General features: G+C 36.5%; 56 protein-coding genes and 1 other annotated feature (1 of these 57 running past the window's edge). Of the genes, 42 read left to right on the forward strand and 14 right to left on the reverse strand.

The window, feature by feature from the left end; all coding sequences use genetic code 11:
- The first annotated feature begins 276 nt into the window (after positions 1-276).
- Positions 277-885: a protein kinase family protein gene (locus ACIP9W_RS05485; protein ID WP_400786898.1), complete on the forward strand. Its 609-nt coding sequence runs from the start codon at positions 277-279 to the stop codon at positions 883-885.
- Between the two features lie 46 nt (positions 886-931).
- On the opposite strand, the gene ACIP9W_RS05490 is transcribed toward ACIP9W_RS05485, so the two are convergent.
- From ACIP9W_RS05490 to ACIP9W_RS05500, 3 genes are all read right to left on the reverse strand, one after another.
- On the reverse strand, positions 932-1150 hold the full coding sequence (locus ACIP9W_RS05490; RefSeq protein WP_400786901.1) for a YfhD family protein: 219 nt from the start codon (positions 1148-1150) through the stop codon (positions 932-934).
- Between the two features lie 33 nt (positions 1151-1183).
- Positions 1184-1618, reverse strand: a complete 435-nt coding sequence (locus ACIP9W_RS05495) for a hypothetical protein (protein WP_400786904.1) — start codon at positions 1616-1618, stop codon at positions 1184-1186.
- A gap of 130 nt (positions 1619-1748) precedes the next feature.
- Entirely contained in the window at positions 1749-2570 is an 822-nt protein-coding gene (locus ACIP9W_RS05500) for an EcsC family protein (protein ID WP_400786907.1), read from the reverse strand.
- A 185-nt stretch (positions 2571-2755) separates the two neighbouring features.
- Here ACIP9W_RS05500 and ACIP9W_RS05505 point away from each other — a divergent pair, with 185 nt between their 5' ends.
- Positions 2756-3583 (forward strand): DegV family protein, encoded by an 828-nt coding sequence (locus ACIP9W_RS05505; RefSeq protein WP_400786909.1) that lies wholly within the window; start codon positions 2756-2758, stop codon positions 3581-3583.
- A gap of 49 nt (positions 3584-3632) precedes the next feature.
- On the opposite strand, the gene ACIP9W_RS05510 is transcribed toward ACIP9W_RS05505, so the two are convergent.
- Positions 3633-4802 (reverse strand): hypothetical protein, encoded by a 1170-nt coding sequence (locus ACIP9W_RS05510; RefSeq protein ID WP_400786912.1) that lies wholly within the window; start codon positions 4800-4802, stop codon positions 3633-3635.
- A gap of 218 nt (positions 4803-5020) precedes the next feature.
- Between ACIP9W_RS05510 and ACIP9W_RS05515 the strand changes: the two genes are divergently transcribed.
- From ACIP9W_RS05515 to ACIP9W_RS05535, 5 genes are all read left to right on the forward strand, one after another.
- The gene (locus ACIP9W_RS05515) at positions 5021-6490 is read left to right on the forward strand and encodes a spore germination protein (RefSeq protein ID WP_400786915.1); all 1470 of its coding nucleotides are present in this window, start codon (positions 5021-5023) and stop codon (positions 6488-6490) included.
- 16 nt (positions 6491-6506) lie between these two features.
- The gene (locus ACIP9W_RS05520; RefSeq protein ID WP_400786918.1) at positions 6507-7601 is read left to right on the forward strand and encodes a GerAB/ArcD/ProY family transporter; all 1095 of its coding nucleotides are present in this window, start codon (positions 6507-6509) and stop codon (positions 7599-7601) included.
- Complete coding sequence (locus ACIP9W_RS05525; protein ID WP_400786920.1) at positions 7598-8704, forward strand: Ger(x)C family spore germination protein; 1107 nt, start codon at positions 7598-7600, stop codon at positions 8702-8704. The genes ACIP9W_RS05520 and ACIP9W_RS05525 overlap by 4 nt, the downstream gene beginning before the upstream one ends.
- Before the next feature lie 204 nt (positions 8705-8908).
- Positions 8909-11653, forward strand: coding sequence for a response regulator (locus ACIP9W_RS05530; protein WP_400786922.1), 2745 nt, complete (start codon positions 8909-8911; stop codon positions 11651-11653).
- A gap of 14 nt (positions 11654-11667) precedes the next feature.
- Positions 11668-12498 carry a CheR family methyltransferase gene (locus ACIP9W_RS05535; protein ID WP_400786925.1) on the forward strand — a complete coding sequence of 277 codons (831 nt, stop codon included), beginning with the start codon at positions 11668-11670 and terminating at the stop codon, positions 12496-12498.
- Positions 12499-13504: 1006 nt separating this feature from the next.
- Here ACIP9W_RS05535 and ACIP9W_RS05540 read toward each other — a convergent pair.
- Together ACIP9W_RS05540 and ACIP9W_RS05545 are read right to left on the reverse strand one after the other, a co-directional pair.
- Positions 13505-14635, reverse strand: a complete 1131-nt coding sequence (locus ACIP9W_RS05540) for a SpoIIE family protein phosphatase (RefSeq protein ID WP_400786926.1) — start codon at positions 14633-14635, stop codon at positions 13505-13507.
- 126 nt (positions 14636-14761) lie between these two features.
- A complete protein-coding gene (locus ACIP9W_RS05545) occupies positions 14762-15070 on the reverse strand; it encodes a nucleotide pyrophosphohydrolase (protein ID WP_400786927.1) in 309 nt (102 codons plus the stop codon).
- 273 nt (positions 15071-15343) lie between these two features.
- Here ACIP9W_RS05545 and hxlB point away from each other — a divergent pair, with 273 nt between their 5' ends.
- From hxlB to ACIP9W_RS05570, 5 genes are all read left to right on the forward strand, one after another.
- Positions 15344-15880 (forward strand): 6-phospho-3-hexuloisomerase, encoded by a 537-nt coding sequence (gene hxlB / locus ACIP9W_RS05550; RefSeq protein ID WP_400786929.1) that lies wholly within the window; start codon positions 15344-15346, stop codon positions 15878-15880.
- A 10-nt stretch (positions 15881-15890) separates the two neighbouring features.
- Positions 15891-16901 (forward strand): ureidoglycolate dehydrogenase, encoded by a 1011-nt coding sequence (allD, locus tag ACIP9W_RS05555; RefSeq protein ID WP_400786930.1) that lies wholly within the window; start codon positions 15891-15893, stop codon positions 16899-16901.
- A gap of 53 nt (positions 16902-16954) precedes the next feature.
- On the forward strand, positions 16955-17602 hold the full coding sequence (hxlA, locus tag ACIP9W_RS05560; protein WP_400786931.1) for a 3-hexulose-6-phosphate synthase: 648 nt from the start codon (positions 16955-16957) through the stop codon (positions 17600-17602).
- A 138-nt stretch (positions 17603-17740) separates the two neighbouring features.
- Positions 17741-18868, forward strand: coding sequence for an MFS transporter (locus ACIP9W_RS05565; RefSeq protein WP_400786933.1), 1128 nt, complete (start codon positions 17741-17743; stop codon positions 18866-18868).
- Between the two features lie 6 nt (positions 18869-18874).
- Positions 18875-19708 carry an SMI1/KNR4 family protein gene (locus tag ACIP9W_RS05570; RefSeq protein ID WP_400786934.1) on the forward strand — a complete coding sequence of 278 codons (834 nt, stop codon included), beginning with the start codon at positions 18875-18877 and terminating at the stop codon, positions 19706-19708.
- Between the two features lie 105 nt (positions 19709-19813).
- Here ACIP9W_RS05570 and ACIP9W_RS05575 read toward each other — a convergent pair whose 3' ends face one another.
- Positions 19814-21952, reverse strand: a complete 2139-nt coding sequence (locus tag ACIP9W_RS05575; protein WP_400786935.1) for a sensor domain-containing protein — start codon at positions 21950-21952, stop codon at positions 19814-19816.
- Positions 21953-22251: 299 nt separating this feature from the next.
- On the opposite strand from ACIP9W_RS05575, the gene ACIP9W_RS05580 reads away from it, so the two are divergent.
- The 24 genes from ACIP9W_RS05580 to ACIP9W_RS05695 all read left to right on the forward strand — a co-directional run bounded on the left by ACIP9W_RS05580 (position 22252) and on the right by ACIP9W_RS05695 (position 43318).
- A complete protein-coding gene (locus ACIP9W_RS05580; protein WP_400786937.1) occupies positions 22252-23238 on the forward strand; it encodes a LacI family DNA-binding transcriptional regulator in 987 nt (328 codons plus the stop codon).
- A 107-nt stretch (positions 23239-23345) separates the two neighbouring features.
- Positions 23346-24623, forward strand: a complete 1278-nt coding sequence (hisD, locus tag ACIP9W_RS05585) for a histidinol dehydrogenase (protein ID WP_400786939.1) — start codon at positions 23346-23348, stop codon at positions 24621-24623.
- A 28-nt stretch (positions 24624-24651) separates the two neighbouring features.
- Entirely contained in the window at positions 24652-25974 is a 1323-nt protein-coding gene (locus tag ACIP9W_RS05590) for a GntP family permease (protein ID WP_400786940.1), read from the forward strand.
- Between the two features lie 90 nt (positions 25975-26064).
- On the forward strand, positions 26065-27009 hold the full coding sequence (locus ACIP9W_RS05595; protein ID WP_400786941.1) for a 3-hydroxyacyl-CoA dehydrogenase family protein: 945 nt from the start codon (positions 26065-26067) through the stop codon (positions 27007-27009).
- Positions 27009-27773 (forward strand): SDR family NAD(P)-dependent oxidoreductase, encoded by a 765-nt coding sequence (locus ACIP9W_RS05600; RefSeq protein ID WP_400786942.1) that lies wholly within the window; start codon positions 27009-27011, stop codon positions 27771-27773. The genes ACIP9W_RS05595 and ACIP9W_RS05600 overlap by 1 nt, the downstream gene beginning before the upstream one ends.
- Before the next feature lie 287 nt (positions 27774-28060).
- Positions 28061-29059, forward strand: coding sequence for a YecA family protein (locus ACIP9W_RS05605; RefSeq protein ID WP_400786944.1), 999 nt, complete (start codon positions 28061-28063; stop codon positions 29057-29059).
- Positions 29060-29178: 119 nt separating this feature from the next.
- Complete coding sequence (locus tag ACIP9W_RS05610; protein WP_400786947.1) at positions 29179-29406, forward strand: hypothetical protein; 228 nt, start codon at positions 29179-29181, stop codon at positions 29404-29406.
- Between the two features lie 86 nt (positions 29407-29492).
- Complete coding sequence (locus ACIP9W_RS05615; RefSeq protein ID WP_400786949.1) at positions 29493-29930, forward strand: YusW family protein; 438 nt, start codon at positions 29493-29495, stop codon at positions 29928-29930.
- A gap of 856 nt (positions 29931-30786) precedes the next feature.
- Positions 30787-31134, forward strand: coding sequence for a PadR family transcriptional regulator (locus ACIP9W_RS05620; protein WP_400786951.1), 348 nt, complete (start codon positions 30787-30789; stop codon positions 31132-31134).
- On the forward strand, positions 31121-32119 hold the full coding sequence (locus tag ACIP9W_RS05625; RefSeq protein ID WP_400786953.1) for a hypothetical protein: 999 nt from the start codon (positions 31121-31123) through the stop codon (positions 32117-32119). Before ACIP9W_RS05620 ends, ACIP9W_RS05625 begins: the two co-directional genes overlap by 14 nt.
- 131 nt (positions 32120-32250) lie before the next feature.
- Positions 32251-32766, forward strand: coding sequence for a general stress protein (locus ACIP9W_RS05630; protein WP_400786956.1), 516 nt, complete (start codon positions 32251-32253; stop codon positions 32764-32766).
- 101 nt (positions 32767-32867) lie between these two features.
- On the forward strand, positions 32868-33779 hold the full coding sequence (locus ACIP9W_RS05635; RefSeq protein ID WP_400786958.1) for an exonuclease domain-containing protein: 912 nt from the start codon (positions 32868-32870) through the stop codon (positions 33777-33779).
- Between the two features lie 153 nt (positions 33780-33932).
- Positions 33933-34820 (forward strand): LysR family transcriptional regulator, encoded by an 888-nt coding sequence (locus tag ACIP9W_RS05640; protein WP_400786960.1) that lies wholly within the window; start codon positions 33933-33935, stop codon positions 34818-34820.
- Positions 34821-35136: 316 nt separating this feature from the next.
- On the forward strand, positions 35137-36465 hold the full coding sequence (locus ACIP9W_RS05645; RefSeq protein ID WP_400786963.1) for an LLM class flavin-dependent oxidoreductase: 1329 nt from the start codon (positions 35137-35139) through the stop codon (positions 36463-36465).
- A gap of 22 nt (positions 36466-36487) precedes the next feature.
- Entirely contained in the window at positions 36488-37240 is a 753-nt protein-coding gene (locus ACIP9W_RS05650) for an amino acid ABC transporter ATP-binding protein (protein ID WP_400786966.1), read from the forward strand.
- A 32-nt stretch (positions 37241-37272) separates the two neighbouring features.
- Positions 37273-38280, forward strand: coding sequence for an LLM class flavin-dependent oxidoreductase (locus ACIP9W_RS05655; RefSeq protein ID WP_400786968.1), 1008 nt, complete (start codon positions 37273-37275; stop codon positions 38278-38280).
- Between the two features lie 17 nt (positions 38281-38297).
- Entirely contained in the window at positions 38298-38561 is a 264-nt protein-coding gene (locus ACIP9W_RS05660) for a glutaredoxin family protein (protein ID WP_400786970.1), read from the forward strand.
- Positions 38562-38607: 46 nt separating this feature from the next.
- Positions 38608-39414: a transporter substrate-binding domain-containing protein gene (locus ACIP9W_RS05665; protein WP_400786972.1), complete on the forward strand. Its 807-nt coding sequence runs from the start codon at positions 38608-38610 to the stop codon at positions 39412-39414.
- Positions 39415-39448: 34 nt separating this feature from the next.
- Positions 39449-40153 carry an amino acid ABC transporter permease gene (locus tag ACIP9W_RS05670; RefSeq protein ID WP_400786974.1) on the forward strand — a complete coding sequence of 235 codons (705 nt, stop codon included), beginning with the start codon at positions 39449-39451 and terminating at the stop codon, positions 40151-40153.
- A 212-nt stretch (positions 40154-40365) separates the two neighbouring features.
- A complete protein-coding gene (locus ACIP9W_RS05675; RefSeq protein WP_400786977.1) occupies positions 40366-41076 on the forward strand; it encodes an amino acid ABC transporter permease in 711 nt (236 codons plus the stop codon).
- 35 nt (positions 41077-41111) lie between these two features.
- Complete coding sequence (locus tag ACIP9W_RS05680; RefSeq protein WP_400786979.1) at positions 41112-41621, forward strand: GNAT family N-acetyltransferase; 510 nt, start codon at positions 41112-41114, stop codon at positions 41619-41621.
- A 30-nt stretch (positions 41622-41651) separates the two neighbouring features.
- Entirely contained in the window at positions 41652-42158 is a 507-nt protein-coding gene (locus ACIP9W_RS05685) for a GNAT family N-acetyltransferase (protein WP_400786982.1), read from the forward strand.
- A 23-nt stretch (positions 42159-42181) separates the two neighbouring features.
- On the forward strand, positions 42182-42781 hold the full coding sequence (locus ACIP9W_RS05690) for a nitroreductase family protein (RefSeq protein ID WP_400786984.1): 600 nt from the start codon (positions 42182-42184) through the stop codon (positions 42779-42781).
- A gap of 21 nt (positions 42782-42802) precedes the next feature.
- Positions 42803-43318, forward strand: coding sequence for a flavin reductase family protein (locus tag ACIP9W_RS05695; protein WP_400786987.1), 516 nt, complete (start codon positions 42803-42805; stop codon positions 43316-43318).
- 76 nt (positions 43319-43394) lie between these two features.
- Here ACIP9W_RS05695 and ACIP9W_RS05700 read toward each other — a convergent pair whose 3' ends face one another.
- Positions 43395-44003, reverse strand: coding sequence for a collagen-like triple helix repeat-containing protein (locus ACIP9W_RS05700; RefSeq protein ID WP_400786990.1), 609 nt, complete (start codon positions 44001-44003; stop codon positions 43395-43397).
- Positions 44004-44083: 80 nt separating this feature from the next.
- Positions 44084-45781 carry an arginine--tRNA ligase gene (gene argS / locus ACIP9W_RS05705; RefSeq protein WP_400787625.1) on the reverse strand — a complete coding sequence of 566 codons (1698 nt, stop codon included), beginning with the start codon at positions 45779-45781 and terminating at the stop codon, positions 44084-44086.
- Positions 45782-45791: 10 nt separating this feature from the next.
- Positions 45792-45986 (reverse strand) — a binding site (T-box leader).
- Between the two features lie 116 nt (positions 45987-46102).
- Here argS and ACIP9W_RS05710 point away from each other — a divergent pair.
- From ACIP9W_RS05710 to ACIP9W_RS05735, 6 genes are all read left to right on the forward strand, one after another.
- Complete coding sequence (locus tag ACIP9W_RS05710) at positions 46103-46960, forward strand: MBL fold metallo-hydrolase (protein WP_400786993.1); 858 nt, start codon at positions 46103-46105, stop codon at positions 46958-46960.
- A gap of 243 nt (positions 46961-47203) precedes the next feature.
- A complete protein-coding gene (locus ACIP9W_RS05715; RefSeq protein ID WP_400786995.1) occupies positions 47204-48817 on the forward strand; it encodes an ABC transporter substrate-binding protein in 1614 nt (537 codons plus the stop codon).
- A 92-nt stretch (positions 48818-48909) separates the two neighbouring features.
- On the forward strand, positions 48910-49854 hold the full coding sequence (locus tag ACIP9W_RS05720; protein WP_400786997.1) for an ABC transporter permease: 945 nt from the start codon (positions 48910-48912) through the stop codon (positions 49852-49854).
- Positions 49855-49885: 31 nt separating this feature from the next.
- Positions 49886-50734 carry an ABC transporter permease gene (locus tag ACIP9W_RS05725; protein WP_400787000.1) on the forward strand — a complete coding sequence of 283 codons (849 nt, stop codon included), beginning with the start codon at positions 49886-49888 and terminating at the stop codon, positions 50732-50734.
- 33 nt (positions 50735-50767) lie between these two features.
- Positions 50768-51787 (forward strand): ABC transporter ATP-binding protein, encoded by a 1020-nt coding sequence (locus ACIP9W_RS05730; RefSeq protein WP_400787003.1) that lies wholly within the window; start codon positions 50768-50770, stop codon positions 51785-51787.
- The gene (locus ACIP9W_RS05735) at positions 51787-52794 is read left to right on the forward strand and encodes an ABC transporter ATP-binding protein (protein ID WP_400787005.1); all 1008 of its coding nucleotides are present in this window, start codon (positions 51787-51789) and stop codon (positions 52792-52794) included. Before ACIP9W_RS05730 ends, ACIP9W_RS05735 begins: the two co-directional genes overlap by 1 nt.
- A gap of 643 nt (positions 52795-53437) precedes the next feature.
- Here ACIP9W_RS05735 and ACIP9W_RS05740 read toward each other — a convergent pair.
- The 5 genes from ACIP9W_RS05740 to ACIP9W_RS05760 form a co-directional block, all read right to left on the reverse strand.
- Entirely contained in the window at positions 53438-53878 is a 441-nt protein-coding gene (locus tag ACIP9W_RS05740) for a hypothetical protein (RefSeq protein WP_400787007.1), read from the reverse strand.
- A gap of 282 nt (positions 53879-54160) precedes the next feature.
- The gene (locus tag ACIP9W_RS05745; protein WP_282245706.1) at positions 54161-55069 is read right to left on the reverse strand and encodes a hydroxymethylglutaryl-CoA lyase; all 909 of its coding nucleotides are present in this window, start codon (positions 55067-55069) and stop codon (positions 54161-54163) included.
- A 19-nt stretch (positions 55070-55088) separates the two neighbouring features.
- Entirely contained in the window at positions 55089-56444 is a 1356-nt protein-coding gene (locus tag ACIP9W_RS05750; protein ID WP_400787010.1) for a tripartite tricarboxylate transporter permease, read from the reverse strand.
- Positions 56441-56896 (reverse strand): hypothetical protein, encoded by a 456-nt coding sequence (locus ACIP9W_RS05755; protein WP_282245702.1) that lies wholly within the window; start codon positions 56894-56896, stop codon positions 56441-56443. Before ACIP9W_RS05755 ends, ACIP9W_RS05750 begins: the two co-directional genes overlap by 4 nt.
- A 1-nt stretch (position 56897) precedes the next feature.
- A protein-coding gene (locus ACIP9W_RS05760) for a hydroxymethylglutaryl-CoA reductase, degradative (RefSeq protein WP_400787013.1) crosses the window boundary here: on the reverse strand, positions 56898-57671 show its 3' portion. 495 nt of this gene lie beyond the right edge of the window; the window shows 774 of its 1269 coding nt (coding positions 496-1269); its start codon lies beyond the right edge, outside the window — the gene reads right to left on this strand; it ends in the stop codon at positions 56898-56900.

The raw sequence follows: 57671 nt of genomic DNA on the forward strand, positions 1-57671 counted from the left end.
CAAAGGGGATAAGCATGGAGGAGCCGTATGCGATGACCCGCACGTACGGATCTGCGAGAGGCGCATGAATTAATTTTCATGCGCCTACTCTATTTATTGGTTAGGAAACTATTGATGATTTTGAGATGTGGATAACTTATATGACATAGGAATAGTATGCGACATTTCTTACTGTATTCACTACAAGCATTCGCACTAGGGCAAAAAGCATCCGTTTGATTGGTTTTTTGGTGATTGGAAAGGTTTGTACTTTTCTATTATATTGGAGGTCAAATTGTGAATACTTATGAAGCACTTGCAAGTACAGTTATTATTAGCAAGGAGAATCGTCTGCTTAGTTATGATGATTCTTTACAACTAATTGGTACAGGAAGAAGTGCATTTGTTTTTAAAATAAAATCAACAGATAAAGCAATGAAAATATTTTTTCCTAGATTTACACATCTTGCAAAAGAAGAGGGGGAGATTTATAAAATACTTCAAGGAGTCTCTTATTATCCATCCATTTATTTTGCTGGAGCAAATCATATAGTTATGGACTTCATAGATGGGCACACTCTTTTTGAATGTATAACCTATGGAGAGGAAATAACGGTGGGGCATATAAAGGAAATCGATTATGCATTATCATTAGCCTCAGCCCGAGGACTAAACCCTTCTGATATTCACTTGCGAAATATTTTTATCACCTCCAATGGAGAGATAAAAATAATAGATGTTGCACGTTTTAGACAAACAAAGGACTGTGTTCAGTGGTATTTTTTAAAAAAAGCGTATCAGAGACATTATGTTAAAGCTTATTTTCCAAAGAAAATTTCAGCTATTATCCTAAATACCGTAGCATATCTGTATAAAAAAGGATTTATACCATTTTATGGTGAATGAAAATGTATGTAAGTAGAAAAGTAAAAAAGCCTTCGAAAAGGCTTTTCTACTTTCTTTTTTTCTTCGAATTGTTTTCTCGAAGCTCTGCAAACTCCGCTGCAAATTCTTCTTGCACATTATTTGGGTTTATTTTTTGATTTTTAGGTGTTTGAGGAAGCGTGTCTTTGTTCTTACTTTTACCTTGCTTATTGTCTCTACCGATGTTAATTCTCCTTTCTATGTTTTGTTCTATCTTAATATGGCGCAAAACAGTTATTTTAGTCATAAAAAAGCACTGAGAATAATTTCTCAGTGCAATTTATTTCATCTTGTTAAAAAAAGAAACTAATTGTTTTGAAGTTGGAGCTTGAATTTTGTATGTTAGCTCACGATCTCCATTATTTTCGATGCGAGGAATAATGGATTCAATAACATTGAATTTCCAAAAAGAAGGTTTACTTTTTGTACTCTTTTCTGTTTCGGCAGTCATCATTTTTCTTTGAAAAGGATGAAGCTTTGCCATTAAGAACTTGTCTTTTATACGAATGAGTAAATATCCTTCATCCGTCTCGGGATCATATTTTTTCATAAGTGATTCACCAAGTTCAAATGTGTTTGATTTGTTTTGAACGGATGGCGAAATAACTAATATATTTCCCTTTCGAAACAGGGCGGTATTTGATACTTGTCGAAGGCCCAAATCATTTATTAAAAAATCCAGGTTTACTTGAGATGCTTCACTAGCAACTGACATATTCATACCTCCTCTTCTTTTATTTACGGTCTATAGTAATAGTATATCCTATTTGACACATAATAAATTCACTTTTGGGAATATCTTCTTAAGTAAATTGAAGAAATGAATGAAAAGTAGGAGAGAATATTTAGTTTTCGGGAAAAATGTCGTCGCTTGTATGATTCCCAAGTCTCTCAATAATTCTTCTTTTTCGGAATAGCATTTGACCAGCCTCTCCAATATCGTTGATAGCCGACCGGTTAATGAACGCACCAAATACAAGTCCAGCTATTGGAATCATTTGAAATAGTTTTTTCCACCCAAATTGATCACGGTAAGAAAATATAACTTCTCGCCATCCTTGTAGTTCGGATAAGATTTCTCGTTTTGCATGTTCATCTTGTTGGTCAAACATAGACAGTTGTGCGAGAATGGATTGTTTTCCTACAATGTCAGCAGAGACAAATTGAAGACATTTTATGATAAATAATCGTTCTTTTTTGTCATTTGGATCGTAGCCATAGCAAATTGCAATATCTTGTAAGGTTTTTAACTGCAAACTTAAAAGTAGCGGAATATCAATAGATAATGTGAAGACCCCGCCGATACCTGTACTAGCACCTTGGATGGTTGCTAAATTCTTTCTGTTGCCAGTGAGCTTTTCTGCAGCCTCATCCATTTGGGCAACAGGTAAGTTTTTTACTTCTTCTAGTGTTTGTACTTCCGTTTCGGGAAAATAGGAAGGGATTTTAGATGTAGAGCTTAAATAGCTGCCACCTGTTTGAACATATTGACCGAGTTCATCTACTATGATTCCTATTTTATTTTGAATGAAGGATGGAGTCCACTTATCAATAATTTTAAAAGGAAGGCGACCAAGCTTTTCCCAAAACCACAAATCATTTTGATCTTTCTCCCATTTTTCCACTTGTTTTAGTTCGTCTAGTAACCACTCTTTAGAATCATGCATTGTTAATTTCGCCTCTTTCTTTGTATACTCATCTTACGAATTCGTGTGAAAAAAGTTTCGGATGGTAATTTAGTAATGGGAAAAATCATAAAAAATTTCTAAGCGTCTAAACGATGAAAAAAATATCCATTTGCTATAATTATAATCAAACAGCTGTATATCTTTAACATAAAGGCGGTAACAAAATGATAAAAATTTTAACGGATAGTTCTTCCGATTTATCGAATGAAATAATAGAGAAATATGATATTACGGTCGTGCCATTGAAAGTTAATATAGATGGAAAGGACTATTTAGAAGGTATTGATCTAACTCCTCAAGATTTCTTTTCGAAGTTATTTTCTTCAGAAAACCTCCCAAAAACCTCCCAACCCTCACCCGCAGCATTTGCCGAAGCTTTCTCTAAATTTGGGGAGAACGATGAACTGTTATGTCTTACAATTTCTTCCGGTTTAAGCGGAACTTATCAATCGGCATGTATGGGGAAAGAGCTTTCAGGGGCTAATGTTACTGTGTTTGATACTTTGGCGGGTTCCCTTGCTCATGGCTTCCAAATTATCCATGCAGCCGAACTTGCTCAAAAGGGATATTCGGTAGAAGAAATTATTGCAGAACTTGAGCGGGATAGAGAAAAAATGAATATTCTTATCCTATTAGATACTTTAGAAAACATTGTAAAAGGTGGACGGCTAAGCAAATTTCAAGGATCCCTAGCCAAAATCCTTAATATAAAGGTGATTTTAGAAGGGGTTAATGGCAAAGTAGAAATTCTAGAAAAAGTGCAAGGGAAGAAGAGATTTCAAAAAAAGACACTTGAAGTTATTCGTCATAAAAAAGAAGATTTTTCTAATACCATTTTTGGAATTACTCATACTGGAAACGTAGAAGAAGCGGAAGTGCTCAAAGCAGAACTTATTCAACAATTTCATCCAAAGGATGTCGTTGTGCGTTACATGGGTGCAACAATGGGAACTTATGCAGGCAGAGGCGGAATGATTATTTCTTTTAAATAAAAAACTGCAGCTATTTGTATTTCTACTAATAGCTACAGTTATTAATCTATTATTCTACAGTTTGCACGTCAGAATTCTCTTGTGAATCAGACTCAACTGGTGATTCAGTAGTGTCTTCATCAGTAGAATCACTAGGTTCAACCATAATATCTGATGAATCTAGGAATTTCCAGTTACCATCTTTATCTTTTTCTAAAAGGTAAATAGTAGCATGTTCAAGTGAATCTGTAGTATTGAAGATTGTTTTTTGATCATGCACAATTGCTGCAGTATTGTCAATAATGTATTGTACTTCAAGACCTAAAGTTTGGTATCTTACATTATAATCTTTGAAAGTTTCTTCTAAATTCTCTTTAAGTGACGCATAGCCAGGGAAGTCTTTGCTGTATAGGCTAAGTGTTTCCTCAGGTTTTTCCTCATTTGCATACTCAGTAGCTTTCTTAAAGAATTCAGTGATTTCTTTTTCTTGTGCTACAAAGTTCTCATCTTCTCTAATGCTGTCATAATAAGCACTATAAAGGTCACTAATGATTGCATCGTCCTCAATTGCATCTAACGAATCTAGGAAGGTAGAAGCTTGTGCTTCTACTGTTTTTTGATCTGCTTTTTTAGAGATCAAATTGTCTAATTTATCTAGCTCCATTTTTGAAGTAATTACATATTTAGAAGATTCAAGTGCTTTTTCTCCAGGAGTTTTATATTTCGTTAAAATTGCATCACGTGTTGATTTTCCATATACACGGTAAAGCAAGATTGCTTGTTTACGAATTTCACTAGATAATTCATGGTAACTTTTTTCTGTTACATCGGATGTTGGATTAGCTGCGTACAATTTATTTAATTGATTTGCTTTATCTACAATCTTTTTCCCAGATGTAATGGCGTCAATGTATCCCATTGCACGAGTATAGTGAATACCAGCATTATCTTCTAGGCGTTTTTCTAATTTTGCTTTATCTTTCGCACTTACATTAGCAATCTCTTTTTTCGCATTTAAGTAAGCGTCTTTTGTTAAATTGAAAATTTTCATATCTGGATACTTAATTTCTTTCGTAAGTTCAACAGATATTTGCCATTTTAGAGCACCAGCATGTTGTTCTGCTGCTTTTACTAAAGCTTCTGCTTTAGAAATGGATGCCGCCTCCGCGTTTGTGTAAGGTGTGAATACACTAGCTCCTGCTATTCCAGTCGCTAATACAATAGATAATAATTTCTTCATTTCTATTCTCCTGCAAAATAAAATAGTCTTATATAAAAATTTCAAATATAAGCCTTAATAAATATATGTTATAGAGGAAGATATTCCTAGTATTATATTCTGGGCAAAAGACCATTAAATGGAATACTGCATCGGAAATATTCAAGAGAATACAATTTCTCAATAGTGGACATGCTGATTATACAAATTTTTGTCTTGATGAAAGGCATGGGGTATAGGTGAAATTTAAAAAGTTTATAAGAGCCATCAAAAGTGGTGATACCGATAAAGCATCGTCAAATACAAAGCAGGTTACCGACGCTGAAATTGAAGAAACCATTGAATCTATAAAGAAAAACACAACTCAAATAAACGATATCATATTTAAGAAAATACCTACAAATGAAGGTATAGTTACTATAGTTTATAGCAATTCACTTGTAGAGAAAATGACTATGCAAGTAATGGTCCTCATCCCCTTGGCTAATCATTTGAATCAAATCCACCAAGTATCGGAGAAAGTTGATCCAGCAGATAAAACTGAAGTTATCTCGAAGTTAATGGGTGGACAAACGCTATTATATTTTCATAATGCCAATTTGCTGTTAAGCATGGATACATATAGTGCATCTACTCGTGCTATTACAAATACTGAAACAGAGTCCACTGTTATCGGCCCGCAAGATGCATTTACGGAATCGTTACAAGTAAATATTTCCTTAGTTAAAAGGCGTATCAAAAACCCAATGCTAAAAAATGAAAATCGTATTATAGGAACAGAATCCAATACGGAAATTTCTCTTTTATACGTAGAAGATATTGTGAATAAGGAAAATCTAGAGATGTTAAAAAGTCGATTAGATAAAGTTAATTATCCATCATTTCCGGATGTTTCTATTTTAAAACAATTGATTGAAGATAACCCTTTATCTCCATTTCCACAATATTATATGAGCGTTAGACCTGATAGTATCGTCCATCATATATTAGATGGAAGAATTGCAATACTTATGGATAATAGTCAAGCAGCAATAGTATGTCCGACATCCTTTATGGACATGTTTATTTCCGTAGAAGATTATTATAATCGATGGACTACCGCAACCTTGCTAAGGATGCTTCGTTTTTTTGGATTTTTCTTAACTATAATGATCACGCCAATGTATGTATCTGCTTTAACATTTCATCCAGAAATTTTACCTTATGAACTCTTATTAAATTTACAGGAATCAAGAAGTAAAGTACCTTTTCCCCCACTAATAGAAGTATTGTTTATAGAACTAATCATAGAAGTCTTAAGGGAGGCTGGTTCCCGAATGCCAGCAAAAGTAGGGCAGACAATTGGTATCGTAGGCGGTATTGTAATTGGAACCGCAGCAGTTGAAGCAGGACTAATTAGTAACATATTAATTGTCTTAGTTGCAACTTCCGCATTACTTTCATTTCTACCTCCGATTTTTCTAATGAGTAATACAAGTAGATTCGTTCGATATATTTTTATTTTATCAGCAGGTTTATTTGGATTGTTCGGACAAATGCTAGCACTTGCATGGCTATTGGCTCATTTATTGAATTTAAGTTCTTTAGGGACTCCTTTTATGACACCTGTAATTCCTCGGAAAGCCGGAGATTTGCTAGATGGAATTATAAGATTTCCAACGGCTTTCCTGAAAGGGAGATCAGGAATTTCGAGATCAAAGAAAAAGTAGAATTTTTTCTATAGAGGTGAGGTTGGCGAGGTTGAATGTAGACAAGCGGAAACAGTTGAATGGATATCATGTAGTTTTTCTAGTACAAAATGTAATGATTGGTACTGGTATGCTCTCACTCCCTCAAGACCTCAGTTCGATGGGATATAGTCTGGCCCTTTATCCTCTTCTATTTGGAGTAGTTGCAAGTCTTAATTTATGGCCGATGATTTGGATAAACTCACAGTATAAAAATGAAGATTTGTTTGGTATTAATGAAAAACTACTAGGCAAATGGATTGGGAAGAGCTTCAATTTGTTTATAGTTTTACACTTAACCTTTTTTATAGCAGGTCTTATCGATGATTACATGAATCTTATACAAACTACCGCACTCCCTGAACAAAGTATTACTATTCCAATACTTTTTTTCTTACTGGTTGCTATTTATATTGTGAGTGGTGGAATTAAATCCATCGCAAGGTTTTGCATGATGGCGTTTTTTCTAACGATGCCGTTGCTTTATTTTTTGCGTTGGGCAATTGAGAAGGGGGATATAAGTCACCTTTTCCCTATATTTAATTTCAATGGAAGTCAGGCTTTGGAAGCTTTCAGAAAAGGATATTTGTCTATACTGGGGTATGAACTAATCATGGTGTATTTTCCCTATATCGCAAACCAGAAGAAAGCATATAAACATGCTTTAATAGGAGTTTGGATAAGTATTATTCTTTGTTTTATTGTAACTGCAGTAAGTGTTATGTACTATTCAGAATGGCAATTGGAACATGTTACGTATTCGGTTTTGCATCTGTTTAAAGCGGGTGAATTAACTTATATAGAAAGAATCGACATAATTGGAATTACAATCTGGGTGTTTCTAGTTTTAACTACGATAACTGGTTACTTATGGTGTGCTAAAAAGGGAATAGATTCATTTCGATCTAAAAATAAGGCTTCACATGTTTATGTAATCACCATAGCTATTTATTTAATCGTATTGATGCCATTATCAAAAGAAGTTAAGGAAAAATTATTTGAGGTCGCCTTTCATACTTCTTACTTCATGCTATGTTGGCCAATATTATTGATTGTTATCCATTTACTGAGGAAAAAGCAGGTGCAAACATGAACGGAAAGCTAATACTACTTATTATGGCTATGATATGCTTGACGGGTTGTGCGGATAAGGAATTAAAAGTACCTTTGGAGGATGTTGGTTTGCTTGGCATCTTGGCATTTGACTATATAGATGAAGATTCATACAAGTTATCGGCGGCAATGCCTCAATTTTTACCCGAAGCCAAAGAAAATACACAGATTTTCTCCGTGACTACCGATTTTGTTTCGAAAGGAATTGTTGAAATTGAAACAGTTTCAGATAAAAAGGTAGTATTAAATCAATTAAGAGTTGTTGTTTTTAATGAGGAATTTGCTCGTAATGGAAATGTTCAAAAAGTAATAAGGCATCTATATAGAAATGCAGAGGTAGGGAATAAAGTACTTGTGGCTATTGTGAAAGAGAACGGAGAAGAGATACTAAAGGAAAATTATCCGGATAAACCAAGTATCAACCTATACTTAAATGATTTATTGCAACCAAGCATCAACACGGCCTTCATGCCAAATACGAATATTCATGATTTTGTATATACACAAACAAATCCAGTTTTCGATACAATAGTACCTCTACTTGAAAAACAAGAAGGGAAAATTGAGATTGACGGAGTTGCTCTATTTAAAGGTGATAATATGATCGAAGAATTATTACCACGAGAAGGTCTTATCATACAAGCTTTATTAGGAGAAAAAAACCTTGCACCGCTGAATCTTACATTAGATAAAAGAGAAGAAAAAGAAGAGTTGATGATAGATCTTATCAAAAACAAAGTAAAGATGAAAAGTAATAAAAGTATAGAATCCCCTAAATTATTTATTAACCTGAAAATGGAAGGCACGCTAATTGAATATAAAGGATATCGAGAAGATGAGTTGACTACTTTAGCTAGTATAACAAAGTTAGAGAAGGATATTAATGAGCAAATTGAAAAGGATATTAAGGAACTTTTAGAGGATTTAAAAGAACTTAAGGTGGACCCAGTAGGTTTAACTGAAAACTTTCGCATGCACTATAGGGGAAATTGGGACAGAGAAATGACGGAAGAAATAATTAGCAAGCTAGAAGTTGATATTCAGGTTACAACAAGGATTAATAGTACTGGTACATTAGATTAATAATAGAAAGTGAGAGGGAGTACCGCTTGGATCTATGGCGGTACTCCTCATTTTTTTCTTGTTGCATAGCGACTATATACTTTCATACGTTTTTCTCCAGTCGGAATAAATCGAATAACTACGAATTATAGATAAAACATCCTGAAATTATAGTATAATATTCTTAACATAGGATATCTATATAGAAAGTAGGCTCATAATTCCATGGGGAAAAATAGGAAAATCGGTATTCGGACAAAAATCATGTCTGGCTATTTATTGGTTATCATAATGGTCATATTTGCATTCTTTCTTGTAAATAAACAATTTTCTGTTGTACAAGCAGATAAAGATTATATAATGGGGCATGATTTTGAAGTAACGACATTATCTCACCAAATCGAAAAATACGTACTTGATATGGTAAGGGGACAAAGAGGCTATATAATTACGGGAGAAGCAAGTTATTTAGAGCCGTATTATACAGGGCAGAGGGAATGGCAACATAATTTTGATGAGTTGTATCGGTTGGTAGATGACCCTGGACAACAAGCGAAATTAATGACTATTAAGGACAATATCATCAAATGGGATGACACGGTTGGAGCCCCAATGATAAATCAAAAGAAACAAGAAAGTAATGGGGTCACTTTGAGTTATTTGGAAAATGATCAAGGTGGAGCAACAATAGATTTAATACGTAGTCAGTTTGAAAATTTTAGAGAAGTGGAACATGACTTTAGACAAAATAGAGCGGATGCATTAAACCAAAATATTGATTCGTTAATCCAAGGATTAGTCACTTTAGGGTTACTTGTATTTATCGTAGCTATTGTTATGTCTACATTGGTATCACGTTCGATTGTCAGAACGATGAATGAAGTAATAGCGACGATAAAAGATATTGCTACATTTACCAATACAAATGCACTAGACTTATCGCGAAGAATTACTTTGAGATCACGAGATGAAATTAGAGAGTTAGGGAATGCAACCAATGAGTTGCTGACAAATCTTGAGTTAAGAGAAATGCATCAACAACGTATTAACAATACATTTAATTCCTACCAAGGTATTACTTCAATCGCTGAATTATGTAAAGCATTTATCTCCGCTATTTCGGAAGAAGCAAATTCATCATATGGTGCTATTTATGTAAGAGATTTTCGAAGTGATAGGCATCTTTTTGTGAAAAGCGCTACATTTGCAGATGGATTTGATACAGTAGGTAGAAATCATTTCGAATTAGGTCAAGGCTTGATCGGAGAGTATGCACTTAAAAAAAGTATGCATGTTTTAAGTGATTTAGACGAATTCCAACTTATTCCTTCTGCATTAGGGAGTATTCCTCCGAAAGGAATGATTATTGCACCCATTCTTTATGAAGGTGAAGTCATCGCAGTAATAGAAATATTGAGCTTGAGTAATTATTCTAAGTCCGATCAACAATTTATAGGAGATGTTATAGAAAACTTTGGTATTACGTTAAACAGCGCGAAGGACCGAGAAGAGATAGAGCGTTTACTAACGGAATCCCAAACGATGACAGAAGAACTACGTGTTCAGTCGGATGATTTACAAACACAATCAGAAGAATTACAAATGCAATCAGAGGAATTGCAAACAATTAATGAAAAGCTAGAAGAGCGTTCAAAAGAGGCAGAACTGAAATCAGTAGCTTTAAACCAAGCAAAAATAGAATTGGAAAAACAAGCAGAACAGCTCGTTTTAAGCTCTAAATACAAATCTGAATTCCTTGCAAATATGTCACATGAGCTTCGTACTCCTTTGAATAGTATTTTAATCCTTTCTGAATTGATTGCTGAAAATGCTGGGGAGCAATCAAGAGGGGAAGAGGAGAAGTTCGCCAAAGTCATCCATACATCAGGAAAAGATCTCTTAGCTTTAATCGATGATATTCTTGATTTATCTAAAGTAGAGGCAGGGAAAATGGAGATTATATATGGCGAAATGAATATCAATGATCTGCCGAATTATTTGGAAATGAACTTTAATCATGTTGCAGAGAAAAAAGGACTTTTGTTTAGGATTCTAAAGGGAGCAAATATCCCAAATATTTTCTGTACAGATGAAAAGATGATGCTTCAAATTTTAAAGAATCTCCTTTCCAATGCTTTTAAATATACGGAAAATGGTAGTATTTCGATAGAGATTAAAAACGTTCCGAACAAAGAATTACAACCAGCTTTTGCAGGCAAAGAGGCTGATTATTGGATTGCGTTTTCGATAAAAGATACTGGAATAGGTATTCCAAAAGAAAAGCACCAATTAATATTTGAAGCATTCCAACAAGCCGATGGTGCTACTATGAGGAAATATGGTGGAACCGGGCTTGGGTTATCGATTTGCCAGGAATACGCAAGGCACTTAGGTGGGTATGTAACTTTAGAGAGCGAAGAGGGAGTAGGAAGTACTTTTACACTGTATCTTCCAAGCCTGTCTAATAAATTGGGGAAAGAGGACGTTCTGTTAACTTCACTTGAGGAAGTTGCCGCATCCTCATTAGATGAAGAAGTTCTTTCTTTAGACACAGAGCATGTGAATTTGTTGGAAGAGAAGCAAAATGTCTTACAAGGGAAAAATGTATTGATCGTAGACGATGATTTACGCAATATTTTTGCATTAGAAGCTGCTTTAAAACAAGAAGGTATGATTGTCTGTTCCGTAAATAATGGATTAGAGTGTCTGGAGATATTGGAAGAGCAACCCTCTCTATTTGATATTATTCTAATGGATATTATGATGCCGAATATGGATGGGTATGAAACGATGCAGAGAATACGTGCAAATGACGAGCTGACGGATATACCTATCATTGCTCTTACAGCTAAAGCGATGGAACGAGATCGTAAGAAATGTCTAGAGACTGGGGCTTCTGATTATGTAAGTAAACCTTTAGATTTAGAGCAACTACTATCTGTTCTAAGTGTCTGGGTTTCTAATGAATAGAAATGGATGATTAAATGTACAGTCAAGATGAAAACTTTAAAAAAGAACTAGAAGTGGACTTGCTATTGGAAACAATCTACCGTTTAACTGGCTATGATTTTAAACAGTATGTACGGGCTTCCATCATACGGAGAATTGAAAACAGAAGAAATATAGAGAACGCTCCAAATATTACAACGCTCATAGAAAGGGCGTTTCATGAACCGGGTTTTTTAGAGAAAATCATTGAAGGCTTTTCTGTTCCTGTAACGGAAATGTTCCGAGATCCTTCCTTTTTTAAAGAATTTAGAACGAATATTGTTCCTATTCTTCGTAATTATCAAGAAATCCGGATTTGGCATGCTGGCTGTGCAACGGGAGAAGAAGTGTTTTCTATGGCAATTCTACTGGAAGAAGAAGGACTATTAGACAAAGCAAGAATTTACGCGACAGATATGAGTAAAGTAGCCATAGAACAGGCAAGGCAAGGAATTGTCCCGTTGAATAAAATGCAAAACTATACTAAGAATTATCTTAAAGCCGGTGGGACTAAAGAATTTTCTATGTATTATAAAACAAATTCGCAAAATGTGTTTTTTGCGGAAAGACTTTTGAAGAATGTTATTTTTGCGCAGCATAACTTAGTGACGGATCAATCGTTTAACGAGTTTCATGTAATTTTCTGCAGAAATGTATTGATCTATTTCAATCCTACTCTTCAAAACAAAGTGCATGAATTATTTATCCAAAGTCTGTCCCCAAATGGATTTCTAGGTTTAGGGAATAAGGAATCCTTAAGAATTAGCAAATACGCGGATTCTTATGAAGAATTTTCAACAGACGAACCGTTATACCGAAAAAAATAAAAGCAGAGGCTATCTCTCAAGTCTAATTGACTGGAAGGGTAGCCCTGCTTTTTTTGTTTGTTAGGAAACTATAGAAGGTAGAGACAGATGGATAACTTTCTGCAAGTAGCATAAGGGATGGCATGTTTTTAATTGAGTTGGGGTATAGGGAAACTGCGAAGTAGTTAGTTGATGAAGTTGTCCGCTAGATTTTCACTGCAGTCGTACGCTTTCCGCCGGGTGAGCGATGAGCCATTCCCTCCGCTTAGGGCGTCGTTGGAATGGCTCATTTTGCTCAGGCGGAGGAACAAAGGCTAAGAACGCCACATCGTGTGGCAACGCCTTAGAAACGAACATCCTGTTGGTCTCGGCAGGAGTCGACGCCAGCAGCGAAAATCTATAATAACTGCTTGTTTATTCATTATCGGTTTGCTAAAACCAATTATTAAACAGTTTCTAAACTGGGTAAATCCAATAAATGGTGGAGTGCGACAATATAGACTGTGACTGCGATAAACTTGCCGCTGAACACGACAAAGTCGATGCTTTTTGTAAAGACATCCCCAATAATGCGCCATTATTCTCTGCGTCTCACTCCAAGTAAACTTGTTTTATGAATAATTGGTTGCTCTCAGGGGTAATTTGGTTGCTTTCAGACTGCCTCTAGTTGCTCTCAACAGACGTTTGGTTGCTCTCAGAATAGAACTGGTTGCTTTCGCCAGTTTTTGATCGCCCTTAGCCATTTTCTGGGAGATATTTATTCTGTCGCTACATAATTGGAGGGATTTAGTGCGGCCGCGCGAAACTCCTGCGGGAAAGCGAGGCAGACGAGACCCTGCAGTCGCTCGCAACGAAGCGACTCGGTGCTCGCCCGCGGAAAGCGAAGCGCCGCCGTGCTAAATCATAGTGGTCACTTTCTTCCACTCACTACATCGTAGTTTCCCTATCATGTACGTTATTCCATTTTACGTTCCTATTAGCTAAATTGAGCAGGCGACAGGCGCTTTGCACTTTTGTTCTGCTTTTCTTATTTTGTTTTTATCATCAACAAGCAAATATCATCTTTTTGATTCGTCTGGTTAATATCACTAAGAATCGTCTGGAAGAGACACTCATCTTCTTTCCATTCTTGGCAGGTGATTGTTTGTAATTTTTCGAGTGCTTCCATTTCATCGATACCTTCTGACTCTATAATACCGTCTGTATAAAGCAGAAGCTGGATATCCCTATTATAGGAAAGTTTAGACTTCCTAACATGAATCTCGTCAAACAAGCCTACTGCACAAGCTCCTCTTTCCATCGTTAGTAGCGTTCCATCAATTCGTAAAAATCCTGGAGGATGTCCTGCATTTACATATTCTATCTCTCTTTTTTCGGTATCGATGATTAAATAGATTGCAGTGAAATAATAATTTAAATTATTTTTATTATGTAAAGATGTCATGTAGCGATTTAGTTCTTTAATAACGAGTACTGGATCTTCTAAGTTTTTTATTGCATCTCTTAATACCGAGGAGATAAACATACTAACAAGAGAGGCGCTGATGCCATGGCCCATCATGTCAAAGAGAATAATGCCATATCGATGATCACTAAATTTATGCCAATGATACATATCTCCGGAAAGGTTATCAGAAGGAGAATGAAAAACCTGAATACTTAAATGCTTATCAATGGTAGAGTCATTTAAGAGACTACCTTGCACTTGCATGGCAAGTAATAAATCTTCCTGCATTTTCGCTTCCTGCTCTTTATTTCGATCTTTTTCAAATTTTAGTCTTAAAGCAAGTCGGACTCTGGCCAAAAACTCTAACTTGTCGATCGGTTTAGTGACATAATCAGTTCCTCCAACCTCAAATGCTTCTACTAAATGTCTGGAATCATTTAAGGCAGTCAGAAAAATGATAGGTATTTCTTTTAATCTATCATCCTGCTGAATACGTCGACAAGCCTCTATCCCATCAATTTTTGGCATCATGATGTCTAATAATATAAGATCAACCATCGGTGCTGGTGCTTCTTTTTCATCCAATCGCAAGTACTGGAATAGTTCTTCCGCAGAATTTAAAGGATGACAATTTTCATAACCTGCTTTTTTTAGAATGCTTTCAATTACAAATAAGTTTACTGAATTATCATCTACCATTAGGATTGTCATCTCTATATATCCTCTTTTCATGAAATCTTTGTTCTTTCTATGATAGAACATAATGAGGATAACAATCAACCAAGTAGGCTAAAAGAAGTTTATTTACTGAACAATTGAAGTAGTCCAGGTTAACCATTAACTTTCCGTTTTAACAGTGGCAGGGTATTTCAAGGCATTTTTTATCATCTTCTGTTGTGCAGCTTCTTTTAAATCAATACCTAATACGTTTGCAAGTTGGATGAGATAAATAAAAACATCCGCCGCTTCATCGACAATTGCTTGCTTGTCTCTTTCAATTGCCTCTTCCGGTGCCAACCATTGAAAATGTTCTAGTAGTTCACTAGCTTCTAAAGAGACTGATATTGCAAGACTTCGTGCATCATGGTTTCTACCCCAGCCTCGCTCCTCACAAAATTTGATTATTTCTTCCGTTAGTTCTTTCATATTGTTCTCCTCAATTCGCTAAAAATATCCGTTTTCTTGGTTATACATTGCTTTCAAAAAACACAACTTATTACTATATTTTACTACTTAAAGATAAGATTTTTAAAAATAATAAAATTATATTTAGCTAAATTGCAATGATTTTTTTATTTAGAATATTACGAAATCCAAGTTGACTTTGAAAGGGGTTTCATTTAAACTTTTCACTAAATCGGTTTAGTAAGATTATTACTAGATTTTGTGATAGAGAGAAAGCAGAAGAAAGGAGATTATATGGTTACTATTTCAAAAATCCTAACAGAAATGAAAGATGTTTGTACGAGCATAAACGAACAAGAATATAAGCAATTAGTAGATTTGTTTAAAAGGGATATTCGCTTCTTTTTCACTGGCGAGGGTAGATCGGGGCTTATTGCCAAAGTAATTGCCATGAGATTAATGCATAGTGGTAAAACGGTATTTGTTCTTGGAGAGACAACGACTCCAGCAATTACGGGAGGGGATGTACTTATCGTCCTTTCAGGCTCGGGAAGGACTGCAAATACGATAAATGTTTTAGAAGGTGCTTCTAAAGTAGGTTCACAAATATTTATGATAACGACAAATACAGAAGTGCTTGCTCAGTACAATGGATTACTCATCCCAGCGGCTACAAAGTACCGTTTACCAAATGAACCAGAAACGATTCAACCTTTAGGCAATCAATTTGATCAGGCTGCCCATCTCATATTAGATGCAGCCATTATCGATAGCCTTGATAGTTTGCAAACAAATGATACATTAAAAAACAAACATAGCAATTTAGAATAGGAGATTGATTATGTCTACAGTTACAATAAATCATGAAGAAGCAAAGCAATATGCGATCAATAAATTAGTTGGAGCAGGTCTAATGGAATCCCACGCAGAAAAAGTAGCAGATATTCTTATTCATGCTGATTTGAGAAACGTTAACTCACATGGAGTTTTGAGAACAGAACATTATGTGAATCGTTTAAGAGCTGGGGGCATAAATCCAAACGCAAACATTACATTCAATCAAACAGCACCTACAACAGGTATAGTAGATGGTGACAATGGTTTTGGACATGTCATCGGTGATTTTGCAATAGAAAAGGCAATACAAATGGCAAAAGAAAATGGTATCGGTATGGTTACGGTGATGAATAGTAGTCATTGCGGTGCACTAAGTTATTTCGTGCAAAAAGCGGCTGAAGCAAATTTAATAGGGATAGCGATGTCACACACAGATAAAATTGTAGTTCCATTTGGTGGAAAAAATTCTTTTTTAGGAACAAATCCAATTGCATATGGAATTCCTGCAAAGAAACATAAACCGTTCATCTTGGATATGGCAACTTCAACAGTAGCGCTAGGAAAAGTGTTGCAACATAAGGAAGAAGGGAAATCTATTCCTGAAGGGTGGGGTGTCGATGAAAATGGGCAACCGGTAACAGATCCGAACAAAGTAGTTTCATTAACACCTTTTGGAGGACCAAAAGGATATGGATTATCACTTATAGTAGATATATTTTCAGGGTTGCTTGCAGGGGCAGCATTTGGTCCACATATTGGAAAAATGTATGATGATTTGGATAAAAAACGCCATTTAGGACATTATTTTTGCGTTTTCAATCCAACAAACTTTATAGACTTAGAAACATTCTTAGCTAGAATGGATCAAATGATAGACGAATTACATGAATCAGAACCAGCACCAGGATTTTCTCAAGTATACATACCAGGTGAAATCGAACAACAAAATGAAGAGAACAATCGAGAGAACGGAATTACAATTGCGAAGAGTGTTTATGATTATTTAACTGAATAATTAATAGTGCGATATAACAATTACGGCTGGATTTTAGGGTATAGAGGTGTCGAATGAGTAATGTGAAAATTCAATTGGCTTTAGATCGTATGACGATAGAAGAATGTATAAAACTTGTTGAACAAACAAAGGATTATATCCACTGGATTGAAATTGGTACTGGTGTTATAAAAGAATATGGGATGAACGTTGTCCGTAAAATGCGAGACCGTTTTCCTGATAAAACAATTGTTGCTGACATGAAAACATGTGATGCTGGAAGACATGAAAGTTTACAGGCTTTCAACTCAGGTGCTAATATCACGACGGTTATGGGCTTTTCTCCAAATGCCACAATAAAACAATGCTTGGAAGTTGCCGCTGAGAAAAGTGGAGAAGTAATGATTGATTTGCTCGGTATAGAAAGTGTGGAGCGAGTAAGAGAAATTCACTCACTTGGGGCCCGGCTTTTCTGTTTACATGTCGGAAAAGACATGCAACAGGACGGACAACTTGCGACGTCTACATTATTACAACTTGTGGAAGGTTTGGATGATATTCAGATTGCAGTTGCTGGTGGAGTAAATGATGAAATCGCGCCTAGCTTGCTAAAAGCAGGAGTGGAGGTTATTATTGTCGGAAGTTTTATTACTGGAAGTACAAATCCAGAGACTAGCGCAACACTACTTTCTAATATTATTGATGAATACAATCAAGAATAATTTTCAAAGCCATTACTTAGTGAATTGAGTAATGGTTTTTGTTTTTAAAAGATTAATGAATTTCATGCCAAAAAATTCATTCTTCTAATCCCATAAATTAGTATAATAAGATTTATAAGAACATAGGCAGGGATATATATGAATTTACGAGGAATATTATTACTTATTTTTTTATTTCAAACCATTATTAATGCAACGAGACCAGTTATTACGTTATCAGCTGATGAATTGGGAGCTTCTATTTTTATGATAGGTATCTTAACCTCATCGTTTGCATTTTTGCCACTGATTTTTTCTATTCATGCTGGTAAAATAATTGATAAATTTGGGAATCGCATGCCAATTATTTTTGGTTTTGTAGTTTCTATAGCTGGAATGATTATTCCCACTCTTTACTCAGCCGTCTGGTCGTTATTTGCCAGTCAATTGTTATTAGGGCTAGCCAATATTTGTATACCTATTGCTCTGCAGAATCAGCTAGGGCACCAATCTACCCCTAAAAATAGAGATTATTTTTTTAGTATGTTTAGTTTGTGTGTTGCTTTGGGAGCTGTTGTTGGGCCTCTTGTTGGTGGTTATTTATCCGAACACATTTCGTTTCAAGTAGTATACGTTTTTTGTATAGTTATTGGTGTTATTTCTATTGTATTTTCATTTAGAATTCCAAAGGCTGCAGAAAAAGTCAGCAGACCTCCTAGTAAATTAGTGGATTCTTTCAAGCTATTTGAAAATCCACTTGTGAGAAAAGCATTATTTTCAAGTGCACTGGTGTTATATTCGAAAGATATCTTTGTCGCATATTTCCCTTTGTTAGGAAAGCAAATGCATTTATCCACTTCTGCAATTGGGTGGATCATCGCATTACAAGGGCTTGCTACGATGTTTGTACGCTTTATACTGCCGAAGCTGCTAGATGCATACAAGCGAGATACGGTGCTGTTTATGTCCATATTAGTAGCTGGAATAGCGTTTCTCTTGTTGCCATTCAGTCATTCAGTATACTTGATTGCTTTATTTGCAATTGTAATGGGCCTCGGTTTAGGCTGTGGACAACCTATTTCCATGACGACTACCTATAATGCATCCCCTCCTGATCGAACAGGGGAGGTATTAGGACTTCGAATTGCTACGAACCGTTTTTCTCAGTTAATCGCACCAACCCTTTTTGGAGTAATTGGTGGTTCTATAGGAATGATAGGAATTTTTCTTTTCAGTGGAGTATTTTTAGTAGGAGGTTCCTTGTTTTTTAGAAAGCAGGAGGAGTGATAGCTTATGGTAAATGAATTAAAAGAAATTTACGGTTCCTATAGTATACCTAAAGAAGTATATCGACTGATTCAGCTTGAAATAGATTTACAGAAGGAAGGGTTATCTCTTGCTACTATTGGATTAATACCAATTGATGATTATTTTTATTACTACTCTATAACTCCACCAGACTTAATTCCCTTTGCATCAACAGGTGGAAATGGAATTCATTTTGGTTTTTTAACCGACTTCCATGAAGTGCTTGAACTGAAGGATGCTCCAATTGTATGTGTTTCACCAACAAATGATCCACCTGTTAGATATGTAGCAAAAAACTTTGAAGAGTTTATGAATTTAGTAGTTTCAGTGCCCTATGTGGAGATGTTAGAACAATTTTGTACTGTACAAGATAAAGACGAGATGAACGAAATAATTCGAGAAAATGCTAGCGATCTATCTAATGTTTTACAAATAGAGCGCACACTCATATTTAAACGACTACAACAAACGTTCAACGCAAAATCTGTGGATGTTTTAGATTATTTGGAGCAAGCAAAAATGGAGCGAAAAAAGAAAGTGTCCATAGCGACATTAGATGGGCTCGGGATAATTGGCAGTAATAGCGGTCGTAGTTTTTCATTTGCAAAAGATCGAAACGTTGGAGAAAAAGAAATTGAGAGAATGCAGTCTTTTTTATATTCTGCAAATAAAGAAGAGAAGTTAGCGTTTGTACGTGACGCGAACTATTGGTACATATTAACTCCTGATTACGACGAAGCTGTGATGCAGTTGATTGTAAGTTTATTACAATCGTTGGTGTTAAAAGATGAGGCATATAGAGTATTGTCGAAAAATTAGTTTAACTCAATAATACGTATACGTAAATTTGGTAAAAGTAAAGTCCATGTTTTCCATATAAGTAGCTAGAAGCCATCCTTTTGTTTGGAAAGGATGGCTTCATTACTAATCTTTATTAAAAAATGCATATCGGTCCACTTGTATAAAATTGCATTGCGAGAGGAGGGATGGTTTTTGAAGAGTGCCAAATTCATCTAAAGTCTTTGTGATATTTACTAACTCGGTTTCGTCCATTTTATATTCCAAAACATATTGATATAGGTGAGGTTTAGGCTCTGCTATTGAAACAATCGAACCAATAAACTTTACGTTTTTATTTAGAATCTTTGTTTTTAACTTTAAGATAATCGCATGATTGACTGCTAATTTAATATCTGATAAAAATGTTAATCTTTTTGTACAAGCTTCCTCTATTAGAACATCTATTGTCCCTAATTCCACTTTATTTCCACGAATTTGCGTTAGAGTCATTGTTGCTTTTAAAGGGTTTTCTAATATTATTTCGAAACCTTTAGCGTTGTTTGTCAATTTCTCTTCTTTAGTTTTCATTTCTTCTGGTATCAATTTCCCTTTACTCAATAGTTTCTCAAATTTTGTTGCAGGGACTGGTTTAGAAAACAAATACCCTTGAATGGAATTACAGTTATAATTGTTTAAAACTTTCAGTTGATCAGTAGTTTCTACACCTTCAGCCACAACTTCCATATCTAATTGCTGTGCTAATTGAATAATAGTGTTAGTGATGAAATTGGAATCGTCGGTTTCAAAAGAAGTTAAATCATGAATAAATGTGCGATCGATTTTAAGAATGTCTATTAACCCCTTAAATCTTTTCAAGGTAGAGAGGGAAGAGTAACCTGTACCAAAATCGTCTAGTGCTACTTTAATACCTAGAAGCTTCAATTCTTCAAGTACTGAGAACACGACTTTTTCATTCTCTAGTATAGATGACTCGGTAATCTCTATTTCCAAGTATTTGGACTCCAATTTTGTCTCCTCTAGTATTTGTTTGACATTGGAGATTAAGCTTTTTTCTAAAAAACGATTTGCCGACAGATTAACGGAAATCGGAATTTTAGGTAAGTCGGATTCTTGCCATAATTTCATTTGAATGCAAGCAGTTCGTTTCACCCAATCTCCAATTTCAACAATAAATCCCGTCTCTTCGGCTAATGGTATAAATTCATCGGGTGATACAAGTCCCCATTCTGGATGATTCCAACGAATGAGCGCCTCAGCACCAACGATTTCAAAGGTTTTAGGGCAAACTTTGGGTTGATAGTATAGTTCTAATTGTTCCCGTTCTATTGCATGTCGAAGACTGGACTCTAAAGAAAAAATTTTAAACGTTTGAGCGTTTAAAGAAGAGGAATATACTTGGAAATTGTTTTTTCCTAATTCTTTTGCTTTATATAATGCTGAATCGGCATTTTTCATTAATGTAAGCGGGTTTTCTCCATCATTGGGATAAATACTTATTCCAATACTCGTCGTTATAAAAAGATTATAATTCTCGACTAGAAATGGTTTATCCAGTGATTCAATAATTTTTTTCGAACGCTCTTCTGCTTGGTGGGTATAAAAGTCCGTTAACAGAATACCAAATTCATCTCCCCCAAGGCGAGCTATAATTGCGTTTTCACTGAGGCATTGCTTTAGTCTAGTTGCAATCTGTATAAGTAAATTATCTCCAAGTGTATGACCGAGTGTGTCGTTAATATATTTGAAGCGGTCTAAGTCTAAATACATTACGGCTACTTTTCGGTTTAACGTATTTCCAACGATAATCGCTTGTTCGAGCTTTTCTTGAAATAGTTTCCTATTTGGTAAGCCGGTTAGGGGATCGTAATTTGCTAAGTAGGTATTTAACTGTAGTGCTTTCATATGATCCGTTACATCTTTTGCTATTCCAAAGACACCTTGGATAGCCCCGTCTAAATAAGCAGGTATCATTGTTAAATTGATGTCCAATAAATGTCCCATTTTATGTATGAATTTCATATTCATATTTTGAGGAGTACCGGAAAGTACTTTGTGGAATGCCTCTTTATGCATCTGGTCATAATTTAAAGGGAGCAGTGAGTCAATGGAGCTTATTTCATAATTATTATTAAATCCAAGCTTTTGGAAAAACACATCGTTCATTCTTTCTAGGCGTCCTGATGCATCTACAAAATATACAATATCTGGATTGAATTCAAATAAAGATTGATAAAAAGTATGACTATCAAAATTGTATTCCATTTTTTCCACCCTTTCCGTTTCGTAGTAACTTTGTATCTTTTTTGGTTTGTTTTTATTAGGTATTTAAATCTATTAATTTGTATAGAAAATTGAATATGGGCGGGAATTATTGTTATCTTCACTATTATTGTAAAGTAATACACTAATACAGTAAATAATACAAAACATAAAATATAGTAAATTTTTATTTTGTTTGAATTGCTTTAATTCGGTTTGAAAATTACAAAAATAATCTATTTCAAAAGTGAGTGATACATAGTATAGTCTTAATAATATATTTGAAAAAGGTAGTGAGAATTTTGAAGTATTATGTTACGGCAAAGGATGTTGCAAAGCTTGCGGGTGTTTCTCAATCGTCTGTGTCAAGGGTTTACTTTGAAGGGGCTTCAGTGTCTAACAAAACTCGTGAGAAAGTATTAGCAGCTGCAAAAGAATTAGGGTATAGGCCAAATGAATTTGCAAGAAGTCTCATTACGAACCGCACAAAGATTATTGGGCTGGTGATGAAAGGAATTCAAAATCCTTTCTATCCAGAAGTTTTAAAGCAATTTACAGCAGCCTTTAAAAAACTAGGTTATAGTATTTTGTTTGTATCTACAAACAATGATGAAATACAGAAAGAAGATATCGACATGTTGAGGAATTATAATGTTGCCGGAGTAATTATTACGGATGCTTCTTTGTCGTTGAATGTAACCGAAGATTTTAAAAAGAACCAGGTTCCACTTGTCCTTTTTAACCGCAAAATTGATAATGAGCAATTTTATTCGGTTTGTTGTAATAACTTAAATGCAAGTAAAAAAATTGCGGGGTATTTAATTGAAAAGGGTTGTTCGGATGTAGCCTATATTGCAGGGAATGCAAATACATCTACGAGTAGGGATAGAGAAAAAGGGTTCACCTCAATAATTGAAAAGAATAATGTGGTACTTAACAAATACACTTCAGATTATACATATGAAGGTGGCTATAAAACGGCGCAAAAAATAATTGCAGAAAAGAAAGTACCAGAAGGGATTTTTGTGGCAAATGATATTATGGCTCTTGGTGTAGTAGATGCTTTACGAGAAAATTCTATAAAAATCCCAATAGAAACAAAAGTAGTAGGGTTTGATAATATCGATATGGCTTCTTGGCCCACATACAATTTAACTACATGGGAGCAGCCAATTACTAAAATGGTTGAACAAACTGTAAATTATTTGATGGCCGAAATGGTTGAATTCTCTGGGTATACGGAGAGTATTGAAGTCAATGGAGCATTAATTGAGCGAAAAACTACATAATTTTATTGACTTGTCATTGAATTTAGAATAATCTACTCGTAAGGGTGTTTTGCATACGTATGCAAAACGAAAATGTATGCGTTTACAATCAAAGGGAGGAATAAATAATGGTCAAAGTATTAAAAGCAGGTAAATCTCAAGAAGAAGTTAGTGCGAATGATTTAAAGGTTTCTCAAATAGTATCAGAGGCATTGAAAGACGTTGAAGTAAGAGGAGATCAAGCAGTTCGTGAATTATCTGAGAAATTCGATAAATGGTCACCAGAATCATTTCGTCTATCTGAATCTCAAATAAATGAAATAGTTTCTCAAGTTCCAGAAGAAGTAATAGAAGATATTAAATTCGCACAAAAAAATATTCGTGAATTTGCAGAAGCTCAACTTGCTTCTATGAATGACGTAGAAGTTGAAAATATCCCTGGTGTAATTTTAGGGCATAAAAATATTCCAGTAAACAGTGTAGGCTGTTATATTCCGGGCGGTCGTTACCCAATGGTTGCTTCTGCACATATGAGTGTTTTAACTGCTAAAGTAGCAGGTGTTAAGCGTGTAATCGCTTGTACACCACCGATTAATGGAGAAATTCCACATGCTACAATCGCTGCTATGTCTTTAGCTGGGGCAGATGAAATTTACCTTTTAGGTGGAATTCAAGCGATGGCTGCAATGGCGATCGGTACTGAAACAATCGAATCAGTAGATATGATTGTTGGACCTGGGAATGCTTTCGTTGCAGAAGCAAAACGTCAACTATACGGTCGTGTCGGAATCGACTTATTTGCTGGTCCTACAGAAACATTAGTAGTTGCAGACCATACTGCAGATGCTGAAATGGTTGCAACGGATATTCTTGGTCAAGGAGAGCACGGTCCAACTTCTCCAGGAGCGCTTATCACAACTTCTGAAAAATTAGCAGAAGAAACAGTGAAAGAAATTGAACGCCAATTAGAAACACTTCCAACAGCGGATGTTGCACGCGTTTCTTGGGAAGATTACGGTCAAATTCTATTAGTAGATTCTATTGAAGAAGCTCGAATTGAAGCAGATCGTCTAGCATTTGAACACGTTGAAATTTTAACGGAAGATCCAAATTACTTCCTTGAAAATATGACAAACTATGGTTGCCTATTCTTAGGACCTGAAACAAATGTAGCTTACGGAGATAAAGTAATTGGAACGAACCATACATTACCAACAAAAGGTGCAGCACGTTACACAGGCGGTCTATGGGTAGGTAAATTTATCAAAACCGTTACATATCAAAAAGTTACACCTGAAGCTAGTGCTTACATTGGGGAATATGCAGCTCGTTTATGTCAATTAGAAAACTTCGCAGGACATGCTGAACAAGCATTACTACGCGTAAGAAGATACGGAAATAAATAATTCATAGAGGGTTATTGGGGGAAATATCATGTTAGGTATGATTGGGTTATTTGGTGGCCTTGCGCTACTTATTTATTTAACGATGAAGGGGATGAACCTTCTTATTGCAGCCCCGCTCACGGCATTGTTAGTAGGGATATTAAATGGCTTACCACTTTTTCCGCAGCTTGCGGAAGAAGGAGCTGCAAACTTTTTAACAAACTATATGTCAGGATTTACTGGATTTATCGGATCTTGGTATTTAATGTTCTTGACGGGCGCTATTTTCGGTAAAGTAATGGAAGATAGCGGCGCAGCTGACAGTGTTTCTAAATGGATTGTTAGCAAAATTGGTATGAAACGTGCGGTATTAGCGATTGTTATCGCCTGTGCTGTATTAACTTACGGTGGGGTAAGTTTGTTCGTTGTAGCATTCTCTGTTTATCCAATGGCTATCAGTTTGTTTAGACAAGCAGATCTGCCGAGACGCTTTATACCAGCGGCACTTGCTTTCGGTTCTACGACGTTCACTATGACTTCAGCAGGTTCACCAGAAATTCAAAACTGGATTCCTATTCAATATTTAGGGACTACTCCATATGCTGGATGGGAAGTAAGTATTATCGTTGCTGTATTTATGATGGTCTTTGGTTATTGGTGGCTGAAGAAAATGATTTCCAAAGCAGTTGCAAAAGGAGAAAGATTTATAGGCAGAGATACAGATCCTACTGCAGAAGCTCGTACTGAACTACCTGATCCGCTGTTAAGTATGGTTCCTCTATTAGTTGTTTTAGCAATTTCGTTTTTCTTCCACAACTCACTTGGAACTTCTGCTTTAATCATCGCTTTAACTGGCGGTGTTATCGCAACTTATCTGATTAACAGAAAGTACTTCCAGAATATTGGAAAAGCATTTGGTGAAGGAGCATTAGGAGCTATTGTAGCGATTACAAACACGGCTGCGGTTGTTGGATTTGGTGGGGTAGTAAAAGCAACGCCTGCATTTACAACGGCTGTTAACTTCGTAACGGATATTCCTGGAAGTCCACTTATTGGTGGAGCAGTGGCGGTAGGGGTTATTGCAGGTCTTACTGGATCATCTTCAGGTGGACAAACAATTGCATTACCACTTTTAGCACCGCATTATTTAGATTTAGGTGTTAATGCAGAAGCGTTGCACAGAACAGTGGCAATTTCGTCAGGATCACTAGATCACTTGCCACAAGGTGGATATGTTGTAACTACCATTCGTTCAATTTGTGGTGAAACGCACAAAGATGCATATCCTGCGTTAGCTGCGGTAACGGTAATTGTAGCGGCAATAGGTGTTGTTTTAGCTATTGCATTATTCTCACTAGGTTTAGGAATTTAAAAGATTCATATATGCCCAACAAACTGTTCTCAAATAAGGTTGTTGGGTATATATCGTTGTACATAAAAACATAAAGGGGAAGTGGAGTATATGGAAAACGTATCAATTATCGGCTGTGGAACAATGGGGCATTCGATTGCACTGTCTGCTGCTTGGGCAGGACAATCTGTAAAGGTTTATGGAATTAATGAAAAAGACTTGGAAAATGCTGATAAGGGCTTACAGAATAAATTAAAAGTCATGACAGATAACGATGTCTTTGATGAAGCAACTGCTAAACAGATTAGAGAGAAAATAGTGTTGTCCACTTCATTAGAAGAAACGATTGCGGGTTCTACTTTTATCTTTGAAGTTATTCCAGAAGTGTTGGACATGAAAAAAGAAATGTATAAACAAATGGAAAGTATGATAAGCGAAGAGGTAGTTATTGCAAGTAATACTTCTGGATTTAAACCCAGCTTACTAGCAGAAGAGATGCAATATCCAAATCGTTTTGTTGTCACTCATTTTTGGAACCCGGCACACTTAATTCCTTTAGTAGAAATCGTAAAAAGCGAAAAAACGGATGAACAAACAGTAGAGCGAGCAATGCAAGTGATCAAAGATATGAATAAACAGCCGATATTACTAAACAAAGAGATACCAGGATTTATCGGAAACCGATTACAATATGCTTTGTTCCGTGAAGCGCAGTCTTTACTAGATGCAGGCGTTGCAACAAAAGAAGATATTGATGCAGCGGTCACTTATAGTATTGGTCGCCGTTTGCCAGTAACAGGTCCATTAATGACGGCCGATATGGGTGGGCTCGATGTATTTTCGGCGATTTCGAATTATTTATTTGAAGATTTAAGTATGGATCAGAAGTCAGGCACCGTACTTTCCAAACTTGTAGAAGAGAATAAATTGGGAGATAAAAACGGGGAAGGATTTTATACTTGGGATGCCGAGTTCTCCGAGCAGAAAAATGCGGAGCGTGAGCAAACGCTTATTCATTTCTTAAAAAATGATTTAAAAAGAAATGAGGAAAAATAATGCAACCTTTTTTCTCTGAATTAGCAAATAAAACAATAATCGTTACCGGTGGAAGTAAAGGGATTGGAAAAGATATTGCACTCACTTTTGCTAAATTGAATGCCAATGTAGTTATTTCCGGACGAAGTGAGACAGCTTTGAACGAAACACTCAGCGAATTACATGCATTCAATGAAAATTGTATTGCTGTACAAGGAGATATGAGCGATATTGCTGTTGTAAAGGATTTAATCGATCAAGCAGCTGCAACATTTGGAACGGTAGATGTACTAGTGAATAATGCTGGAGTAAATATTGCGAAGCCGGCAATGGAAGTAACGGAAGAAGATTGGGATACTGTGCTCGATTTGAATCTAAAATCAGCATTTTTTGCTAGTCAAGCAGCTGCAAAATATATGCTTGCTCAAAAAAGCGGTAAAATTATTAATATAGCTTCTCAAATGGCGTTTGTTGGCTATTATAATCGTGCTGCGTATTGTTCAAGCAAAGGTGGGCTCGTTCAAATGACGAAAGCTTTAGCTGTTGAATGGGCGAAGCTAGGTATTAAAGTGAATGCAGTAGCACCAACATTTGTGGAAACTGAGTTTACGGAAAAAATGTTTGCGGACGAAGCGTTTAAAAAGGACGTGGACAACCGTATTCTATTAGAAGGGCTATCCAAACCGGAAGATGTATCGGGAGCAGTTCTATATTTAGCTTCTAATCTAGCTAATTTTGTAACAGGCGAAACGTTAAAAGTAGACGGTGGATGGACTTCTATTTAATATTGCTTTGAAAAGTGCTCTTCAAGTCATTGACTTAAGAGCACTTTTTTCGTTAGTTGGAATATTGAATAGTTTAGTTGGAATTTTAACGCATTTAGTTGGAAAAATTAGAGGTTTAGTTGGAAAAAATGGGGGTTTAGTTGGAATATCCATGAAACGGAAATTAAATTGAAAGGTAGCAACTTCCTTGGAAGTATGTCCCAAGTCGTTCGTACCTTAATATTTCGCGTAAAACATGATAAACTTAGACTTCAGCAAATTTTTAACTAATTGAAGGACGTGTTTTAATGGTAGGACGGAATGATCCATGCCCATGTGGTAGCGGAAAAAAATATAAAAAATGTTGTGAGTCAAAAGAGACCATTACGATAGAAGAGGTACAAACGGAAGAACTAGAACGTATTTTACAAACATTTTATGATGAATATCCGGAACGAAAAGACGTACCTGCATTCCAGGAACTTGTGGAAAAGTGGAATGACTCGTTAAAGCAATACTTGGATATGGAAATGATTGAAGCCATCGTACTGGATGAGTTTTTCTTCCATCACAAGCCAGAAATATGGACAAACTATCTAGAAAAACAACGAAAGAAAATCGTACGTCCATCTACATTGAACGCAATCAAACAGTGGAATGAACCACGTGTGTTCGTTGGTGAAGTAATAGATGTAGATGATCATTATATGACTGTAACGCATATTTTGACGAAAGAAACGGTTCGATTAAGACGCGAAGGCGAGAAACCAGTGCCGGTTGGTGTACATATGTATTGTTTCATCTTGCCGGATGGAACATCGAAAGAAAATCATTATTTAGCTATTTCTAGCTTAATCTTCTTCCCGACAGATCACAAAAACGTATTTGCCGATTTTGTTAGCCAATTCGAAGCTCAGGATAAGTTATCAGCTCCGACATTTATGAAAGAAAAGGCCACGATCTTGTGGACTTTACTTGGAGAAAATGGGTACGAAGGTGGAGAATATACGCACTTTGAAGCGGGAGTACTTCAAGTAGCGATAGATTTTCTCGAGAAAAATAATAGAGACTATCAAAAACTTTTAGAAATAGTGGAAGATTATTTAGTCGAACAACAACCGAATGCACGTAAAGAAGTTGCGATTTCAGCAGGTGCTATTAGGTTCGGTCAGGAAAATGGCTTTTTTGAACCGCTAGATATGACTATTAAAGAAATTGCAGAATCATTTGAGGTATCCACTTCTTCATTGAACAAATACTATAATGATTTGAATCTGTATTATAAAAACTGGACTAGCTCTAAGTAAACTGAATAGCTGTCTAAAAAGAGAGTGTGGGAAGCTTCATCATTCCCACACTCTCTTTTTTATGTTTAGCATTTTTAAAATAGGATAAACAAATAAAAACAATCAAGGGAGAGATTCATATGACAAAGAAACCAACTGAAGATCGCGAAAAACAGGATATTGCTGGTCGTATATTAGATAACCCTGATTTGGTGAACACAGAAAAAGAAAGTATTTTCGATAGAGATGAACAGATGAAAAACGTGGATCCAATTCCAGTAGAAGAATTAAATGAACAAGTAAAAGATGAAAAAGATAAAGACAATACGAAGTCAACATCATCAAGTGAAAAACGCTATCCCGGGTAAGTAACCATATTCAATGTTTATCCGTGATAAATAATGGAGATAACTAATCTAAAGGTTTAATTACGCAATTAGTGAGGAGAATTAGTATGAAAACTAAAAAGTATTCGATTATTGGAAGTGCATTGCTATCAACGGCTCTATTACTCGGGGCATGTGGGGATAAAGAGGAAGTAACAGATGCACCGACGAATAGTGATATGCAAAATGAGTTTGGATTTCAATCCTTCGATTTAGATATAGATACAGCAGATCAAAAAGATGCAATTGATGCCTCGTTTGATATGGATGTATCTGAAACGGAAGCTGAATACGAAAATAAATTGGAATCCAAGAATTTGACAGGTGATGAAGCATATGCTGAATTGGAACCGATTTTCAAAGATCTAGCTCTAACGAAAGATATGAGTAAAGAAGAAGTGATTGAAAAGGTTTCTAAAGCATTTGGAGTAGAGGAATATACAGAATTTGATTTAGAAATTGAATTTTCGGATGGAGACGATCAAGAATTTTCAGATCATAAATAAATAAAGGAAACAGAGTCGTGATTAAATTCACGACTTTTTTTGTTGGTTAAGAAACTGCGCGGTAGAGAGTTGAAGAAAGTGGCCGCTTGGATTTAGCGCGGCGACGCTTCGCTTTCCGTGTGCGACTGCAGGGTCTCGTCTGCCTCGTTTTCCCGCATGAGTCTCACGCCGCCGCACTAAATCCCTCCAATTAAGTGGTTGTAGAATAAGTATCTACAATAAATGGATAAGGGCAACCAAACACCTGTCGAAAGCAACTAGTACTAGTCTGAGAGCAACCAAACAACTGTTGAGAGCAACTAGTACTAGTCTGAAAGCAACCAAATTACCCCTCAAAGCAACCAGTTTTCATTAAACAAGTTTACCTGGAGTGAGACGCCGATAATAGCACGCAGTTTCCTCATAACTTGTAGTGTCTCCCTGCATTGTTATCCAATTAATGGCTAAGGGCAACCAACCAATCATTAAAAGCAACCAAATCAGCATAAGAGCAATCAAATAACTAGTGAGAGCAACCAAATTACTCTTGAGAGCAACCATTTTTCATAAAACTTTATTTGGATTGACGCCGATAACTATCGCGCAGTCTCCCTATTTTGTGCATTATCGGAGATCCTCCATATCAATCTAACCCCACCACTTTTCACCTGCGTAAAGCTCGTCACGAACAAAGTCACTTGCGGTGGCTAAGTTGCATCCTGACACGCACGGTATGGCGCACTTAACTATATTCCTCTACTTGAGGTGCTTGCGCTTTTCTAATGTATAAAAAATATTGCTGTAAATAAAATAATAGTGTATTATACATAGTATAAATATAGTGTACGACATATAGTATAAGTAAGTGAGGTGGAAAATGAGTAAATTACTAAATTCATTGATAACAGAATTACGGAGAGGAACGTTGACACTTGCGGTTTTGAGTCAGCTTAGAACCCCTCAATATGGTTATTCTTTAGTTCAACTCCTAGAAAAGTCTGGCGTTTCGATTGATCAAAGCACGTTATATCCTTTGCTTCGACGTTTAGAAAAACAAGAGCTAGTTGAAAGCAGCTGGGATACAACGGAAAGTAGACCGAGGAAATACTACGTATTAAGTGAATATGGAATAGAAATTTTGGAACAGTTACAAGACGAATGGGAGAAAACAACAATGGAACTTCAAACTTTATTGAAAGGAGATGTGGAAAATGCACCTGATTGATATTTATATACAGGAAGTAATACGCAGAATTCCTGAAAAGAATCGGGAGGACATTGCGCTTGAACTAAGGTCAACTATTGAGGATATGCTTCCCGATAATTACTCGGAGAAAGAAGCGAAAGGGGCTCTTGCAAGTTTAGGGAATCCAGCATTGCTAGCAAGTGGATATGCGGATCGTCCGATGCATTTGATAGGACCAAGATACTTTGATATGTATGTAACTTTATTGAAAATGATTATACCAATAGTGGCGATGCTCGCATTAATCGTTGTTATTACGGAAAATATTATGTCTTATAATGGAGAAGAAGCTATACTTGGTACAATTCTTACTATTGTAGGGCATGGTATATGGGGAATGATTAGCTCGCTGATTCAGACATTTTTCTGGACTACATTGGTTTTTGCTATTTTGGAGCGTACGGATGCTTTGAAAGATAAAACACCGCTTACCCCCAACTGGAAAGAATGGACACCAGATGACTTGAAAGGTATACCGTACATTAAGAAAGAAAAGAAAATTTCTAAAGTCGATATATTTGGTAGTCTGCTATGGATTGCAATCTTTGTAGCTGTTTATTTCAATGCCGTTCATTTAATTGGTGTTTATGAAAAGGTTCAAGGAAAGCTTCAGTTAGTAGTCCCTACTTTCAATCAGGATGTACTATATTCCTATTGGTTGATTGTTTTATTTGCATTACTCTTAGAAGTTGCTTTTGTTTTTTATAAATTTATGGCTGCACAATGGACTACAAAAGTAGCCATTATGAATACTGTACGAACGGTCGTTTCTACAGTCGTGTTTATCATTATATTTAATGAAAATAATTTGATCAACATAGAGTTCTATAAGTATCTGGAGCATTTATTCCACTTTACTTTTGAACTTCAAGCGCCTGTAAAAGTTGGAGTTATATTAATCTGGATCGTATTTGCTGTGATTGATGTAGTGCAAGGCTTTCGCAAAGCAAATATTCGAGGGTGAGAAGAGTGGCTTTTTATCACTCTTCTTTTTTGTTTCTAATATTACAGGATTATTAAAAACTAACTAGAAAGGTTATTTTAGGACAAAAGGAGGGTATAAACTTAGCAAGACTAAAACTAGGAGGAAATACAATGGACATTGAATCAAATCGACGAATTGAAATAGCTCGTTCAGAAGAAGAGATGTATGAAAAGTTGGAACTCCTGCAAGAACAAGGATATGCGGACAGTGATATACATGTAATATCTCAAGAAGGTTCGCATCTGTATACGTTAAATCGTCATTCTGAAGTTTCTACTCATGAGGCTGGAACGTTTGTCGATAAATTTAAATCCATCTTTACTGGCGAAGATGCTATAACAGAAGGGCTCCGGAGACTTGATTTGTCAGAAGAAGAAACAGATTATTATGCTGGGGAAGTGGCCAGAGGATCAATTGTTCTCTACACAGATGTGCTAACATTTGCAGACGAGTCGTCCATTGGTCGCTTAGATGAGCCGCAAGATCGTTTTGCACGAGGAGAGACATTTGCAACCGATCCTTATTTAGTAGGTGGAGAAAGGCGGATTTCCCCCGAGCAATATGAAGAAAGAAGACAATTAAAGGAAAAGCTAGATGAAATGCCGCATAGAAATAGACTATATTAATAAGAGTAACAACCTCTCCCCTTGTGCATGAGTGCAAGGGGTTTTATTAAGTTAATAATCTATGAGATAATAAGTATATGAACAAAGCAAGGTGGGATAAGATGGACTTCGTGGCTATAGACTTCGAGACTGCAAATAGTGTACGCTCCAGTGTTTGCTCGGTCGGCATAGTGAAAGTGAAAAATGGGAAAATTGAAGAAGAAGTGCATACATTGATCAACCCATTGAGTGAATTTCATTATTATAATACGAAAATTCATGGGATTACGGAATATATGGTACAGGATGCACCGACATTTGAAGAGTATTGGCCTAATTTTAAACAGTATATCGACAACGAAACGATTATTGCGCATAATGCAAGCTTTGATATCGGTGTGTTACGAGACTCTTTAAAAAGGATTCATGAGTCTGAGCCGAACTTTCAATATGGATGCTCCTATCGAATTGCGAAAAAGGTTTGGCCAAATTTGTACAATCATAAACTCTCCACTGTCGCAAATTATTTAAGTATTAGCCTGAGGCACCATGATGCACTGGAAGATGCTCGAGCTTCCGCCTTAATTGCACTAGAGGCGATGAAAAAAACACAAACCAACTCCATTCAAGAGCTTTCTGTTTTGCATAAGCTTAAATTAGGAAGTCCTGCCCTGGCAAATAAGAAAACACCGCGTGCTAGAAAGAGTTCTGGTGATGCATTCTTGCAGTCAATCATGGCAGAAAGTGGACCTCTGAATACAAAGCACCCATTTTATGGAGCGAATATTGTATTCACAGGAAAAATGGTAGCCATGACGAGGCCGATAGCCGCACAATATGCAACTAATTGTGGTGCTATTTGCAAAGGGCAAGTAGATGCAACAACAAACTTTTTAGTCGTGGGAGATCAGGATTTATTTAAATATGTACAAGGTATTAAAAGTACGAAGATGCAAAAAGTAGAAGCGTTGATTGAACAGGGCTACCCGATTGAAATTGTTGGAGAACAAGACTTTTTAAGAATGGTCAAATAAAGAAAGAGACAAAGGGTAACTTTCCATTATATCTAATAAAAAAGTAACAACTAAGCCACATACTAATGGCTTAGTTTTTTTGAATTTTAAAAACATACTTTACCACTTGGAATAATTTGATTATGATGATAGATAAGAAAAGAGGGATAGAAAATGAATATCGATCATTTGGAAGCGTTTATGTATGTCGTGCAGTTAAAGAGCATTCATAAAGCAGCGGATGCATTGTTTTTGTCCCAACCGACAGTGACTGCAAGGATTAAAACATTAGAAAGAGAATTGAATACCGAATTATTTGTTCGCCAAGGCAGGGGACTTTTGCTTACGGAGCACGGACGAGAATTTATACCATATGCAGAACAAATCATTCAAACGTATAAAGAAGGAAAAAAAATTATGAAGGAAAGAGCTGGTCATGAAGAAGTAGTTATTGGGGCAAATACTATTACTTCACAATACTTTATTCCTTTTGCATTACCATTATGGAAACAAGCAAATCCGCAGTTACGTTTTAAATTTATCGCAGCGCCAAATGATGTTTTAATAGAAAAGCTTTTGCAAAAACAAGTAGATATAGCTTTTATAAAGGATACAAATAATGAAGGACTTCAAAAACAACAATTATTGGATAATTCCGTTAGATTAGTTGCTTATCCAGATCATCCTTTGCAATATGAAGAAAATATAACAGCCAATCGATTAGCTGAAGAGCAAATGGTATTTTTTGAGTGTGGCGCTTTTGACTGGAATCGAATTCATAAATTGTTTGAAGTGGGAAAAGTGGAACCTAGAATTGAATTCCAAGTAGATCATCTAGAAGTGGCCAAATCTATTATTAAAAATCGGTGTGCGATTGGGTTTTTACCTTATCTATGCATAAAGAATGAACTAGCAAGAGGGGAATTGATCGAAATCGATGTTGCTCATTTAATTCAAATTAAGCAGCATGTCTTTTTAACTTATGCAAATCAAGACGTTGCAAAATGGCAATTATGGAGAGATATCGCTCAAACTGTTGAAAGCTTTCAAATGTACCAATAGACTTTCTCTATCAATCCAATAAATTTTTCTATCAGTAAACGTATTGCAATTCATCTACTTAAAGTGATAGCATAGGATTCAATATAAAATATATATTAATCGTATCAGTTAACTAGGTTTAACTTGAATCATCAGAAGAACTTCTCTTCTAGTAGTAGAAGGATGGAATGCAGGAATACATGTACAAAATAAATGCTGATTCAAGGTAAGCCTACGGCGGATGTCACAGATTTTGAATGGAGTTAATTGCGTATCCGCAATTCAAAATCTGGACGCAATTACGCCGAGACGTAATTAATCAATGGGAGGAATTCACATGACGAACAAAAGAAAGATTCGATTTGGCGCAATCATTCACGGAGTTGGCGGTAATATATCAGGATGGAGACATCCAGAAGTGCAAACAGACGCGAGTGTAAGCTTGGATTTTTATAAACAACAAGCTCAAAAAGCAGAAGAAGGCAAGTTTGACTTGGTATTTATCGCAGATGGATTATTTATTAATGAAAAGTCCATTCCACATTTCTTAAATCGTTTTGAGCCTTTGACTATTTTATCGGCGCTTGCTGCTGTAACTTCTCGTATTGGTTTAGTTGGAACTGTCTCTACTTCTTACAGTGAGCCTTTTACTGTTGCACGTCAATTTGCATCGCTCGATCATATTAGCGGTGGCCGAGCAGGATGGAATTTAGTGACAACACCTTTAGAAAGCACTGCACTGAATTACAATAAAACAGTTGAAGAGCACCCCGATCATGCTACAAGATATAAAATTGCCGAAGAGTATTTAGATGTAACAAGAGGTCTTTGGGACTCTTGGGATGATGATGCATTTGTGGGAGATAAAGAAAATGATGTGTTTTTCGATCCATCCAAATTACATCATCTGAATCACAAAGGTGAATATTTCTCGGTACAAGGGCCATTAAATATTGGACGTTCTAAACAAGGGCAGCCGGTAGTATTTCAAGCAGGATCTTCAGGAGCAGGAAAGACAATTGCTGCAAAAGGAGCAGATGCTATTTTTACTATGCATCCAACACTAGAATCTGCGAAAAGTTTTTATGAAGATGTGAAACAACAAGCTATCGAATTCGGACGTAACCCGGATCAATTAAATATTTTCCCAGGCATTTCGCCAATTATTGGTGATACGGAAGAAGAAGCAGAAAAAAAATATGAAGAGATTGCTAATCTAGTTTCTATTGATAGAGCTTTGGCATACTTAGGTCGTTACTTCGATCATCATGATTTTTCTCAATATCCGGTAGATGAAGCCTTCCCTGATTTAGGTGACATAGGGAAAAACAGCTTCCAAAGCCATACAGATCGTATTAAACGCGAAGCAAAAGACCAAAATCTTACACTTCGTCAAGTGGCACTAAGAGAAGCGACACCACGTTCAGAATTTATAGGAACGCCAGAAAAGATCGCAGATTTAGTACAAAAATGGTTTGAAGAGCGTGGTGCAGACGGTTTTATCATTGCGACACAAGCGCCTCACACATTAGACGATTTTGTAGACAAAGTTGTCCCAATCTTACAAAAACGTGGATTATACCGCGAAGAATATGAAGCAGACACTTTAAGAGGAAATTTAGGACTTCCGTTTTTGAAAAGTCGATATGCTAAGCAACTTGTTTAATGCATTAAGAGAGAGGGATAAAATGATTTCCATTTCTAATCTTCATAAAAAGTTCGGAAAAAATGAAGTTCTAAAAGGCATAAATATACAAATTGATAAAGGGGACGTCATTTCCATATTAGGTCCAAGTGGTTCAGGAAAGACGACTCTACTACGTTGTCTTAACTATTTAGAGAGACCAGATGAAGGTACTATCACGATAGACGATGTCACAATCGATTCTAAAAAAGTGCATAAAAAAGATGTATATCAGTTACGAAGAAAATCGGCGATGGTATTTCAAAGTTACAATCTATTTCAGCACAAAACAGTTTTACAAAATGTGATGGAAGGATTAGTAGTTGTTCAAAAAATGAATGTGAAAGAAGCACGTGAAATTGCGCTTGAAATGTTGAAAAAAGTGGGCTTGGAGCAAAAGGTAGATGCATATCCTCTTCAGTTGTCAGGTGGACAGCAGCAACGAGTAGGCATTGCACGAGCATTGGCTTTAAATCCAGAAGTCATTCTTTTTGATGAACCAACGTCAGCGCTAGACCCTGAACTTGTAGGAGAAGTATTGGATGTTATTCGGAAGATTTCTCGGGAAGGTATCACCATGATTATAGTTACGCACGAAATGAATTTTGCGAGAGAAGTGTCTAATAGAGTCATTTTCATGGATGGTGGGGTAGTGGTCGAAGAAGGCGTTCCTAACGATATTTTTAGAACACCTAAAGAAGACCGTACAAAACAATTTTTAAAAAGGATGACACCTGAGCTAGAGTATTCAATTTAAAAACGAGGTATTTTGGAAGTGGAGGAGAGTTTATGGTGTATAAATTAGGGATTTTAGATCAAAGTCCGGTTGTTGAAGGTATATCTAACTATGATACTTTGCAAAAAACAGTAGACTTGGCTCAGAAAGCAGAAGAATGGGGATATGAACGATTTTGGGTGTCAGAACACCATAATTCAGATACAGTAGCCGGTTCATCTCCAGAAGTACTAGTTTCTTATCTGTTAGCGAAAACAAAAAGCATTCGAGTAGGCTCTGGTGGAGTTATGCTACAGCATTATAGTCCCTATAAAGTTGCAGAAAATTTTAACGTGCTATCCACGCTTGAACCTGGAAGAGTAGATCTCGGTATTGGAAAAGCTCCGGGTGGATTGCCTCTTTCCACAAAAGCATTGCAATATGGAACAACGAATACAGGGGAAGATTTTGAAGGAAGGCTAGCTTTCTTGCAACAGCTTCTACATAATAATGTTCCCGAAACACATGAGCTTGCTAGTGTTCAAGCAACTCCAATACCTCCTGTAAAACCAGAAACCTATTTGTTAGGCGCAAGCCCAAATAGTGCAAAACTAGCTGCAAATCTTGGAATTTCTTTTGCTTTTGCACGTTTTATAAATAGCGATAACGATATCTTAAAGGAAGCGGCAAATACGTATCGGGAGATTTATCCGAATGGAACGTTTATCGTTTCAGTAACAGTGATAACAGCTCCTACCGAAGAGGAAGCGAAGAAACTTGCGAGTAACCAAAAAATCATAAAAGTTCATTTAGCAAGTGGTCGTACGCTAACTTTACAAACAATAGAGCAAGCAGAAAAGTTTGGAAAAGAGTCAGGGGAAGCATATGAAGTAAAACAATATGATGCGAATATCATTTATGGAACCCCAGAGCAAGTGAAGGAAGTTTTAGATGAGTTTCATCAAGTGTACGGTGTAGATGAATTTATACTGCATACACCGATTCCGAATCCGAAAGAACGACTTCGCTCTTTTGAATTATTAAGTCCGAAAAATCTATTGAAGCAAGCAATTCATGCATAAAATTGGAGGAAAAAAACATGGCACAAAATTTGTCAGTAGTTGTGTGGTCAAAAGAAGGATGTAGTTATTGCAACGAAGTGAAGGAATATTTAGCTGAGCAAAATATTGCTTATAAAACAGTAGACGTGACGAATCACGATGAGTTTCGAGATATTTTAGAAACTAAATATAGTGTTCGACATGTGCCTGTCGTTGAAATTGGTGAAGGAAATACCTACAAAGCTGTAACTGAAGTTGGTTTAGAGCACTTAAAGGCGGCTTTAGAACCAGCTCTTGTATAATTTTTTGTATAAAACCTACTAAACAAATAAGAAAAGAGGATTTATATTGAAGAAAGTATTAACACTTTTATTAGTCCTAGCAGTCGCTTTACTAGGGGCTTGTTCTTCTAATGAAGCAAGTTCTAAAACTTCAGATGGCATATCAGATGTACAAAAGATTATTGTTGGTACTGGTACGCAATTTCCTAATATTTGTTTCCTAGATGAAGACGGTAATCTAACTGGTTACGATGTGGAGTTAGTACGTGCGATTGATGAGAAATTAGAAGAATATGAATTTGAATTCAAAACGATGGATTTTTCTAACTTATTGCTGAGTTTAGAAACAGATAAGATTGATTTTATTGCTCATCAAATGGAAGTGAATGAAGAACGTCAAGAGAAGTTCTTGTTTAATGAAGTGCCTTATAATGTTTTCCCATTAAAAGTTACGGTTCATCAAGATAATGAAAGCATCCAATCTATCGATGATCTAGCAGGAAAAAAGATAGCAACTACGGCTACTAGTAACGCAGCAGTATATATTGAAAAATATAATAAAGAAAACAATCTTGGTGCAGAGATTATTTATACTTCTAGTACATCTGACATCGTTAATCAACTTCGCACTGGACGTGTAGATGCAACCATTTCAACACCATTTGCGGCAGACTTTTTAAATGAACAATCAGACGCACAACAAAAAGTTGTAGGGGATACTTTACTCAATTCAAATGTTTACTTTTTACTACAAAAAGGAAACACAACACTTCAAAAACGTATTGATGAAGCATTAACAGAATTGAAAGAGGATGGAACAGTAAGTGCATTAAGTAATGAATGGCTTGGAGCGGATTATTCGGTAGAATTCTAAATCCTTCTCCGGTAGAGGGAAGGGAGAGGAATGTATGGGAAAAGTATTTGATCCTTCTTTGATTTTGGAGTTTATTCCAACGTTAGTTAAATATCTTGGTGTAACATTAGAAATTTTAGTAGCATCTATTTTCTTAGGAACAATTATTGGTATAGCAGCAGCAATACCAAAGTTGTTCCATATTCCAATATTAAAACAAATAGTAACGATTTATATATCGTTTATAAGAGGAACACCGATTATCATTCAATTATTTTTAGTTTTTTATGGGCTACCTGCTGTCTTATCGATTATAAATATTGATATTTCTAGAATGGACGCACTATACTTTGTGATCATCACCTACTCATTAAGCAATGGTGCTATATTTGCAGAGATTTTCCGAGGAGCGATTTCTGCAGTAGAGTTTGGGCAAACGGAAGCGGCTTATTCGATTGGAATGACCCCTTTTCAAAACTTTACACGTATTGTATTCCCGCAGGCCATTCGAGTTGCTTTTCCGAATATCGCTAATACAGTCATCGGTTCATTGAAAGATACTTCATTAGCTTTTACGATTGGTGTGATGGATATGATGGGAAGAGGGGAAACAATCATCGCTGCAACTGCCCATGCTTTAGAAGTATATATAGCACTATCTGTCGTGTATTATGTGGTTGTATTAATACTAGAAAAAGGATTTAAAGTATTTGAAAAGTATGCAAATCGATATCAGGGAACAGATACTTCAGTTGCCTAATAAATCGTTTACGCCTCGGCATAAAAGCGTCCAAATTATGAATTGCACATACGCAATTAACTCCTTTCAAAATTTGCGACATCCGCCGGAGGCATAACTTGAATCATCAGAGAGTTTGGGACTCCCTTGATTTACATGCATCTTAGCATTCAATCCACTATTTGTAGAAGTGAAGGACTTCTGATGAATAAAGTTTAGGGAGGTATGCATCTGTGGTAATTGATATTCCGTTTATTTGGGTGGCATTTAAAGAAATTGCGAAAGCTATTCCACTAACATTAATGCTAGCCATTATTCCGGTCGTAATAGGTTTTTTTATAGGTTTGGTAGTTACATTAATACGGGAGTACAAAGTGAAAGGGCTATATTCGATTGCTAATGGATATGTATCTTTTTTCCGAGGAACACCAGCGATTATGCATATTATGCTTATATACTTTGGTATTCCAATGGTGCTAGATAGTATTATTAACTCTTTAAACCTACCATTTGAAACAAACAAAATTCCAATTTACTTGTACGTAATATTTGCACTATCTCTTACGGCAGGGGCGTATTTATCGGAAATTATTCGCTCGGGTATTTCCAGTGTTGCAAAAGGTCAAATGGAAGCAGCTTACTCCATTGGTATGAGTACTCCTCAAGCTATGGGGCGTATTTTACTACCACAGGCTTTAGCTAAGTCGATTCCAAACTTTACTAATCTCTCGGTAGGGTTTTTACATACTACTTCCATTGCCTTCCTTGTTTCTCAAAAGGAGTTAACCGGAATGGCTAATATCGTTGCATCGTCTAATTTAAAGTTTTTAGAATCATTTATAGCTGCTGGATTAATCTATTGGGGAATCTCAATCATTATGGAAGGTATTTATTATTTAATTGAAAAGAGAGTACAGCAATATAGTAAGGGTGGGGTAGCTTAACCCAAGATTGCAAACAAACAGATGGAGGTTTTGCTATGACAAGTGTGATAACGATTGATGTAGTGCAGGAAACAGAAAAAGAAGCAGTTGGCCGTTTACTAGTAGAAAGCTATTCACAATACAAGGATTCATATGCAAACATACAAGATTGGCTAAATTATGCGTATGATTTGACTTCTTCTGTAAATAATCCGAAAGTAGAAAAAATTTTAGTTGCTAAAGATGGGGAAGAAATTTTGGGGACACTACAGTTATTTACTAACTCGGAAACGGCTTATAACAAACCTGATTTAGAAATAGACTCGCCTATCATTCGTATGCTAGCTGTTAGCCCGGCGGCAAGAGGGAAGGGTATTGCACAAGCATTGATGAAAGAGAGCATCAAATATGCACGCGGAATTGGTGCTAATCATATCTATTTACATACAAGCGATAAAATGTCTAAAGCAATCCGTTTATATGAATATCTCGGTTTTAAACGAGACAGATCGAAAGAGTTTAATAAATTGAATTTTGTAGTGAAATGCTATCGATTGGACATTTAGTTTTTAGAGTCTCATTTTAGGAGGAATTGTATGGCAAGTGTAATTACGATTGATACATTGAAGGAAGCCGACAAAGAGGCAGTAGTGGAATTGCTAGTAGAAAGTTATGGACAATATGAAAGTGATTTTAGTACAGCTGTTTGGCACGCGTATTTGGAAAGTATTAAACGTTCACTAGATAATCCTTCTATAGATCGAGTATTGGTCGCAAAAAATGAAGAGGAGTTCTTAGGGACATTACAATTATTCACAAACTCAGAAGCAGCTTATCAAAGGCCGGAGCTGGGCATAGTAGATCCAATTGTAAGGTTGCTTGCGGTTAGTCCAAAAGCAAGAGGGAAAGGAATTGCGAAGGCTTTGTTAAAGGGAAGTGCCAGCTATGCGAAGGAAAAAGGGGCTAGCTTTTTATATTTACATTCAGGTGAGAACATGACTCAAGCGATTCGATTGTATGAACATCTTGGATTTAAGCGAGACGAAACCAAAGAATTTCAAAACGCGGATGTGCATGTGAAATGCTTCCGACTAGAATTATGAGGAAAGAAAGGGGCGTATTCCAAATGACCAAAAGTTTTTATTCTGCTGTTCAAAGTAGACGCTCAATATATGGTATTAATGATGAAAAAATAATTTCAGATGAAAGAATCCAAGATATTATAAGTTTAGTAGTAAAGCACACACCTACTGCATTCAATTCCCAAACAGGAAGGGTTGTTGTGCTATTGGGTGATCAGCATATAAAGTTTTGGAAACTAGCATTTGAATCAGTAAAGGAAGGGCTTGCTGAGGAAAAGATTGCTTCTACACAAAGTCGATTCGAAGGTTTTGCTAGCGGCTATGGTACAGTGCTGTTCTTTGAGGATTATTCCGTTGTCGAATCATTCCAAAAGAAGTTTGCAAGTGTAGGGGATCACTTTCCTGTTTGGTCTCACCAAGCATCTGGCATGCTACAGTATCTAGTTTGGACGGCACTTGAACAAGAAGGATTTGGAGCGAGCTTGCAACACATCTATCCAACACTATCAAAAGAAGTGAAAGAATCTTGGGGGATACAAGAAAAATGGGAACTTATTGCCGAGCTACCATTTGGCAATCCTATTTCATCCCCGAAAGAAAAACTAATAGAACCGGTGGAACATCGTGTTGTGATTATAAAGTAAACAAGAATGGGAGTGTATTTAATGGTAAGTGTAAATGTAAATGTAGGATCTGCACAAGATGAATTCAAAAAAGCTTTAGGAAATTATCCGACTGGCGTAACAGTAGTGACCACTTTTGATCAGGCAAATAATCCAGTAGGGTTAACGGTCAATTCATTCGCTTCTGTTTCTCTAGATCCTTTACTTATATTATGGTCCATTGATAAAAAGTCGGGCTCCTATCCTGTATTTATAGAAGCGGAAAAATTTACGGTAAATATTTTGGCTGACGATCAAGCGGATATTTGTAGTTTATTTGCTTCAAAGGTAGAAAATCGTTTTAGTCAATGCGAGTGGGAGGAATCGGCTAGACACTTGCCTGTGTTGTCTGGATCACTTGCCCAATTGGAATGCAAAACTGCGCAGCAAATTGATGCCGGAGACCACATCATTTTTATTGGGGAAGTTATCCATATTCATAATGAAGATAAAAAACCGTTACTTTATCATAAAAGAAACTTTGGAGCAATTCCTGACAACTTTTATAAAAATAAATAATGATGATTTCTATTGAAAACATCTTGCCGAATGAAAGAAAGGGCAAGATGTTTTTTGTTTGAATTATTCTATAATATTACTTAGTAGAAAGCTTTTTAATCGTCAATGCTGCGTTGACGTTATTTTGGGTGCCTCCCGCGTTTCCCGGTAAGTCGAGATGGCTAGGAGTAGATGTATGATTTCTAAGGGTTAGCTCCGTGTTATCCTCTAATTGGAGGATTTGGATACCTATATTGGGGGCATTTCCGTCCTCTGTACCAAAGGTCGTATTGGTTGCTTCGATTCCGTTAGCAAATAACGTTAACTGATTCGATTGTTTGCCAGTAACGTGGTAGATAATTTCGTATATACCACCATACTTAATTTTAATTTTAGACTCTCCAGCATTATGTGAAATCCCTTGTGTTAAAAGGCCATTTGAATCGAAGGAAATATCCTCTTCCTGATGAATACGTTGTTCACCAATGTTATAAATGTAAGCAAATTCAGCAATTCCACCTGGTGGTCCTTGAACACCTGTTTTCCCTATAGGACCTTCCAATCCCATAAATCCACGTGGCCCTCTTTCACCTCGTTCACCAGAAGGTCCTTGGATTCCTCGAGGACCTTCTGGACCCATTGGACCTCTTCTGCCTCTATTAGTATGAACTTTACCACATTTACTACATGGCTGATTATTATCCAATTAATTTCACCTCCCCTATTGATTAACTTATTCAAAAAAGAATAGGGGAATTGGACTTTCGACAGTAGTTTTTGGGTATATTACATTTCCGCAGGGGCTTTTATACCAAGTAGTCTTAATGATTCTTCTAATACAATTACAACAGATTGAACGAGCCCGATGCGATACGATAAATGCTTGGTATCGGTCATGATTTGCACATTACCATAAAAAGAATTAAAGGATTGTGCCAAATGCACTGCATACTTTGCCAGTAAGGATGGATCGTATTCATCTGTAGCTCGTAAAATAACCGATGGGAACTGCTGGAGGGACTTAATGACTTCCCACTCGTAATCATTTACATCCGTTATTTCAAAAGTGTTTGGAGCAGATGCTTTTCTTAAAATGGAACACGCTCTTGCATAGGTGTATTGAACATAAGGTCCAGTTTCACCTTCTGTTTGTAGCATTTTCTTTAAATCAAATTCGATATCATGCTTTCGGTGTTGTTTTAAATCACTGAAAATGACGGCACCGACGCCTACTGCTTTTGCCACTTCTTTTTTATTGATTAATGAAGGTTTTTTTTCTTCGATTGTTTTTTCAGCCAAGAGAATGGCTTCACTCAACACTTCTTCTAATAGAATAATTTTTCCTTTGCGCGTCGATAATTTTTTTCCGTCCTTTAGGATTAGACCAAAAGGGATATGTTGAATAGCATCTGACCATGGATAGCCCATTTTGTTTAATACAATTTTTAGTTGTGCGAAGTGTAAGCTTTGTTCATTTCCTACTACGTACAATGACTTGAAGAAGTTATAAGTATGCTTCCGGTGAATAGCAGCAGTAATATCCCTTGTCGCATATAAAGTAGCGCCATCGGATTTCTTGATAAGGCATGGGGGTAAATGTTCTCCAACATCTACTACTAGTGCACCATCTGATTCCACTAACAGATTCTTTTCGTGTAGCTCTTCAACAATAGGTTCCATTTTATCATTGTAATAAGCTTCCCCTTGGAAAGAATCAAAGGATACGCCAAGTAAGTCATATATTTTTTGAAATTCTTTCAATGATTCGGTACGAAACCAATCCCAAAGTGCTAATGCTTCTGTATCACCATCTTCTAACGATTTAAATGCTGCTCTTCCTTTGTCATTTAAGGAGTCATCTATTTTAGCTTTTTCATGAAAGCGAACATAAAGAGCCAATAGCGTTTTGATCGGAGCTTCTTGTACTTTCTTTTCACTTCCCCATAATCGATAAGCTACTAAAAGCTTCCCAAATTGGGTACCCCAATCGCCAAGATGATTGATTTTAACAGGTTGATAGCCACTTTTTTCATGTAATAACGCAATGGAATTTCCAATAACCGTAGATCTTAAATGCCCCATAGAAAATGGTTTTGCAATATTAGGGGAGGACATATCAATTGAGACAATTCCTCCAGCACCTATATGGGAAGTTCCATATTGTTTTCCTTGATTGAGAATGTTGGTTAATATCGAATGACCAAATGTCGCTCTTTTCATGAATATATTTACATACCCATTTACTGCTTCGATTTTTTCGATGCTTTCATCCTGAATATTCGCTGCAAGCTCCTGCGCAATCAGGATAGGAGATTGTCTAAGCTTTTTAGCAAAAGGAAAACAAGGCAATGCATAGTCCCCTAAATGAGCATATACAGGGATTTCAATCATACTGTCATCAATTGTTTCTGTTGTAAAACGCTGAAGAATGCTTACTATTTCTTTTTTCAATTGAATTCCTCCTAAACTAAAAAAAGCCTTCATCTCATCATAATAATGAGACGAAAGCTTAACTTCCGCGGTACCACTCAATTTGCCTATTTTGGCCACTTTCTCTATAACGGTGAGTCTCCGGCTTTTCTAAAAAGCATCTCCAAAGTGCGGTTCACAACTCTTCTTAACTAGGCTTTCACCATCCCTAGCTCGCTACTTAATCGGAAATTGTTACTCTCTTTTTCTCAGATATTGTATTTAAAATTACCAAAGGAAAGAAGAAAAGTCAAATTGTTTTGAAAAAAGGCATTAGGGTATAGATTCACTTAGAAGGGAAAAGCTAACAATGATAAAAATGAAAAGAGGGTACTTATGGATTCTAATATTTCATATGGGGATGATTATAAATTTATTCCAGCAACATCGATTGCAAGCGGAATAGGGATAGAAGTTCTGCCGGATATCTATTGTCATACAGTACAAATCGTCAATATTTGTTTAGTCGGAAAGCCTGATTCTAATGAGTTTGTGCTGGTAGATGCAGGTATGCCACACTCTGCAAATGATATTATTTCTGCAGTTGAGAAACGTTTTGGAACAGGTAGTAAACCAAGTGCTATCATTTTAACTCACGGACATTTTGATCATGTAGGTGGCATCATTGAGTTAGTGAACAAGTGGGAAGTTCCAGTTTATGCACATTCATTAGAGTTGCCTTTCTTAACGGGAAAAGAAAGTTATCCTAAGCCAGACCCTACTGTAGAAGGTGGTATGGTAGCTAAAATGTCCCCTATGTTTCCTATTGATCCAATAAATTTAGGCAATAACATAAAAGAGTTGCCTTCGGATGGAACCGTACCATATATGCCTGATTTTAGATGGATTCATACCCCTGGTCATTCCCCAGGACATGTCTCTTTTTATAGAGAAAAAGATGGACTATTAATAGCTGGTGATGCGTTTGTCACGGTGAAACAAGAATACTTATATAAAGTGCTAACACAGGAGCAGGAAATTAGTGGTCCACCGAGATACCTTACTACCGATTGGGTAGCAGCTAGAGAGTCGGTGGAAAAATTAGCAGAATTAAATCCAAAAAACGCGGTTACTGGTCATGGATTACCGATGTCAGGTGATTTGTTAACGAGTAACCTACGACTATTGGTAACAGATTTTGAAAAAATCGCTATGCCTGATTACGGAAAATATGTAGATGGACACAATCAGTAAAAAATAATCATAAAAACGTTTAGAGGGTGTGAGTAAATCACACCAGCTAAACGTTTTTATGTATGTGGATATGAAAATACAGTCAAGGAAAACAGAATATTATGATTATTTATTTATGTATTGAATATTCTATCGGTTTAGTGCATTATATTCTTATCGGTTTTGTAGGGATTAAATTATCTGAATAAAAATTCAGAGTAAATAAAGCTACCAACGATAAAACATATTGCAAGGAGGATAATCATGCAATCTATTAAGAGAAATAAATGGATGATGGCAATTGTAGGAATACTATTAATAATAGGATTAGCGGCATGCTCTAATAATGAGGCTAATACAAGTAAAACGGGTAATGAAGAAGAGGATGCAGGAGAACCAGTAGTAAGTGAAACGCTAAAAGTTGCGTATGCATCAGATCCGGATACACTCGATTGGAGTTATACTGGAGCATCACCAACAAGAGACGTAGCATGGCATATTTTCGAGATGCTATTTGCATTGGATAACGATTTTGCTATCCAACCAATGTTAGCAGAGAGCTATGAGGTGAATGAAGACAGAACGCTTTATACGATAAAAGTACGTGAAGGTGTTAAATTCCACGATGGGTCAGTACTTACTGCAGAAGATGTAGTTGCTTCTATTGACCGTTGGGGGAAAATATCGTCAGTTGGTAAAACAACGTTTACTCACATCGAGTCGGTTACTGCCACTTCAGAAAATGAAGTCCAAGTAAAGCTTTTAGAACCATATAACTCTTTACTAGCAGATTTTGCTGCACCAAAATCTGCACTTATGATTATTCCAGCTAAAGTTGCGGAAGCGGCTGGTGAGCAACCCTTGAAACCAGAGCATTTAATAGGAACTGGTCCATACGCATTTGAGAAGTGGGATAGAGGTCAAGAAATCGTTGTGAAAAAATTTGCTGATTACTCAGCACGTGAAGAGGAAGACTGGGGCGGACTAACAGGCAAGAAAACCGCTTATTTCAATGAAATTAAATTTATGATTGTAAAAGATCCGCAAGTAATACTAAATGGATTGAAAACTGGTTTGTATGATTATGGCCAATCCATTCCTACAGATTTAAATGAGGTAGTTGCAAGTACACCGAATGTTGATCCTGTAACTTATATGAATGGCTATTCGACCATTACACCAGATAAATCAGAAGCTCCTTTTAACGATATTAAAGTACGCCAAGCTTTAAATCATGCTTTAGATAAAAAAGTTATTGCAGAAGCAACATATGGCTCTGAAGAGTTTTATCAATTAGATGGCGCGCTTTTCGTTCCTGAACAAGTAGAACTATATTCAGATAAAGGTTCGGATGACTACTTGGCATATGACAAAGAGCTTGCGAAAAAACTGTTAGAGGAATCGAGCTACAATGGTGAAACATTAAAAGTAGTGTATTCTAGCAACTCGGAAGAATACAATAAAATCGCACAAGTTGCTAAACAGCAACTAGAAGAGGTTGGTTTCAAAGTAGAGCTTATTTCTTATGAATGGGCAACGTATCTTGAAAAATGGGGCGATCCTGCAAACTGGGATTTAGTAGTTATCGGATGGTCTACTCGTTTCTCTCCAAACGAATTAGGAATGCTTGTACCAAATATACAAAGTAGTGGTTGGTATGAAAGTCCACGTTGGTCTGACTTAATTGCTCAGTGGGGAGAAGCTGAGACAGGAGAACAACAAAAAGAAATCCTTACTGAAATGAACCAAACGGTCAACGATGAGCTTCCATTTATTAAAATTGCGAATCTAACTACACTAGACATTAAAACAAATAAAATTAAAAACTATGAAAACTGGTTAGGTCAACGATTCTGGAATACTTGGAAAGCTGAATAGTTTAGTTGAAAGGATAAGCTTGTTGGGTACTATTTCTGACAAGCTTTCCTTTATTGCTTTTATAAAAAAGTTGCTTGTGAGGTGAGAGGGAATTGCTACAATACACGATTAGAAGATTGTTTTCATTAATACCAGTAATGTTCATCGTGAGTATTATTGTGTTTATGATTATTCATTTGACACCAGGAAATCCAGCCCATCTTATTTTAGGGGAAGATGCTTCAGAAGAAAGTATTAAGCAACTGGAAGAGCAATTAGGATTGGATCAACCAGTAGTTATGCAATATGTTAACTGGGTTAAGGATATTGTGACAGGTGACTTTGGTCAATCTGTTTATTCGTCTGAACCTGTGTTAGATATTATTTTAGGACGTCTTGGTCCAACTTTTAGTATTACGATTGTATCTATAATTATGATCTTAGTAATCTCGATTCCAATCGCTATAGCCGCTGTTTGGAAACGAAATACATTAATAGATCCATTATTTATATCTATCTCTCTTCTAGGGGTTTCTATTCCAGAGTTTTGGTTTGCGATGCTATTAGTACTTGGGTTTGCGGTTTCTATTCCGTTGTTCCCTGTAGCAGGTTATATCCCGATGGCAGACGGAATTTTTCAGTGGTTGTATCATTTGATATTACCTTCATTTGTACTGGCTGCTGTTGAAATTGGTTTAGTTGCAAGGATGCTTAGAGACGGCATGCTTGAATCGGTAAACCAGGATTATATTAGAACTGCTCGTGCAAAAGGCGTGAAAGAAAGCATCGTGTTGATGAAGCATGTTTTTTCCAATGCACTCATTCCGACGACGACGGTAATTGGCGCAATGGTCGCAGGCTTACTTGGAGGTACAGTTATCATTGAAACGATGTTTACGATACCAGGAATGGGCCAGTTATTAGTCGATTCTATTTATAGAAGAGATTATCCGATCATTCAAGGCGTTATCTTATTTATCGCGGTTGTATATGTAATAGTTAACTTGTTGGTTGATCTACTATATACATTTTTGGATCCGAGAATTCGGTATGATTAATGTCTGAAAAATTGGAAAGGGGGATTATTAAATGCTGAAGCGAAAAAGAAATTTATTGTCAATTGGCATACTTCTTCTAATAACGATTGCAACGATTACTGCATCATTATGGAGTCAGACATCTCCTTCTTTTATCGATCCGACTCTGCGTTTACTCAGCCCTTCGAGTGAACATTGGTTTGGTACCGATCACTTTGGTAGGGATATATTTATCCGAACTATATATGCTGCAAGAGTTTCTTTGATCGTCGGAGCGGTCGTGGCAGTAGTAGCGACATTTTTAGGAACGGTCACAGGTTTAATAGCAGGTTACTATAAAAAAGCGGATTCAATCATAATGCGAATAGTGGATGGCATGTTAGCCTTTCCAGCGTTAATACTTGCATTGGCATTAGTTGCTGCTCTTGGAGGATCTGTTGCGAATATTATTATTGCACTAGGATTTGCATTTTGGCCTATTATGACAAGAATCGTTCGAGCAGCAGTACTTCAAGTAAAAAATGTGCAATATATTGAAGCTGCTAAAACTACAGGAGCAAGTGATTTTGTTATTTTGACAACTTATATACTGCCAAATATATTGTCTCCAATTATAGTGCAGGGGACCTTTACCTTTGCAAGGGCAATACTCGCTGAAGCAGCGCTTAGTTTCTTAGGTATCGGAGTAAATCCGACCACGCCGACTTGGGGCAATATGCTTCAAGAAGCACAGATTTACATTTCGATGGCACCTTGGTTTTCTATATTCCCTGGGCTTGGAATTGTCCTTACCGTTTTAGCGTTGAATATGCTTGGGGATGGAATAAGAGATGCGTTTGATCCACATGCGAAAAAACAATTGAAAAAAAGAAAGAAAGTTAGCCGGCAGAAATATGCGTAATCATACTTTACGTACTTGAGGAGTGGAGAAAGTATGCTTGAGGTGAAAAATTTAAAAGCTTATATAGATACACCAGCAGGTATTGTAAAAGCAGTCGATGATGTATCGTTCTCTTTAAAAGCTGGAGAAACGATAGGGATTGTTGGTGAATCAGGTAGTGGAAAAAGTGTTTTAGCTCTATCTTTAATGCAACTAAATCCTTCTCCTCCTACATTTTATCCACAAGGTGAAATTTTGTTGGAAGGAAAGAATTTACTCCATTTAAAAGAGAAAGAGTTGCGTAACCTAAGAGGGAATGACATTGCGATGATCTTTCAAGACCCAATGTCTAGTTTAAATCCTATTTTTAAAATAGGCACTCAGCTAATGGAAGCTATTCGAACACATCAGAATATTAATCGTGCTGAAGCGAAAAAGAAAGCGATTGAGTTATTAAAGGATGTAGGAATTTCAGATCCAGAACGTCGCATGAATGACTATCCACATCAGCTTTCCGGCGGTATGAGACAGCGTGTAATGATCGCGATTGCTTTAGCAGGAAAACCGAAGATTCTAATTGCGGACGAACCAACAACAGCGTTGGATGTGACAATCCAAGCTCAAATTTTAGATTTAATGAAAGACATTCAAAAAAAATACGGTACTGCTATTATCATAATTACCCATGACCTAGGGGTAGTAGCCCAATTAGCAGACAAAATAGTAGTTATGTATTCTGGAAGAATTGTAGAAGAAGGAAAAACAGCGGATATTTTTTATCATACGGCAATGCCTTATACATGGTCATTACTGCGTTCAATGCCAAGGATTGATACGAGTTCACGCGAACGCTTAATACCTATTCAAGGTCAGCCTCCAAATCTAGTGTCACCTCCTGAAGGATGTAACTTTAATCCGAGATGTCCATTTGCTACTGCAGACTGTTTAAAGATAGATCCGAGCTTAACAGAAAGAGGAGCAGGGCATTATGCTGCTTGTATTTTATCTGAAAAAACGTTTGAAGAAGGTAAGCTACAACTAGAGAATTTTGAAACGAAAGGAGTTCCTCTATAATGTTACAAGAATTGCTTCGGATTCAAGATTTGGAAATGCATTTCCCGATAAAAGAGGGAGTGCTCCAAAAAACAACTGGTTATGTAAAGGCAGTTAACGGAGTTAGTTTATCGGTCAATAAAGGAGAAACGCTGGGCATTGTTGGGGAATCAGGGTGTGGAAAAAGTACATTAGCAAAAACTATTTTAGGATTATTAAAACCTACCTCAGGAGATATTTTTTACGAAGGAGAAAGTATTTTAAATTACAATGCAAAGCAAATGCATGAACTTCGACGTAATATACAAATGGTATTCCAAGATCCTTTCTCGAGTTTAAACCCAAGAATGCAAGTAGGGGACATAATTGCCGCTCCTTTAAAAGCATATAAGACTACAAAAAATGTGAAACAGCGTGTACAAGAACTAATGGAACTTGTTGGATTAAAACCAGAGTATTATCATCGACTACCACACGAATTTTCAGGTGGTCAAAGACAGCGAATAGGAATTGCACGCGCAATTGCGCTCGAACCCAAATTGATAGTATGTGACGAGCCAGTTAGTGCACTTGATGTATCTGTCCAAGCTCAAGTGATAAACTTGCTGGAAGATCTACAAAAAGAATTAGGATTAACCTATATATTTATCGCACATGATTTATCTGTTATAAAACATATGGCAGATCGAGTTGGGGTTATGTATTTAGGGAAAGTGATGGAGTTGTCCAATAATGAGTCGTTCTATCAAAATGCACAACATCCGTACACGAATGCATTATTATCAGCAATCCCATTGCCTGATCCAGTGAAAGAAAAAGAACGTGAGCGAATTGTTTTAAAAGGAGATTTACCTTCTCCAGCTAATCCGCCTTCTGGTTGCGTATTTCATACAAGATGCCCAAGGGCACAAGATTACTGTAAAAAGAATGTTCCATTATTAGAAACGAAAGAGGATGGAACGGCACATACTGTAGCATGTTTTTTCCCAATTGAGCATGCGGAACAGATACAAAAAAACTCTATTTGAAGGGGATCACCTTTTCAAATAGAGTTTTTTTGTGATTTAGGAAGTAGGATAAAGTATTAAATTCCAATAAATGGTTTAACGCGACTTAATAAGCTACGAACGCGACAAACTAGCCTCTGAACAAGACAAAAAACGGTGCGAACTCAACAAAGCCAAGCAAGTGGAAGCTTTTTGTAAAGTAATCCCAAATAATAGTCATTCATATCGATGTCTCAGTCCAAGTAAACTTGGGTTATGAAAAATTGGTTGCTCTCAGGGGTCATTTGGTTGCTGTAAGACTGCAACTAGTTGCTCTTACCATTCATTTGGTTGCTCTTAGACTAGAGTTGGTTGCTTTCGAAATTTTTTGATTGCCCTTAGCCATTTTTTGGAATACTTATTCTGCAGCTACACAATTGGAAGGATTTGGTGCGGCCGTGCAAGACTCTTGCGGGAAAGCGAGACAGACGAGGCCCTGCAGTCGCTCGTGACGAAGCGGCTCGGCGCTCGCCTGCGGAAAGCGAAGCGCCGCCGTTCTAAATACCAGTGGCCGCTTTCTTCAAACTCACTACTTCGCAGTTTCCCTAATATGTGCGACATCCCAAATTATTTTTTATTCCCATTTACCATCTCGAGGGAAGATAGAGTCACTTTTACTTTTTTCTTAAACGATTTGTATATTAACTATTTTCTTAGAAGAGTCGATATCAGTGTCATTTTGCTCTTCAATAATCCAGTTAATAGATAGGAGTTGTTGCAGGGCAGGAAGTTTGTGTGTTTCTATTTCTAAACGCTGAATTCCTGTATCGGATATTTCATAATCTTTTTCAGCATCTTTATCGAACTTCATTTGTAAAAGATTTTTGAGCCCGTTCATTGTTAAAAACTTTACCGTGTATCCATCTTGAAGGACGGATTTAAAGGTGTCCTTATCTTGCTCGTATAAGTTTATTAGATTATTAAAATCAAACTTTGTATTTATTTGCTTCAAATCGCTAATATTCTTTTTCTCCAATAGGGCAACCATTTCTTCATTAGATAATCCATTACTGCGTAAGGTTTCAATCATATAAGCATCCATCAGTGATATTTTGTTATTTTCCATTTCTAAACCTCCATTATAATAGCTAAATTCTTATCTTAATTATAACAGAATTCAAATAGGGAAATTGAATGGATAATTAGTACCTTAGAGTATTGATGGGCTAGTCTTAACAATTTTTCTTGAATGTGTTAAGACTAGATTATACAAAAAAGAAGTGGATCTGGTACATCAGAAAATCCCTTTTAATGGGGTAGCAAGAGATGCCTGTTCCTTCTAGAAATAAAATGCTCAGCCTTGAAAAAAACGGCTGAGCATTTGTACTGTATTTATATAAATTTGTCTTTAAATGGTCGAACTATATTTTAGTGAATGGCTCTCTAGAGGTTTTTTCATCTTATCCTGTATAAATAATGCGGCGGAATGAAGCTTTTCTGAGTTTATATTGGTTTGTATTCCCATGCTAGTTAACATATAGTTTAAATCATCCGTCGCCAAATTACCTGACGCACCGGGAGCATAAGGGCAACCGCCGAGTCCTCCTAAGGAACTGTCGAATTTCGTAATACCCATCTCTAAAGATGCCAATACATTTGCCATTGCGGTTCCTCGAGTATTATGAAAATGCATAGCAATTTTATCGGCTGGATAGCGTTTAAGTAACTCTTCTAATACTAAGTTCACTTGTGAGGGATTAGCAACTCCAATAGTATCACCCAAAGATAACTCCTCAATGCCCATTTCAAAGAGGGAATCAGACAACCGAATTATCTCTTCCAATTCTACATTTCCTTCATAAGGACAACCGAATACAGTTGATATATAACCTCTTACTGTTTTGTTATTTGCAATGCTTTCACGTACCACTTCTGATAAGACTACTTCGGTTTCTCGGATTGTTTTGTTAATGTTTTTCTTGTTGTGCGTTTCACTTGCCGAGATGAAAACAGACACTTCATCAATTTGACTTTCTAAAGCACGGGATAGTCCTTTTATATTGGGAACAAGAGCTGCATAAGTCACTTCATCAAATTTCTTTATTTGCTTAGCTACAAGCTCTGCATCTGACAATGCTGGAATCCATGCAGGATTTACAAAAGAAGTTACTTCTATATAGTTCAGGCCAGACGCTGAAAGTAGATTTATCCATTCTATTTTGTCTTCTGTTTGGATAAATTTGCTTTCATTTTGTAATCCATCTCTAGGCCCTACTTCTCTAATATGCACTTTCTTAGGGAAACTGTGTGTCGCCATTTTGTAAAACTCCTTTCAGCTACATACCGAATAATGTCATCATAATCCAAGTAGAAGCGTAGAAAATCATAAATTGAACGCCTGCACCTATACCAAGAATTCGATTTAATAGACCTCCAACGGCAGCCACTGTGAATGTCAATACAATTCCTACAAGCTGTGCTTCATGGAAGGCAAGTAGACAAGCAAGTCCTATGAACATTGCTACAATAGCTTCTTGACTCACTAATTTCATCACTAGAACGGAAGCTTTTCTTGCATAGTTCATAGAAAACGGATAAGCAATTAGTGAAGCGATAACTAACCCGATAATACCGTAAAGGAAAAAATCCCATGACGTGAGATACGTATGTAGATTATTAATAGGGTCTACAGAGAAAACCGGTGGTGCGTTAAATAATGGAGAACCTGGTCCTAATGCTACAGGACTCAATGGAATCCCAAATGCAATTAGTGGAATAATTACTTCTGCAATATAAGTAGATTCTGTTACACCATTCATTACTGCTAAACTAGTAGTAGACTTCTTATACGTTCCTTTCGTTCGAGAACCTACGATTTCACCCATAAGAGATGTCATGCCAACAGGACTGAAAACAAAAGTCAGAGATGAAATAAAAGTAGTGATAGAAGTGAAAATCTGCTGTCTACCAGTTAGTATTTTTAATGGATTTGGAAAGTATCCTTTCCATGACTTTGTTTCAGGGGCTAAATGATATTCTTTAGGCTTATCCCGTTCAATTGTTTTTCTGGCATTTGAAGAAGTGGCAAATAATAAGTCACAAAATATAGGACCAATTGCGATTCCTAGAAAGAAGCTGATGGATAAATGTTTATCCAATATACTAAAGCTCATTAAGTCTAAACTTTTTATAAAGAATGCAAAAGGTATGATCATTAAAACACTTACCCATTTACCTTTAGAGAAGAAAGCTATTAATATAGCGGCAAGTGTAAAAATTATTCCGGTAGAGGATTTGAAAAAGTCAGCGAATTGCCCCAGGAACTGTCCTAATAATACTGCTGTTGGCAAAGCGATAAAAGCACCGATAATTCCTCCGGATATCATCTTTCGAAGTGCAATATGGGGCATCCCCATTCTTCGGAGTGTAGTTGCATGATCTATAAGTGGAACCGCTGTTGTATCTCCCGGAATACCCATTAACGCAGTTGGAACGGCATGTGTTAAGTGTTTTGCAAGAACGGCAGCCATAAAAAATGAAAATACAGCTGCTGGAGGAGCACCTAATAGGATTACTAATAAAGTGAGTGGCACCATAATTGCTGTCTCATCTGTACCGGAAATAAGCCCTATTAAAGAGAAAACGATTGCTCCAATTAAAGCAAATAAAATTGCAGTGACAAGTAAACTCATTTTTTATGCTCACCTCCAAGTGCTCTAAAACTATTTAATACTCCTAACTCCTCTAATTCTTTCTTAGTGATAGGATCGTTCTCGATTAGTTTTAATTCTTCCACAGGGTCCAATTGTAAATCTTCAAAAACCTGTTTCATACTTTCAGATGATGTTTCCTCTTCAATTAATACTCTTTTTGGTTTGAAAATAATGGAACTGATAACTAGGGATAGCACACTTCCTAATATGCCTAGAAGTAACGAATAGGAGGCTACCATATTATCACTGGCAAAGGAGGGGAATAGGCGTAAACCAATATTATAGCCTCCCAAACTTACACTAACACTTAAAAGGATTGCTAGTAGTAAATGGTTTGGTAATATAGTATCTCCTAGTATTTCTAAGTATGTTCTATTCTCTTTTTTATTATGGTTCAAATCAGTTTTGGATGTTTCATGATTTTGTGACATCTTATTCACCTCTTTGAATTGATTGAGTTATCTCTAAAATGCGGTCATATCTAAGATCTTTTTCTTTTACAGCTTGTGCCACGATTCTGTCTATATCTGACTTATTTGCCCCAGCCATTACTGCCAAGTTTCTTGCATGTAGTGACATATGACCTCTTTGGATACCTTCTGCAGATAGGGCGCGTAAAGCAGCAGCATTTTGTGCCAAACCTGCAGCAGCTATGCAACCTGCAAGTTCTTCAGCGGAACTGACTTTCATAATTTTAAGAGCGGCTTGTGCAACTGGGTGTGTTTTTGTGGCACCACCGACAATACCAACTGCCATAGGAAGTTCAATAGTTCCTGATAAGTTACCATCAGCATTAATCTCCCATGTAGTTAAAGATTTATAGTGGCCAGATATAGAAGCATATGCATGAGCCCCAGCCTCTACAGCACGTGTGTCATTTCCAGTTGCTAATACTACAGCGGAAATCCCATTCATAATTCCCTTGTTATGAGTGGCAGCACGGTAAGGATCGAAGTCTGCAAATTCGAAAGCGCTTACAATGTTTTCAACTATTTCTTTTCCTCCTAGGGCTTCGCTTGAAAATACAGCTCTTGCGCGAACTAATCGACGATCTGCAAGATTTGAAATGATACGAAGTACTACTTTTCCACCAGTAATTGTTTCAATAGTTGGTGTCACTGCTTCTGCCATCGTATTGACTGCGTTCGCTCCCATCGCGTCTTTTGTATCAACTATAAGATGAATTACTAGCATAATCTGATTAGT

The organism is Psychrobacillus sp. NPDC093180, assembly GCF_044754065.1.
Lineage (GTDB): Bacteria > Bacillota > Bacilli > Bacillales_A > Planococcaceae > Psychrobacillus.

Coding starts and splice junctions, on each gene's coding strand:
- argS (WP_400787625.1), bottom strand. CDS start 45,781: ATGAAGGCTTTTTTTAGTTTAGGAGGAATTCAATTGAAAAAAGAAATA.
- ACIP9W_RS05495 (WP_400786904.1), bottom strand. CDS start 1,618: ATGTCAGTTGCTAGTGAAGCATCTCAAGTAAACCTGGATTTTTTAATA.
- allD (WP_400786930.1), top strand. CDS start 15,891: ATGTCTACAGTTACAATAAATCATGAAGAAGCAAAGCAATATGCGATC.
- hisD (WP_400786939.1), top strand. CDS start 23,346: ATGGTCAAAGTATTAAAAGCAGGTAAATCTCAAGAAGAAGTTAGTGCG.
- ACIP9W_RS05660 (WP_400786970.1), top strand. CDS start 38,298: ATGGCACAAAATTTGTCAGTAGTTGTGTGGTCAAAAGAAGGATGTAGT.
- ACIP9W_RS05690 (WP_400786984.1), top strand. CDS start 42,182: ATGACCAAAAGTTTTTATTCTGCTGTTCAAAGTAGACGCTCAATATAT.
- ACIP9W_RS05590 (WP_400786940.1), top strand. CDS start 24,652: ATGTTAGGTATGATTGGGTTATTTGGTGGCCTTGCGCTACTTATTTAT.
- ACIP9W_RS05725 (WP_400787000.1), top strand. CDS start 49,886: ATGCTGAAGCGAAAAAGAAATTTATTGTCAATTGGCATACTTCTTCTA.
- ACIP9W_RS05755 (WP_282245702.1), bottom strand. CDS start 56,896: ATGTCACAAAATCATGAAACATCCAAAACTGATTTGAACCATAATAAA.
- ACIP9W_RS05715 (WP_400786995.1), top strand. CDS start 47,204: ATGCAATCTATTAAGAGAAATAAATGGATGATGGCAATTGTAGGAATA.
- ACIP9W_RS05750 (WP_400787010.1), bottom strand. CDS start 56,444: ATGAGTTTACTTGTCACTGCAATTTTATTTGCTTTAATTGGAGCAATC.
- ACIP9W_RS05640 (WP_400786960.1), top strand. CDS start 33,933: ATGAATATCGATCATTTGGAAGCGTTTATGTATGTCGTGCAGTTAAAG.
- ACIP9W_RS05605 (WP_400786944.1), top strand. CDS start 28,061: ATGGTAGGACGGAATGATCCATGCCCATGTGGTAGCGGAAAAAAATAT.
- ACIP9W_RS05570 (WP_400786934.1), top strand. CDS start 18,875: ATGGTAAATGAATTAAAAGAAATTTACGGTTCCTATAGTATACCTAAA.
- ACIP9W_RS05630 (WP_400786956.1), top strand. CDS start 32,251: ATGGACATTGAATCAAATCGACGAATTGAAATAGCTCGTTCAGAAGAA.
- ACIP9W_RS05595 (WP_400786941.1), top strand. CDS start 26,065: ATGGAAAACGTATCAATTATCGGCTGTGGAACAATGGGGCATTCGATT.
- hxlB (WP_400786929.1), top strand. CDS start 15,344: ATGGTTACTATTTCAAAAATCCTAACAGAAATGAAAGATGTTTGTACG.
- ACIP9W_RS05565 (WP_400786933.1), top strand. CDS start 17,741: ATGAATTTACGAGGAATATTATTACTTATTTTTTTATTTCAAACCATT.
- ACIP9W_RS05575 (WP_400786935.1), bottom strand. CDS start 21,952: ATGGAATACAATTTTGATAGTCATACTTTTTATCAATCTTTATTTGAA.
- ACIP9W_RS05620 (WP_400786951.1), top strand. CDS start 30,787: ATGAGTAAATTACTAAATTCATTGATAACAGAATTACGGAGAGGAACG.
- ACIP9W_RS05615 (WP_400786949.1), top strand. CDS start 29,493: ATGAAAACTAAAAAGTATTCGATTATTGGAAGTGCATTGCTATCAACG.
- ACIP9W_RS05530 (WP_400786922.1), top strand. CDS start 8,909: ATGGGGAAAAATAGGAAAATCGGTATTCGGACAAAAATCATGTCTGGC.
- hxlA (WP_400786931.1), top strand. CDS start 16,955: ATGAGTAATGTGAAAATTCAATTGGCTTTAGATCGTATGACGATAGAA.
- ACIP9W_RS05685 (WP_400786982.1), top strand. CDS start 41,652: ATGGCAAGTGTAATTACGATTGATACATTGAAGGAAGCCGACAAAGAG.
- ACIP9W_RS05670 (WP_400786974.1), top strand. CDS start 39,449: ATGGGAAAAGTATTTGATCCTTCTTTGATTTTGGAGTTTATTCCAACG.
- ACIP9W_RS05635 (WP_400786958.1), top strand. CDS start 32,868: ATGGACTTCGTGGCTATAGACTTCGAGACTGCAAATAGTGTACGCTCC.
- ACIP9W_RS05625 (WP_400786953.1), top strand. CDS start 31,121: ATGCACCTGATTGATATTTATATACAGGAAGTAATACGCAGAATTCCT.
- ACIP9W_RS05740 (WP_400787007.1), bottom strand. CDS start 53,878: ATGGAAAATAACAAAATATCACTGATGGATGCTTATATGATTGAAACC.
- ACIP9W_RS05525 (WP_400786920.1), top strand. CDS start 7,598: ATGAACGGAAAGCTAATACTACTTATTATGGCTATGATATGCTTGACG.
- ACIP9W_RS05505 (WP_400786909.1), top strand. CDS start 2,756: ATGATAAAAATTTTAACGGATAGTTCTTCCGATTTATCGAATGAAATA.
- ACIP9W_RS05645 (WP_400786963.1), top strand. CDS start 35,137: ATGACGAACAAAAGAAAGATTCGATTTGGCGCAATCATTCACGGAGTT.
- ACIP9W_RS05710 (WP_400786993.1), top strand. CDS start 46,103: ATGGATTCTAATATTTCATATGGGGATGATTATAAATTTATTCCAGCA.
- ACIP9W_RS05650 (WP_400786966.1), top strand. CDS start 36,488: ATGATTTCCATTTCTAATCTTCATAAAAAGTTCGGAAAAAATGAAGTT.
- ACIP9W_RS05500 (WP_400786907.1), bottom strand. CDS start 2,570: ATGCATGATTCTAAAGAGTGGTTACTAGACGAACTAAAACAAGTGGAA.
- ACIP9W_RS05655 (WP_400786968.1), top strand. CDS start 37,273: ATGGTGTATAAATTAGGGATTTTAGATCAAAGTCCGGTTGTTGAAGGT.
- ACIP9W_RS05730 (WP_400787003.1), top strand. CDS start 50,768: ATGCTTGAGGTGAAAAATTTAAAAGCTTATATAGATACACCAGCAGGT.
- ACIP9W_RS05735 (WP_400787005.1), top strand. CDS start 51,787: ATGTTACAAGAATTGCTTCGGATTCAAGATTTGGAAATGCATTTCCCG.
- ACIP9W_RS05535 (WP_400786925.1), top strand. CDS start 11,668: ATGTACAGTCAAGATGAAAACTTTAAAAAAGAACTAGAAGTGGACTTG.
- ACIP9W_RS05610 (WP_400786947.1), top strand. CDS start 29,179: ATGACAAAGAAACCAACTGAAGATCGCGAAAAACAGGATATTGCTGGT.
- ACIP9W_RS05510 (WP_400786912.1), bottom strand. CDS start 4,802: ATGAAGAAATTATTATCTATTGTATTAGCGACTGGAATAGCAGGAGCT.
- ACIP9W_RS05600 (WP_400786942.1), top strand. CDS start 27,009: ATGCAACCTTTTTTCTCTGAATTAGCAAATAAAACAATAATCGTTACC.
- ACIP9W_RS05680 (WP_400786979.1), top strand. CDS start 41,112: ATGACAAGTGTGATAACGATTGATGTAGTGCAGGAAACAGAAAAAGAA.
- ACIP9W_RS05745 (WP_282245706.1), bottom strand. CDS start 55,069: ATGGCGACACACAGTTTCCCTAAGAAAGTGCATATTAGAGAAGTAGGG.
- ACIP9W_RS05695 (WP_400786987.1), top strand. CDS start 42,803: ATGGTAAGTGTAAATGTAAATGTAGGATCTGCACAAGATGAATTCAAA.
- ACIP9W_RS05545 (WP_400786927.1), bottom strand. CDS start 15,070: ATGAAAGAACTAACGGAAGAAATAATCAAATTTTGTGAGGAGCGAGGC.
- ACIP9W_RS05490 (WP_400786901.1), bottom strand. CDS start 1,150: ATGACTAAAATAACTGTTTTGCGCCATATTAAGATAGAACAAAACATA.
- ACIP9W_RS05540 (WP_400786926.1), bottom strand. CDS start 14,635: ATGACAATCCTAATGGTAGATGATAATTCAGTAAACTTATTTGTAATT.